The 55,125-nt window shown below is 65.9% G+C and carries 57 protein-coding genes, 1 other RNA gene and 2 pseudogenes (1 of these 60 only partly in view); 27 read left to right on the forward strand and 33 right to left on the reverse strand.

Annotated features, from left to right (window positions below; genetic code table 11):
- Positions 1-223: hypothetical protein (locus A9X01_RS30880; protein ID WP_216638922.1), on the forward strand; the 223-nt coding region annotated here is incomplete at its 5' end.
- 11 nt (positions 224-234) lie between these two features.
- On the opposite strand, the gene lipY is transcribed toward A9X01_RS30880, so the two are convergent.
- Positions 235-1,401, reverse strand: coding sequence for a triacylglycerol lipase LipY (gene lipY / locus A9X01_RS15880; RefSeq protein ID WP_081282415.1), 1,167 nt, complete (start codon positions 1,399-1,401; stop codon positions 235-237).
- Positions 1,402-1,509: 108 nt separating this feature from the next.
- Positions 1,510-2,091, reverse strand: coding sequence for a TetR/AcrR family transcriptional regulator (locus A9X01_RS15885; protein ID WP_065121662.1), 582 nt, complete (start codon positions 2,089-2,091; stop codon positions 1,510-1,512).
- A 101-nt stretch (positions 2,092-2,192) separates the two neighbouring features.
- Here A9X01_RS15885 and A9X01_RS15890 point away from each other — a divergent pair, with 101 nt between their 5' ends.
- Genes A9X01_RS15890 through A9X01_RS15905 form a run of 4 tightly spaced genes read left to right on the forward strand, consistent with a single transcriptional unit; the run spans position 2,193 to position 6,059 of the window.
- Positions 2,193-2,666 (forward strand): DUF1772 domain-containing protein, encoded by a 474-nt coding sequence (locus A9X01_RS15890; protein WP_065121663.1) that lies wholly within the window; start codon positions 2,193-2,195, stop codon positions 2,664-2,666.
- Between the two features lie 9 nt (positions 2,667-2,675).
- Positions 2,676-2,993, forward strand: coding sequence for an NIPSNAP family protein (locus A9X01_RS15895; RefSeq protein ID WP_065121664.1), 318 nt, complete (start codon positions 2,676-2,678; stop codon positions 2,991-2,993).
- Between the two features lie 19 nt (positions 2,994-3,012).
- Positions 3,013-3,387 (forward strand): DUF4267 domain-containing protein, encoded by a 375-nt coding sequence (locus A9X01_RS15900; protein ID WP_065121728.1) that lies wholly within the window; start codon positions 3,013-3,015, stop codon positions 3,385-3,387.
- 50 nt (positions 3,388-3,437) lie between these two features.
- Positions 3,438-6,059 (forward strand): hypothetical protein, encoded by a 2,622-nt coding sequence (locus A9X01_RS15905; RefSeq protein ID WP_065121665.1) that lies wholly within the window; start codon positions 3,438-3,440, stop codon positions 6,057-6,059.
- Here the strand turns inward: A9X01_RS15905 and A9X01_RS15910 are convergent.
- Positions 6,034-6,312, reverse strand: coding sequence for a hypothetical protein (locus tag A9X01_RS15910; protein ID WP_065121666.1), 279 nt, complete (start codon positions 6,310-6,312; stop codon positions 6,034-6,036). The genes A9X01_RS15905 and A9X01_RS15910 overlap by 26 nt on opposite strands.
- 32 nt (positions 6,313-6,344) lie before the next feature.
- Here A9X01_RS15910 and A9X01_RS32250 point away from each other — a divergent pair.
- Positions 6,345-6,467 (forward strand): annotated as a pseudogene (locus tag A9X01_RS32250) (LLM class flavin-dependent oxidoreductase); the annotation flags it as partial.
- A gap of 27 nt (positions 6,468-6,494) precedes the next feature.
- Here A9X01_RS32250 and A9X01_RS15915 read toward each other — a convergent pair.
- Positions 6,495-6,737 (reverse strand): hypothetical protein, encoded by a 243-nt coding sequence (locus tag A9X01_RS15915; RefSeq protein WP_065121667.1) that lies wholly within the window; start codon positions 6,735-6,737, stop codon positions 6,495-6,497.
- Between the two features lie 240 nt (positions 6,738-6,977).
- Between A9X01_RS15915 and A9X01_RS15920 the strand changes: the two genes are divergently transcribed.
- The 3 genes from A9X01_RS15920 to A9X01_RS15930 are packed head-to-tail and all read left to right on the forward strand — an operon-like array spanning position 6,978 to position 10,946.
- The gene (locus tag A9X01_RS15920; RefSeq protein WP_065121729.1) at positions 6,978-7,868 is read left to right on the forward strand and encodes an FAD binding domain-containing protein; all 891 of its coding nucleotides are present in this window, start codon (positions 6,978-6,980) and stop codon (positions 7,866-7,868) included.
- Positions 7,868-8,362, forward strand: coding sequence for a (2Fe-2S)-binding protein (locus A9X01_RS15925; protein WP_065121668.1), 495 nt, complete (start codon positions 7,868-7,870; stop codon positions 8,360-8,362). The genes A9X01_RS15920 and A9X01_RS15925 overlap by 1 nt, the downstream gene beginning before the upstream one ends.
- A complete protein-coding gene (locus tag A9X01_RS15930) occupies positions 8,355-10,946 on the forward strand; it encodes a xanthine dehydrogenase family protein molybdopterin-binding subunit (RefSeq protein ID WP_065121669.1) in 2,592 nt (863 codons plus the stop codon). Before A9X01_RS15925 ends, A9X01_RS15930 begins: the two co-directional genes overlap by 8 nt.
- Here A9X01_RS15930 and A9X01_RS15935 read toward each other — a convergent pair.
- Positions 10,943-12,010, reverse strand: coding sequence for a vWA domain-containing protein (locus A9X01_RS15935; protein WP_065121670.1), 1,068 nt, complete (start codon positions 12,008-12,010; stop codon positions 10,943-10,945). The genes A9X01_RS15930 and A9X01_RS15935 overlap by 4 nt on opposite strands.
- Positions 12,003-12,899, reverse strand: coding sequence for an AAA family ATPase (locus tag A9X01_RS15940; RefSeq protein ID WP_065121671.1), 897 nt, complete (start codon positions 12,897-12,899; stop codon positions 12,003-12,005). The genes A9X01_RS15935 and A9X01_RS15940 overlap by 8 nt, the downstream gene beginning before the upstream one ends.
- Before the next feature lie 133 nt (positions 12,900-13,032).
- Between A9X01_RS15940 and A9X01_RS15945 the strand changes: the two genes are divergently transcribed.
- The 3 genes from A9X01_RS15945 (at position 13,033) to A9X01_RS15955 (ending at position 15,642) form a co-directional block, all read left to right on the forward strand.
- Entirely contained in the window at positions 13,033-13,728 is a 696-nt protein-coding gene (locus tag A9X01_RS15945) for an Ntn hydrolase family protein (RefSeq protein ID WP_065121730.1), read from the forward strand.
- Between the two features lie 163 nt (positions 13,729-13,891).
- Positions 13,892-14,698, forward strand: a complete 807-nt coding sequence (locus A9X01_RS15950; protein ID WP_065121672.1) for an SDR family oxidoreductase — start codon at positions 13,892-13,894, stop codon at positions 14,696-14,698.
- 53 nt (positions 14,699-14,751) lie between these two features.
- Positions 14,752-15,642, forward strand: coding sequence for an MmyB family transcriptional regulator (locus tag A9X01_RS15955; RefSeq protein ID WP_065121673.1), 891 nt, complete (start codon positions 14,752-14,754; stop codon positions 15,640-15,642).
- Between the two features lie 2 nt (positions 15,643-15,644).
- Here A9X01_RS15955 and A9X01_RS15960 read toward each other — a convergent pair whose 3' ends face one another.
- The 5 genes from A9X01_RS15960 to A9X01_RS15980 form a co-directional block, all read right to left on the reverse strand.
- Positions 15,645-15,986, reverse strand: coding sequence for a hypothetical protein (locus A9X01_RS15960; RefSeq protein ID WP_065121674.1), 342 nt, complete (start codon positions 15,984-15,986; stop codon positions 15,645-15,647).
- A 20-nt stretch (positions 15,987-16,006) separates the two neighbouring features.
- Positions 16,007-19,156, reverse strand: coding sequence for a cytochrome P450 (locus tag A9X01_RS15965; RefSeq protein ID WP_065121675.1), 3,150 nt, complete (start codon positions 19,154-19,156; stop codon positions 16,007-16,009).
- 49 nt (positions 19,157-19,205) lie between these two features.
- Positions 19,206-19,427, reverse strand: coding sequence for a hypothetical protein (locus A9X01_RS15970; protein ID WP_065121676.1), 222 nt, complete (start codon positions 19,425-19,427; stop codon positions 19,206-19,208).
- A 9-nt stretch (positions 19,428-19,436) separates the two neighbouring features.
- Positions 19,437-20,201 (reverse strand): PE family protein, encoded by a 765-nt coding sequence (locus tag A9X01_RS15975; protein WP_253849151.1) that lies wholly within the window; start codon positions 20,199-20,201, stop codon positions 19,437-19,439.
- A gap of 116 nt (positions 20,202-20,317) precedes the next feature.
- Complete coding sequence (locus A9X01_RS15980; RefSeq protein WP_065121678.1) at positions 20,318-21,121, reverse strand: crotonase/enoyl-CoA hydratase family protein; 804 nt, start codon at positions 21,119-21,121, stop codon at positions 20,318-20,320.
- A gap of 100 nt (positions 21,122-21,221) precedes the next feature.
- Here A9X01_RS15980 and A9X01_RS29220 point away from each other — a divergent pair, with 100 nt between their 5' ends.
- Positions 21,222-21,533: a hypothetical protein gene (locus A9X01_RS29220; RefSeq protein WP_081282416.1), complete on the forward strand. Its 312-nt coding sequence runs from the start codon at positions 21,222-21,224 to the stop codon at positions 21,531-21,533.
- Positions 21,534-21,543: 10 nt separating this feature from the next.
- On the opposite strand, the pseudogene A9X01_RS32055 reads toward A9X01_RS29220, so the two are convergent.
- Positions 21,544-21,709 (reverse strand): annotated as a pseudogene (locus A9X01_RS32055) (hypothetical protein); the annotation flags it as partial.
- A gap of 160 nt (positions 21,710-21,869) precedes the next feature.
- Between A9X01_RS32055 and A9X01_RS15985 the strand changes: the two are divergent.
- Entirely contained in the window at positions 21,870-22,955 is a 1,086-nt protein-coding gene (locus A9X01_RS15985; protein WP_081282417.1) for an SDR family oxidoreductase, read from the forward strand.
- A 24-nt stretch (positions 22,956-22,979) separates the two neighbouring features.
- On the opposite strand, the gene A9X01_RS15990 is transcribed toward A9X01_RS15985, so the two are convergent.
- The 11 genes from A9X01_RS15990 to prfB form a co-directional block, all read right to left on the reverse strand.
- A complete protein-coding gene (locus tag A9X01_RS15990) occupies positions 22,980-23,354 on the reverse strand; it encodes an FKBP-type peptidyl-prolyl cis-trans isomerase (protein WP_065121732.1) in 375 nt (124 codons plus the stop codon).
- A gap of 59 nt (positions 23,355-23,413) precedes the next feature.
- A complete protein-coding gene (locus tag A9X01_RS15995) occupies positions 23,414-24,205 on the reverse strand; it encodes a methyltransferase (RefSeq protein WP_065121679.1) in 792 nt (263 codons plus the stop codon).
- 57 nt (positions 24,206-24,262) lie between these two features.
- Positions 24,263-24,630: a transfer-messenger RNA gene (gene ssrA, locus A9X01_RS16000) on the reverse strand.
- 194 nt (positions 24,631-24,824) lie between these two features.
- Positions 24,825-25,787, reverse strand: a complete 963-nt coding sequence (locus tag A9X01_RS16005) for a hypothetical protein (RefSeq protein WP_065121680.1) — start codon at positions 25,785-25,787, stop codon at positions 24,825-24,827.
- Positions 25,788-25,936: 149 nt separating this feature from the next.
- A complete protein-coding gene (locus A9X01_RS16010; RefSeq protein ID WP_065121681.1) occupies positions 25,937-26,782 on the reverse strand; it encodes a maleylpyruvate isomerase family mycothiol-dependent enzyme in 846 nt (281 codons plus the stop codon).
- A 23-nt stretch (positions 26,783-26,805) separates the two neighbouring features.
- Positions 26,806-27,291 carry an SsrA-binding protein SmpB gene (smpB, locus tag A9X01_RS16015; protein ID WP_065121682.1) on the reverse strand — a complete coding sequence of 162 codons (486 nt, stop codon included), beginning with the start codon at positions 27,289-27,291 and terminating at the stop codon, positions 26,806-26,808.
- Positions 27,292-27,293: 2 nt separating this feature from the next.
- Positions 27,294-28,196, reverse strand: a complete 903-nt coding sequence (gene ftsX / locus A9X01_RS16020; RefSeq protein ID WP_065121683.1) for a permease-like cell division protein FtsX — start codon at positions 28,194-28,196, stop codon at positions 27,294-27,296.
- On the reverse strand, positions 28,197-28,886 hold the full coding sequence (gene ftsE, locus A9X01_RS16025) for a cell division ATP-binding protein FtsE (protein WP_065036517.1): 690 nt from the start codon (positions 28,884-28,886) through the stop codon (positions 28,197-28,199). It abuts the gene before it with no gap.
- 44 nt (positions 28,887-28,930) lie between these two features.
- The gene (locus A9X01_RS16030) at positions 28,931-29,380 is read right to left on the reverse strand and encodes an Rv3103c family proline-rich protein (RefSeq protein WP_065121684.1); all 450 of its coding nucleotides are present in this window, start codon (positions 29,378-29,380) and stop codon (positions 28,931-28,933) included.
- Entirely contained in the window at positions 29,377-30,378 is a 1,002-nt protein-coding gene (locus tag A9X01_RS16035) for a mechanosensitive ion channel family protein (RefSeq protein WP_065121685.1), read from the reverse strand. The genes A9X01_RS16030 and A9X01_RS16035 overlap by 4 nt, the downstream gene beginning before the upstream one ends.
- On the reverse strand, positions 30,368-31,483 hold the full coding sequence (gene prfB, locus A9X01_RS16040) for a peptide chain release factor 2 (RefSeq protein ID WP_065121686.1): 1,116 nt from the start codon (positions 31,481-31,483) through the stop codon (positions 30,368-30,370). The genes A9X01_RS16035 and prfB overlap by 11 nt, the downstream gene beginning before the upstream one ends.
- A 109-nt stretch (positions 31,484-31,592) precedes the next feature.
- Here prfB and A9X01_RS16045 point away from each other — a divergent pair, with 109 nt between their 5' ends.
- Positions 31,593-32,951 (forward strand): FAD-dependent oxidoreductase, encoded by a 1,359-nt coding sequence (locus tag A9X01_RS16045; protein WP_065121687.1) that lies wholly within the window; start codon positions 31,593-31,595, stop codon positions 32,949-32,951.
- Here the strand turns inward: A9X01_RS16045 and A9X01_RS16050 are convergent, their stop codons facing one another.
- Together A9X01_RS16050 and A9X01_RS16055 are read right to left on the reverse strand one after the other, a co-directional pair.
- Entirely contained in the window at positions 32,952-34,538 is a 1,587-nt protein-coding gene (locus A9X01_RS16050; protein ID WP_065121688.1) for an FAD-binding oxidoreductase, read from the reverse strand.
- A 9-nt stretch (positions 34,539-34,547) separates the two neighbouring features.
- A complete protein-coding gene (locus A9X01_RS16055) occupies positions 34,548-34,751 on the reverse strand; it encodes a hypothetical protein (protein WP_036353626.1) in 204 nt (67 codons plus the stop codon).
- Between the two features lie 90 nt (positions 34,752-34,841).
- Here A9X01_RS16055 and A9X01_RS16060 point away from each other — a divergent pair, with 90 nt between their 5' ends.
- The 4 genes from A9X01_RS16060 (at position 34,842) to A9X01_RS16075 (ending at position 38,613) form a co-directional block, all read left to right on the forward strand.
- Positions 34,842-35,936: an acyl-CoA dehydrogenase family protein gene (locus A9X01_RS16060; protein ID WP_065121689.1), complete on the forward strand. Its 1,095-nt coding sequence runs from the start codon at positions 34,842-34,844 to the stop codon at positions 35,934-35,936.
- 1 nt (position 35,937) lies between these two features.
- Complete coding sequence (locus A9X01_RS16065; protein WP_065121690.1) at positions 35,938-37,125, forward strand: acyl-CoA dehydrogenase family protein; 1,188 nt, start codon at positions 35,938-35,940, stop codon at positions 37,123-37,125.
- 83 nt (positions 37,126-37,208) lie between these two features.
- Entirely contained in the window at positions 37,209-38,180 is a 972-nt protein-coding gene (locus A9X01_RS16070) for an Acg family FMN-binding oxidoreductase (protein ID WP_065121733.1), read from the forward strand.
- Between the two features lie 4 nt (positions 38,181-38,184).
- A complete protein-coding gene (locus A9X01_RS16075; protein ID WP_065121691.1) occupies positions 38,185-38,613 on the forward strand; it encodes a pyridoxamine 5'-phosphate oxidase family protein in 429 nt (142 codons plus the stop codon).
- 4 nt (positions 38,614-38,617) lie between these two features.
- On the opposite strand, the gene A9X01_RS16080 is transcribed toward A9X01_RS16075, so the two are convergent.
- Positions 38,618-39,037 (reverse strand): group III truncated hemoglobin, encoded by a 420-nt coding sequence (locus A9X01_RS16080; RefSeq protein ID WP_065121692.1) that lies wholly within the window; start codon positions 39,035-39,037, stop codon positions 38,618-38,620.
- A gap of 2 nt (positions 39,038-39,039) precedes the next feature.
- Complete coding sequence (locus tag A9X01_RS16085) at positions 39,040-40,419, reverse strand: WS/DGAT/MGAT family O-acyltransferase (protein WP_065121693.1); 1,380 nt, start codon at positions 40,417-40,419, stop codon at positions 39,040-39,042.
- 144 nt (positions 40,420-40,563) lie between these two features.
- Here A9X01_RS16085 and A9X01_RS16090 point away from each other — a divergent pair, with 144 nt between their 5' ends.
- On the forward strand, positions 40,564-41,562 hold the full coding sequence (locus tag A9X01_RS16090) for an Acg family FMN-binding oxidoreductase (protein ID WP_065121694.1): 999 nt from the start codon (positions 40,564-40,566) through the stop codon (positions 41,560-41,562).
- On the opposite strand, the gene A9X01_RS16095 is transcribed toward A9X01_RS16090, so the two are convergent.
- The 3 genes from A9X01_RS16095 to A9X01_RS16105 are packed head-to-tail and all read right to left on the reverse strand — an operon-like array spanning position 41,542 to position 44,709.
- Entirely contained in the window at positions 41,542-43,248 is a 1,707-nt protein-coding gene (locus tag A9X01_RS16095; RefSeq protein ID WP_065121734.1) for a GAF domain-containing sensor histidine kinase, read from the reverse strand. The two genes, A9X01_RS16090 and A9X01_RS16095, sit on opposite strands and share 21 nt — an antisense overlap.
- The gene (gene dosR, locus A9X01_RS16100) at positions 43,245-43,898 is read right to left on the reverse strand and encodes a hypoxia response regulator transcription factor DosR/DevR (protein ID WP_065036513.1); all 654 of its coding nucleotides are present in this window, start codon (positions 43,896-43,898) and stop codon (positions 43,245-43,247) included. The genes A9X01_RS16095 and dosR overlap by 4 nt, the downstream gene beginning before the upstream one ends.
- A 22-nt stretch (positions 43,899-43,920) precedes the next feature.
- A complete protein-coding gene (locus tag A9X01_RS16105) occupies positions 43,921-44,709 on the reverse strand; it encodes a universal stress protein (protein WP_065121695.1) in 789 nt (262 codons plus the stop codon).
- 191 nt (positions 44,710-44,900) lie between these two features.
- Between A9X01_RS16105 and A9X01_RS16110 the strand changes: the two genes are divergently transcribed.
- From A9X01_RS16110 to A9X01_RS16120, 3 genes are read left to right on the forward strand one after another with little or no spacing between them, the layout of a single operon-like run.
- Positions 44,901-47,231: a nitric-oxide reductase large subunit gene (locus tag A9X01_RS16110; protein ID WP_065121696.1), complete on the forward strand. Its 2,331-nt coding sequence runs from the start codon at positions 44,901-44,903 to the stop codon at positions 47,229-47,231.
- A gap of 3 nt (positions 47,232-47,234) precedes the next feature.
- Entirely contained in the window at positions 47,235-47,861 is a 627-nt protein-coding gene (locus tag A9X01_RS16115; RefSeq protein WP_065121697.1) for a hypothetical protein, read from the forward strand.
- A complete protein-coding gene (locus A9X01_RS16120; protein WP_065121698.1) occupies positions 47,858-48,646 on the forward strand; it encodes a slipin family protein in 789 nt (262 codons plus the stop codon). The genes A9X01_RS16115 and A9X01_RS16120 overlap by 4 nt, the downstream gene beginning before the upstream one ends.
- Positions 48,647-48,651: 5 nt before the next feature.
- Here the strand turns inward: A9X01_RS16120 and A9X01_RS16125 are convergent, their stop codons facing one another.
- Complete coding sequence (locus A9X01_RS16125) at positions 48,652-49,005, reverse strand: hypothetical protein (protein WP_065121699.1); 354 nt, start codon at positions 49,003-49,005, stop codon at positions 48,652-48,654.
- A 23-nt stretch (positions 49,006-49,028) separates the two neighbouring features.
- On the opposite strand from A9X01_RS16125, the gene hisN reads away from it, so the two are divergent.
- From hisN to A9X01_RS16140, 3 genes are all read left to right on the forward strand, one after another.
- Entirely contained in the window at positions 49,029-49,826 is a 798-nt protein-coding gene (hisN, locus tag A9X01_RS16130; RefSeq protein WP_065121700.1) for a histidinol-phosphatase, read from the forward strand.
- Positions 49,827-49,904: 78 nt separating this feature from the next.
- Entirely contained in the window at positions 49,905-51,305 is a 1,401-nt protein-coding gene (locus A9X01_RS16135) for an acyl-CoA dehydrogenase family protein (RefSeq protein WP_065121701.1), read from the forward strand.
- A gap of 26 nt (positions 51,306-51,331) precedes the next feature.
- Positions 51,332-52,534: an acyl-CoA dehydrogenase family protein gene (locus A9X01_RS16140; RefSeq protein ID WP_065121702.1), complete on the forward strand. Its 1,203-nt coding sequence runs from the start codon at positions 51,332-51,334 to the stop codon at positions 52,532-52,534.
- Between the two features lie 117 nt (positions 52,535-52,651).
- On the opposite strand, the gene A9X01_RS16145 is transcribed toward A9X01_RS16140, so the two are convergent.
- Both A9X01_RS16145 and A9X01_RS16150 read right to left on the reverse strand, forming a co-directional pair.
- Positions 52,652-53,179, reverse strand: a complete 528-nt coding sequence (locus A9X01_RS16145; RefSeq protein WP_155772119.1) for a GNAT family N-acetyltransferase — start codon at positions 53,177-53,179, stop codon at positions 52,652-52,654.
- Entirely contained in the window at positions 53,179-54,039 is an 861-nt protein-coding gene (locus A9X01_RS16150) for an oxidoreductase (RefSeq protein WP_065121703.1), read from the reverse strand. The genes A9X01_RS16145 and A9X01_RS16150 overlap by 1 nt, the downstream gene beginning before the upstream one ends.
- 157 nt (positions 54,040-54,196) lie before the next feature.
- On the opposite strand from A9X01_RS16150, the gene A9X01_RS16155 reads away from it, so the two are divergent.
- Positions 54,197-55,125, forward strand: the 5' portion of a protein-coding gene (locus A9X01_RS16155) for an NADPH:quinone oxidoreductase family protein (protein ID WP_065121704.1). It continues 40 nt past the right edge of the window; the window shows 929 of its 969 coding nt (coding positions 1-929); its start codon is at positions 54,197-54,199; its stop codon lies beyond the right edge, outside the window.

Raw genomic sequence — 55,125 nt, forward strand, 5'->3', positions numbered from 1 at the left:
GCCGCCCAGGCCGCAATTCTGCAGCAGGCAGCCCTGGCCACCCACGCCCCATTCAACTTCGTCCTGTTCCCCGGCGGCCGACGACAACCCACTGCTGTTCTTGGTTCAGCTGGGCGCGCTGATGCTGACGCCGGGCATTTTCGCCGGCCTGTTGGGCTTGGCCTCTACCCTGCTGGCCACCTACTGGGCGGTGCAGCTGTTCAGCGCCGTCTTCAGCGGTTAGCAACGCGTCGATCAGGCAGCGATGCCGAGTTCGTGGTTGATCTGTGGCCAGTACGGTAGCCCGAACGGAGTCAGCAGCACCCAGTCGTGAATCCCGCCGGGGAACAGGACGAAGTTGAATGGGGCGTGGGTGGCCAGGGCTGCCTGCTGCAGAATTGCGGCCTGGGCGGCGAGGGGATCGAACGAGCCGGAGTAGACATACGTCGGCGGCAGTCCGGTCAGCGATCCATACAGCGGACTGACCTGATAGTTGGTTATTGGAAGACCACCCGCCCAAACGCTGCCAATCCCCCGGGTCCCGACGTCTAGCCACGGGGAGATCAACACCATGGACGACGGGACGGTTGCGGCCGGATCAAACTGCAGCATGTGCTGCACCGCCGCCAACGCGAGGTTGCCGCCCGCCGAGTCCCCGGTCACGCTGACGTTGGCCGCTCCGTATTCCATGATTCGCGACGAGATCAGCCCGGCGATTTTCGGAACCACCGTCGGTGCGGTGCCACCTTCTTGCAGCAGGGGGTAGATCGGCACCTCGAAGGTCGCGCCGGTCATGTAGGACGTCACGGAGTAGTTGAGCCAGTGGAAGATTGACGGCGGGAAAATGAATGCGCCGCCGTGGATGGCGACCACGTGTTCGCCGGTGGGATTGGCGGGAATGATCCGAACGACGCTCATCCCGTCGTACGTCGTGTGCTGAACCGTCTGTCCCAGAAGCAGATTCAACAACGGCGGCGGCGAATTGCCGGCGAGCCACGACAGCGGCGGGATGTCGCTGGCAACCAGGGCCAGGAACGGAGACTGTGGCGAGGACAGCAGGTATTCGAACCCGGCGCCCACTGCCCTGGGTAGCTGCTGAACACTGAGCACCAGGTTTTCCAGCGTCGCCAACGGCGCGGCGCTGACCGCCTCGGCGGAGGCATACGCACTGGTGGCGCTGGTCAATGCCTGCGCAAACCGCTCGTTGAAGGCCATCGTTTGCGCGCTGAGAGCCTGATAACCGCGGCCGTGAGCGGAGAACAATGCGGCGATCGCCGCCGACACCTCGTCCTCGGCCGCGGCCAATACCTCGGTGGTGGCATTGGCAACACCCTGGTTCGCGGTGGCTATTGCCGAACCGATCGAGGCTACGTCCGTAGCCGCAGCGGACATCACCTCTGGTAACGCAAGCACATACGACAACGAACCGCTCCCGAACTCAGGGCAATTCGCATTGCCCGGTTAAACCGATCGTCGGTACCGGAGCATATGCCGACGAAAAGGTGTCGCGTGGGAGCTTGACCGAATTGCTCAACGCCTTTTCGGGATGAATCGATCGATGAGTATTTCGAGTCTCTCTCGGTCGTGATCGGGACGTAGTCGGCCCGACCGGCCGAGGGTGACTAGTCCGTGCAGCGCGGCCCAGAAGACCTCGGTGAGCGTGTCGGCATCCCTCTCGTCGGCGACCAGGGCGACCGCGTCGCGCAATTCGTCGAAGGCCGCCGTCAGCTGGTTTGGTGTGTCCTCGGCACCGAAGCGCAAGCCGGTCGCGCGGATGAACATCGCGTCGTAGACCGCCGGGTTCTCTGCGGCGAAGTCGAGATAGGCATGCGCAATGCCGATCAGGACGTCAGGCCCGGCGCCGGAGTCGGGGCGGGCGACCCGCATCGCCTCGGCGAGCTCACCAAATCCATCGACGGCGATGGCCTCAGCGATCTTCTCCATGCCCGCGAAGTGCTTGTACAGCACGGGCTGGCTGTACTCGATCTCCGTTGACAGTCGACGCGTGGTCACCGCGTCCCAGCCCTCGGCCTCGGCGAGCTTACGTGCGGTGGTGACGATCAGCTGTCTGCGGGCGGCCCGCTCCCGCTCCACACGATCACTGATGGCCATGGCTGAAGTTTAGCACCGATAGCAGGAATAGCACCGCTATTGACGAGGTTGACTCGAGGGGTTAGCGTTGCTAGCAGCTGTCGATGGAGAGGAACGAAGAGATGAACCCAGAAATCACACAAGCCGCCGCGCTGGTCGCGGCGCTCGGCACCGCCGTGGTCTACGGCACCGATGTGTTCTGCGCGATCGTGTTGCGACCCGCCCTGGCGGCGGTCGACGACCGCGCCCTCGTCGGGGTCATGGGCGCCGTGCACCGATACGGAGACCGGCGGATGCCGGTGCCCGGGGTGCTCGGGGTCCTTGGGGCCGCGACGACCGTCGTGCTGGCCATCGTCTCCGCACAGTGGGCACCGGCGATCGCCGCCGGCGCCGCGCTGGTCCTCATGCTGGCGTGGCTCGTGCTCTACACGCGGGTGAGCGCACCGATCAATCGAGATCTCACGGCCGCCGCCGATACCGGGCAGACGCTGACTAATGGGCGCGCGCTGCAGGCGAACTGGGATCGCATCATCGGCGCTCGCGCGACGCTGCAAGGCCTGGCGCTGGCAGCTCTCTGCGTGGCTCTGGCGATCTGAGGCATTTTCATGCTTCAACTCAGGATCTACACGCTGCGATCACCAGAAGCCCTGCGGCAGTACGCAACCGTTCATTGGGCCCGGCACCTGGCAACCTTTGAGATTTTCGGCGTGACCACCCACGGCGTGTGGACGGAACGAAGCGGCGGCGCGAACCGCCTCGTCGCGCTGATCCGCTACCCGTCCGGCGCCGACCCCGACGAGGTAACGCGGGAGTGCATGAGCAGCCCCGAATTCGCCTCCGACATGGCTGGTTTCGATCCGGAAGAAATTATCGATGTTCAGTCCCTGCCGCTCGACCCGACAACCTTCTCACCGATGCGCTGACGACCTAGGAGTGCTCACCATGACCATCACCGCCTACACGCTCGCCGGCCTGATAGCGGCGGCCATCGTCTTCATCGGCGCCCGATTCGTTGTCGCGCCGCGCGTTGCCGCCGCCGGTTACGGCGTCCTCCCGGACCTCAGCCGACCCGGCGTCCGCGCGTACCTGAGCGTCAAGGGCGTCCGCGACATCGCGTCGGGACTTTTCCTCGTCGTCCTGATGGTTGCGGGCGCGACCCACCTGCTCGGCTGGATCATATTGGCCGCCACCATTATTCCGCTTGCCGACACAGCCATCGTGCTCAGCAACGAGGGCTCGAAAGCGGTCGCCTGGGGAATTCACGGGTCGACCGCCGCCGTCATGCTCGTGACTTCGGCGCTGCTCCTTATCGCTTGAAGCGATAGCGATTAGCATCGGCACAGATCAAGCAATGGGCTGGGGGTCCGATGGCAGATCGAGCGGTACTCGAACTCCGCATTCACGGCATAAACAACACCACTCCAGAAAGCATGCTCGACCTGCCGGGCGAAGACGTCGAGAAGTTCGCCGGCGACGCGCTGGGCAGCTTCTGGCGCCCGAAATCACCTGGGGCGAACGCACCGACGCAACTCGAGGCCTACAGCTGGGGCGGTATGGCCCGCAGCTCGGTCGGTGGCGCCATGGGAATCGGCCGGATCGTGGGAGCGATCGCGAGAATCGGTTGGGCCCTGCTCATCCCGTTCGGCCTGGTGAACGTTGCGTACTGGTCGAGGAAATTCGACGACGGCCCCGAACCCGACCAACGGCCGGGGCGCGACGGTTGGCGGCACGGCCGCGGCGCGGCGTCACTGCGCATCGCCGGACTGATGCTGACACTGCTGCTCGCCGTGTCGGCAACGACCATCGCGCTCGATCTGATCGGAGTGCAGTGCTACGCAAGCGATTCCACTAGACTGTGCACGAACTTGCCGTCGCAACTCGACTTTCTGGGCAACCTGACGCAGAGCCGTCGCCTGGCGGTTTTGAGCGTGGTGCCCGTCCTGTTGATCCTCGGGCTGGCGATGCTGTCCGCGGTCACGCGGGTGCGCTACGAACAGCCCGACCCCTCAACTCCGGAGAATTCGCGCAAGAAACCCGAGGCGTCGGATGTGACGACGCCGAAGTGGCCCATCCTTTCCACCCAAGGTTTCTGGGCACACCGGGAAAGTACCAAGGTCACGTCGCGGATGCATGTCGCCGCGACGGCCACATTGATCGCCACTGGCACGGCGTTTCACGTCGCCTTCGGCCGCGGTGAGTCGTGCGGGAGCCGAGACAGGTTTTTCAGTGCTGCGTGCCGACAAGAAGTCCTGCACGGTGACGGCACCGTCATCACCGAACTTGCGGTCGTCGCGATAGGCATCGCGGTCCTGGCGTTCACGTTTACCAGCGTCGGCCTGCGATCCGACTGCGCAGTGGATGTTCCGAGGCGATCATCGCGGCGCCGGGTGCTGGACTGGGGCCCTGTCGCGGCGGGCGCAGGATTATTTGCCGTGCAAGCGGCATTGCTGTGGCGTGACCAGCCCGACCCCAAGCCGCGGCAGCTGCTCGGTGTCGCGTTCACACCGACCTTGTTACTCGCTGCCCTGTTGGGTTTGGCGCTGGGTGCGCTGCTGTGGCGTCCAAGTGTCAAGACGGCCTGGGATGGACTTCCCACGGCGCTGGGACTCGGCTTCGCGACCCTGGTTGTTATCTCGGGATATGCCAACAATATTCGGTGGTGGTTCCCGGTATGGCTGGGGGCGGCCGCTGTCGTGCTGGGTGTCCTGCTGGTGGTACGGCGCAGGGTGGCCGAGAAGTGCAAGCATGAAGCGTGGAACGGCGGCGGGCCGGGCGTGCTGCTGCTGACGGCGGCGGCCTTCGCCATGCTGCTGTCGAGCGCAGTGGTGACGGCCGCCGGTGACTGGCTCAACGGCAACAACTCCGCGAGCAAATTGGCCGACGGTGTATCAGGTTCCGTGCCTGACCTTCAAGTGCCCCTGCCCTACGTGTGGGCCGGTGCATCGGTGATACCGGTGATCATTGGGATGTTCGCCGTCGGCACATACGCGTTCGCCAGATCGTGGCGCGGGCGCAAAGCGCTCGATGGCGGGCAACCGATGACGGCCAATGCGGCCGGGTTTGCAGCGTTCGCGCAACGCGCGGAGAAGTTCGTCGCAGCCCTGGCCGCCTTGAGCGCGGTCGCGATGGCAGTGACTCTGGTCGCGTCGGTTCGAGCGTTCACTCCGAGGGGCTTCGGATCGTGGTGGTTGGCCGCGGTTCTTGACCGGTTGCTGTCGATCGGCATGTGGGCACTCGCGGGGACGGGCGTCTTGGTGATCGGCCTTGCCGTCGGTGGCACCGCGGTGGGCGGCCGACCACTGGGCCTGGTCTGGGACCTGATCTGTTTTCTGCCCCGCACGGGGCATCCCCTCGCTCCACCCTGCTACGCGGAACGAGTGGTCCCCGAGCTTGCGGCCCGCTGTGCGGACTGGTTCGCGCAGGAGCCGGGCAGAAGGGCCATCCTTTCCGCGCACAGCCTGGGTTCCGTGCTCGCGGTCGCGGTAATCCTGTCGCCGCGGCTCGACGATCACCGCGACCGGGTGGCCTTGCTGTCGTACGGCAGCCAGCTGCGCACCTACTTTGGCCGGATATTCCCAGAACTGTTGGGGCCGAGGGTGCTTGGCTGTCCCCCTTGCCTTGCTGCCGACTTGCGAACGCCCGATCCGTGGGCCAGGGAACGGTCTGCGGAACACGGACCTGCGCCGGTGCCAGACCATCGTTCGGTCTACGGACACTTGGGGCCTGGGCCGCGGTGGCGCAGTCTCTGGCGCCGGACCGATTACCTTGGCTTCCCCGTCTGGGGCTACGCCGAAAAGGAGAATCCGATCGATCGAGTCGCCGCGCGGGTGGTCAAGGTCGGCTACCTCTACGAGATCCAAACCCACAGCGGCTATCCTCGTACCGAGCAATACCGAAGCGCCCTAACAGAACTCAGCGGGGTCGCCAATCAGCCTTCAGATCCGGCCGAGCCGGGCGCGGACCCTAACCCGGCTCCGGCACCTCAGTAAGCCACCGTTTCCGGCGTTCCACCTCGCTCTGCTCCCACCATGGGGGCGTGCCGCGTTCGCCCAACGCAACCTTCGCTGCGTGCACGCCCGCCCGGGCCATCGGCTCTTGCGGCGTTCCCTTGACGCGGCGCACTTCTCGACGCCAGGCCATCAGAATCGTGACCAGCTCGGTCCGCCGGTCCTCGGGAATCAACGGATCGCTGGCACGCCACCTACGACCGTCGACGATGACGTAGCGGCCGTCGGGTGTCATCTCTGGCACACCTCGACCCTACGGCAGCCCCCGATACCTACCTAGAACCGTGGACCATGCTTGGGCATCTGGCCGGCCGAAACCGGCTCGGCCGCATGCGGTTAGGCGCTTCGGTGACCAACAGTGGGCGACGCGATCCACCAGTCACCGCGCAGCCCCCACCACGTCGAACCTCCTGAAGGCTATTGCCGATACTTCTTGTTGTCGTATCCCGAGCTATATGCCACCGCCACGTGCTGACCGGTGACATCCTCAATTACGACGGCGCCGAGAGGTTGAACCTCGTAATAAGTGCGGACCAGGCCCTGGGCGTCCGGCGCCGTGGTGCACGGGCCGTTGGGACATTGCTTCTTTACCGGCCACACAACGAACGTGATCAGCAAGGCAGTCGCAACGACGATCAAAATAACCTTGAGGTGTTTCACGGAGCGCTCTCCTGTGGCACTGATCCACCAATTAACGCCGGTTGACAAACACAATGTCTTGGCATGGTGATCCACCTCGCGGTTCAATTGCTCGACCCGGCCTGCTGATCGAATCTATCGGTTGCCGCGGGGAGTGTCACTCGTTTCGCCGAGGTGACGTCGCGCAATTTGCCACGAGAGAGACTTGCCGTCCAAACCGCGGTAAAATCCAGATCCCGTCGGAGGGAGACCGCCGTGAAGATGTCGCCATTCGACTACCACCGACCGGACACGGTCGACGAGGCGGTCGCGCTCCTCGAAACCTACGGCGGGGACGGTAAAGTGCTCGCCGGCGGGCAGAGCCTCCTTCCGGTCCTGGCACTGCGGTTGACCCGTCTGGACCATCTCATCGACATCGGCAGAGTGCAGGGCTTGCAGTCGATCGAAATCGGCGACGGCGGCGCTGTCTCGGTCGGCGCGGCAGTAACCCATGCGCGCGTCGAGCGATCCGATGCCCTGGCCTCCGCGGCGCCGGCCGTCGTCGGGGCCATGCCGTACATCGGCCATCGGGCGATCCGGAGTCGGGGCACGGTGTGCGGGAGTCTGGCACATGCCGATCCATCGGCCGAACTCCCGGCGGTTGCCCTGGCGGTCGGCGCGGAGATGATCGTGCGAGGCCCGGCCGGGCAGCGGTCGGTCGATGCGACTGACTTTTTCGAGGGGTATCTGTCGTCCGCGCTGGCCGAGGACGAGTTGCTAACCGGAGTGCGATTCCCCGCCTGGCCACCACGCGCAGGATGGTCGGTGCTGGAGATCAGCAGGCGACACGGCGACTTTGCTTTGGTCGGGTTGGTAACAACGCTCGAGGTCGACGACGCCGGCTTGCTACGGCGACCGGCGTTGTCTTTCTTCGGGATAGCGAGCACGCCGGTGCGAGTCGCCGAGGCCGAGCAGCTGCTCGAAGGCAACCTGCCTGACTCGGCGCTGTTTGCGGAAGCGGCACGAGTGGTGTCCGGCGCGTTGCGGCCGCGCGCCGACGATCACGCGTCGTCGGAGTACCGGGCGCATGTTGCCGGGGTGCTCACCCGGCGCGGGCTCGCCGAGGCCACGGAGCGCGCCGCGGCACGAACTACCGAGGGGGCAGGTGTGTGATGCGCGAGATCACCCTGCGGGTCAACGGTCGCGATGAGCGTGCGGTGGTCGAGGGTCGCACGACTCTGGCCGAATTGCTTCGCGACAACCTCGGGCTCACCGGCACCCATCTCGCGTGTGAGCACGGTGTCTGCGGGGCGTGCACGGTCGCGGTCGACGGTCAGCCCGTCCGTTCCTGTCTGATGCTGGCGATGCAGGCCGAGGGGGCGGCCGTCGAGACCGTCGAATCACTCAGCGACGAGGACGGTTTGGGGCTCATTCAGCAGGCGATGTGGGAGCGCCACGCATTCCAGTGCGCCTTCTGCGCACCGGGATTCCTGATGACGGTGCGGTGTCTGCTGGCCGACAACCCGTCGCCGACGCCGGCGCAGATCAAGCAGGAGCTCTCCGGAAACCTCTGCCGTTGCACGGGATACGCCTCGATCCTCGACGGTGTGGCCGAAGCCGCGACCAAGTTGGCTTCCAGCGCAGGAGGTGGGAACGACCATGCGTGAACAGATCATGGGGCGATTCGTCGGCGCCCGGGTCCGCAGGGTTGAGGATCACCGCCTGCTGCGCGGGCGCGGAAGGTATGTCGACGATGTCGTAGTCCCGGACATGGCGCACGCGGCGTTCGTCCGGAGCCCGTGGCCCCACGCCCTGATCCGCGGCATCGACACCACCCGCGCCGCCGCCCTACCCGGGGTGTACGCGATCCTGACCGGTCGCGACATCGCTGCGATCACCAACCCGCTGTTGGGGATGTTCGCCTTCCCGGGCCTCTACGACCCGTGGCACTGGGCCCTGGCAGTCGACCGTGTTCGTCTGGTCGGGGATCCGGTCGCCATCGTGATAGCGACGTCACGCGCGCTGGCTGAGGACGCGGCCGAGCTGGTCGACGTGGAATACGAAGAGCTGCAACCGATCGCGACGGTGGCGCACGCCCACGATCCCGGTCGTCCGGCAATCTGGCCGAAGGCCAACGGCAACGTCGTCTACGCGGCGTCGGAGTCGTTCGGCGACATCGAAGCTGCGTTCGCCGGCGCGGATCGAGTGATCAGCGAGACCTTCCGCCAGCACCGGCACGCCAACCAGCCGATGGAGACCAGAGGCACGGTGGCCGAGATCGACGCCGACGGCAACCTCACCTTGCATGCGGCCCACCAGGCTGCGCACGCGTTCAAATGGGCCATGGCCATGTGCCTCGCGCGCCAACCGGTGTGGACGTCGGTCCGCGATCTGTTCCGCCAGCGCGAGCAGACCAAGGCCATCTTCGCCGGGGCCCGCGATTTCCTCCGCGCCAACCCGACGGTGATCCAGGACACCCGGCAGCTGATGCCGATCATGCTGCGTCAGATCGCCAACGATCCGATGCGGATGGTCCACCTGAGCCGGATGTTCCTCGGATTGATGGCAACGCCCAAGGAACGCCTCCCGCGCGTCGTGACGGGCGACATCGGCGGTGCATTCGGGGCGAAAACCACGGTGCTGCGCGAGGATATCGCCCTGGGCGCTGCCGCGCTGCGTCTCGGCCGATCAATCAAATGGATCGAGGACCGCAACGAACACCTGGTCCTCGGTGCCCAGGCTCGTGACGAGCAGGTCGCCGTCGAGGCCGCGGTGCGCAACGACGGCACGGTGCGGGGCCTGCGGGCCAAGCTGACGATGGACGGGGGCGCCTATCCGGGCTTCCCCTTCGGTGCACCGATGTTCTGCCGCATCATCCAGGCGATGTTCCCCGGCCCGTACCGGTTCGACGCCATGCAGTTCGATATCGAACTCGTCGCGTCCAACAAACCGACGTACGTCGCCTACCGAGGCCCGTGGGCGGTCGAAACCTGGGTCCGCGAAAGGCTATTCGATGTGATCGCCCGCGAGCTTGGGCTCAGCCGCGCTCAGATCCGGCTGCGCAACATCGTCGGGCCCGACGCACTCCCGACCAAAATGCTCACCGGCCCAGTCCTCGATGTGCGCATGTCGGCCAAGGCCACCCTCGAAAAAGCCTTGGAAATAGCTGATTTCGAACACTGGGCAGAGGAGCAGGCGGTGGCTCGCGCCCAGGGTCGGCGCCTGGGTCTCGGTATCGCAACCTATATAGAAGCGGCTCCGGGGCCGCCCGGGTACATGGACGTGATCCTGCCTGGCTTCTCCGCATTCACCGGCGGGGAGCCCATCCACGCAGTCCTCGAAGCCGACGGCAGCGTCACGGTCCACACTCGGCAGATACCCCATGGCCAAGGCCACGAGACGACGCTCGCACAGGTGGCCGCCGACGAACTCGGCGTTCCGGTCCAGGCCGTCCGAGTGCGTTACGGCGACACGAACTTCACGCCGTTCGGGATCATGGGCACGGGCGGAAGCCGGTCGGCGGCGATGGCGGGCGGCGCGGTCGGCGTGGCCGCGCATACGTTGCGCGAGCACATTGTCGACATCGCCGCGGACCTGCTGGAGGCTTCGCCGGCGGACATCGTCATCGAAGACGGTGAGATTCACGTCGCGGGCGTCCCGGCGATGTCGCGGACCTTCCAAGAGGTCGCGCAGGAGGCGATACGGCGGGGCTCAATGGGCAACACCGACCGACTGGGCCGTAATGAGGCGATCCGGGTGCATCGGGACTGGAACGGCGGCGAAGGTGGGTGGGCGCAGTCCACGCACGTGTGCTGGGTCGATGTGGACCTCGAAACCGGCCAGGTGAAGATTCCCCGCTATGCGGTCGTGGAGGACTGCGGCGAGATGATCAACCCCGCCATCGTCGAAGGGCAGATCCGCGGTGGCGTCGCGCAGGGCGTGGGCGCCGTGTTCTACGAGAAGACCACGTACGGCGAGGACGGGCAGCCGCGGTCGGGAACTTTCATGGATTACCTGATCCCAACCACGATGGAGATTCCCGAGATCGAGATTCACCACATCGAGACGCCGTCGGACATCGCCTACAACTATCGAGGCGTCGGCGAAGGGGGGATGATCGGCGCTCCGGCGGCGATCACGAACGCGGTGGAGGATGCTTTGGCCGACCTCGGTGTCCGGATCACCGAACAGCACCTGCCGCCGACCAGGATCCTCGAGCTCGCGGGCGTCATCCCCGAACGTACGGACTAGCCGATGACCGCGATCAGCTCGTCCAATGCGTTCAGGTTGTGACCATCGATGAATTCGTCGATGTGCGGTAGTGCTGCGGCCATACCGCGGGCCAGGGGTGCATAACCCGGCGACGCCTTGAGCGGGTTGACCCACACCACCTTGTGAGCCACGCGCGACAGCCGCGCCATCTGTTCACCGATCACGGTGGGGTCGCCCCGCTCCCACCCGTCGGAGAGGATGACCACCACGGCGCCACGAGACATGCCCGGCATCCCCCACGCATTGTTGTAGTCACGCAGGGTTTCGCCGAGTCGAGTGCCCCCAGACCAGTCGGGCACCGCCGCGCCCGCGCGCCGCAGCGCCTGCTCGGGGTCGCGCAGCAACAACTCCCGCGTCAGCCGCGTCAGGCGCGTTCCCAACGCGAACGCCTCCACGCGACGGCGTCCGGCGACCGCGGCGTGCATGAATCGCAACAGTGCCCGGGAGTAGGCGTCCATCGAACCGCTGACGTCACATAGCAATACCAACCTGCGGGGACGCCGGGTCGGCGCATTCCAGGCTCGGCGGATTGGTTCCCCACCGGTGCGCAACGCACGGCGCACGGTGGCCCGGACGTCAGGCTGCGAGTGCCGCCGGTGCTTGGCGGGCCGGCGCCGCCTGCTGCGTCGCATCGCCGCCGTCGCGCGAAATTGGGCCATCAATCGCTGGGCATCGGCAAAGTCGTCCGCGGTGTACTCGCCAAAGTCCTTGCTGCGCAGAACTTCTACTGGGCTGTAGCGAACCTCAGTGGTGGGCGACGTGCTCGGCTGCTCGGCCGCGGTCTCCGAGTCGAGGTCGTCGCGACTTGCAGCCAGCGGTTGGTGGAGCCAGAACGAACGGAATACCCGGTCGAAGGTGTCGATGTCCTCGGGCCGCTTGACCAATACGGCACGCCCCGCCCAGTACAGGGTGTCGTGGTCGGTCGGATCGATCTCGCTCAGGGCCGAGACGAACAACGCGACCGAGCCGCTGGGAACAGCCAATCCCTCGGCCCGGAGCCGGCGCGCGAACACCACCGCAAGCCGGTCAGCGTTGTCATACATCGTCGTCGGTGATCCGCACCAAGGCGTCGAGCCCTGCCGCCCTTGCCTTTTCGATGTCCTCGCGATACTTCAACACCCAGCCGAGGGTGTGCTCGACCTCGGTGCGCGGCAATTCCGGCTCACCCAGTTCGGCCAAAGCGCGGGCCCAGTCGATCGTTTCGGCCACTCCCGGGGGCTTGTAGAGGTCAAGACCCCGCAACTCCTCCACGGCGGCCGCGACCCGCCGCGCCAGCCGCTCGCTCGCCTCGGGCACGCGCAGCCGCACAATGGCCACTTCCCGCTCGATGCCGGGGTGGTCGACCCAGTGATAGAGGCAGCGTCGTTTGAGCGCGTCGTGCAGGTCTCGAGTGCGATTGGAGGTCAATATCACCGTGGGCGGCAGCTCGGCCGCGAACGTACCGAGCTCCGGCACCGTCACCGCGAAATCGGACAGGATCTCCAGCAGGAACGCCTCGAACTCGTCATCGGCACGGTCGATCTCGTCGATGAGCAGCACCGGCGGTGGGCCGTCGCCGTTGTCGAGGGCTTGCAGGAGCGGTCGACGAACGAGGAATCGCTCGGAGAAGAGTTCATCCTCAGCGGCAGCGACAGCCCGCGCACCGCCGGTTTCCGCGGCTTTCAGGTGCAGCAGCTGGCGCGCGTAATCCCATTCATAGACCGCCTGCGACACGTCGATGCCCTCGTAGCACTGCAGGCGCAACAACTTTGCACCGGATAAACGCGCCAGGGTCTTGGCGACCTCAGTCTTTCCCGCCCCAGCCTCACCTTCGAGCAGCAGCGGGCGCCGCAGGCGCACGGCGAGATGGATGGCGGTGGCTAGCCCGTCGTCTGCGAGGTAGCCGAAGCGAGCGAGGTCAGCTTTGAGTTGGTGGACCGCGTCGGTCGTCACGGATGCACCTCCTGACGCGCCCCGGACGAGTCATCGTGCGGGTCGCACTGCTGACTCTACGAAGCGGCGGGGGCCATTGCACGCTTGCCATGCTCAACTACGATCGACAGATGCCATGCGCGCGGATCCCGCGATGACCGTCGTCCTGGCACTCCGTTGCGCTGACGGCATTGTGATGGCGTCCGATTCACAGATCACCGATGGTGGTCGCGGTCTGACCTATCCTGCGCAGAAGCTGCACCCGCTGGGAAAGTACGCCGCGTGGGGCGGTAGCGGTTCCCGTGCTGTGCTCTACGACCTCGAACAGATCTTCAAAGCCGAGGCCGAGTCCGTGGTGGAGGCGACCAATATCGGACACGCGTTGCAGGCACGGGTGCTTCCGGTGTTCAAATATCACTACGAGAACTACATCGAGCATGTGCCGGCGCAGCACTCCGCTGGGACACCTGCGACTTACGTTCTTGCCGCGGGCTACGCCGGAGACATCCCCTTCATCATCGACGTTGACCCGAACGGGTTGATCGGGCACCACGAGGAAACCGGATTCCAAGCCATCGGCAGTGGTGCGGCCATGGCCCAGCAGGCGCACGCGTTGCTCGCGCACTTTCGGATGACCGAGCGCGACGTGGACCACGGAGTGGTTGCCGCGCTGCGCGTGCTGGATGCCCTGGATGCATCGTCGCCGAGTGTCGGTGGCCCGATGGACATCTGCCGCATCACGCCGGACGCCGCCAAGCACTTGACCCCCGATGAGGTGGAAAAGGTCCGGGGCCAGATCGATCGCTGGGTTGAACTCGAGCGAAAGGCGCTCGATCAGCTCTTCGATTGAGCGTCGGGCAGTCGGTCGCGAGGCAACGGGGCTCTGGCAGTACCTGTATCACCAGAATCTCCCAGACATCCCAAATGGCAGGCAGCCTGGTTGAGTCGGGAACCTCCCGATGTAACCCGATCACCCCTGTCGGCGCATTGCACCGCAGAAAGAACGGAGACCAATGACGAACAGCCAAACCACCACTCACACTGAGCTTTTCGATCTGAGCGGGAAATGCGCACTTGTCACTGGCGGCACCAGAGGCATTGGGATGATGATCGCGCGTGGCCTCCTCCAGGCGGGCGCCCGCGTCGTCATCAGCTCACGCAAGGCAGACACGTGCGCGGAAGCACAGCAGCTACTGTCGGAATTCGGTGACGTTCAAGCGATCCCGGCCGACCTGTCCGAGCACGACGAGTGTCAACGCCTCGCTGACCTAGTGACGATCGACAACGATCGCCTGGACATCCTCGTCAACAACGCGGGAGCGATGTGGCGTGAGCCGCTCGCGACGTTCCCAGACGAGGCCTGGGACGAAGTGATCGACCTCAACCTCAAGTCACCGTTCTGGCTGGTACAGGCGCTGCTCCCCGCACTTCGGAAGGCTGGCACTGCCGATGACCCCGCACGGATCATCAACATCGGCAGTATCGCCGCCATCCATGTCGCCGGCTCGCCCAACTACTCGTACGCCAGCAGCAAGGCGGCCCTTCATCAACTCACCAGAGTGCTTGCCAGAGAACTGGGTCCACAGCACATCACGGTGAACGCGGTAGCACCGGGAGTGTTCCCCTCGCAGATGATGGCATCCACGCTGGAGGCCTCCGGCGACACAATCGCGGCGGCGACTCCTCTCCGTCGACTCGGTCGCGACGACGACATGGCGGGCGTCGCTGTGTTTCTTGCCGCCCGGGCCGGGTCCTACCTCACGGGCGCGATCATCCCGGTAGACGGCGGCATCGCGACGACCGCAACCGGTACGCCCTAGGCGGGTACCCGCAGTGCCTCCCTCGGACTGCGGGACACGCTTACGGTGGGAAGATGGCCACGATGGATTTACGCGCCGACATCCGAGAGTTTCTCAGCTCGCGTCGCGCCCGCATCGCACCCGAGCAGGCGGGACTGTCCGCTTACGGCGGCAATCGCCGGGTCAAGGGCTTGCGTCGCGAGGAGGTAGCGCTACTGGCAGGGGTATCGGTCGACTATTACGTGCGCATGGAGCGCGGCAGCCTCGCAGGGGCTTCTGATGGCGTGCTCAACGCGTTGGCCGCTGCGTTGCAACTCGACGAGGCCGAGCGCGACCATCTGTTCCATCTCGCGCGGCAATCCGGGGCGCGCAGCCGTCCGCGCCGCCGCACGCCAGCAGTGACGGTGCGCTCGACACTGCAGCAGGTGCTCGACGCCTTCTCCGATGCCCCAGCTTGGATCCGTAACGGACGCTATGACGTGCTCGCCATGAATCAGCTCGCCCGTGCGTTGTATTCACCAGTGCTGGCCGACCCGCGACGACCCGCGAACACGGCGCGGTTCGTCTATCTGTTCCCCGAGGCCAAAGAGTTCTTCGTCGACTACGACCAACTTGCCGTTGACGCGGCCGCGAAGCTACGCATGGAAGCCGGCCGCAACCCGCATGACGAGGGGCTGATAGCCCTGGTGGGCGAATTGTCAACGTGCAGTGAGCTATTCCGGCAGCGGTGGGCATCTCAGGACGTGCGGCTGCAGCGCTCCGGACGCAAGCGGCTGCACCATCCGATCGTGGGCCGGCTCGACTTGGACGTCGAATCTTTTGAACTGCCCGCGGATCCGGGCCTGCACCTCAACGTTTACACCGCGGCCGCGGGCACGCCGACCGCTGACGGTTTAGCGCTGCTGGCGTCGTGGGCGGCCACCCAAGAGAGGCTGGCGACCGAGCTTGAAGCACCCAACGGATAGTGTCAGGGCCAGCCTCGGCCACCCAGCCACAGCGGCGGTTCCTGGTCGTTGTACATGCTGTTGGGCCGCCATCGCTGTCGATGCATCAGCCGACCGGCGTGGTGTTCGGCCACGTCCTTCAGGTACTCGACGTCGTCACTGGTCCACGGGTGCTGGCCGGTGCCGTCCAACCACCATCGCGGTTGCCCGTCCTGCTCGTAGCGAGTGATCCGGTAGCGCCAGGCGACGTGCCTACCCTTGGCGTCGAGCTGCCAGTCCAGCAGCCGCGGGCGGATGGCCTCGGGAGTCGGCTCGATGTATTCCCGAGGGTAGGTGATCCGGATCTCGACGAACTCACCGCCCATGTATCAACTCTAAGCGGCTTTCATCCGGCCCACACGTCCTCGACGTAGTGATCGGATTCGATCAGCCCGTTCAGCCAGTCGCGGGCCTGACCGTCATCGGCGCCCGTGCGCGCCCGGTAGATGTCGAGGAACGAACCACGCACGGCCGGCGCCATCCGCGCCCCGTCACCGCACACATAGACGTGGGCGTCCTTGGTCGGGTCACCCAGCAGGTTCCACACGTCATCGGCGTCGGCGGCGATGCGGTCCTGGACGTAGCGAACACCGTCCTGTAGCGCGCGGGAAAACGCCGGGCGCATCTGCACGATGCCGATCGCTTCGGCCTGCTCGAACCGGTCGCGGAAGATGTAGTCGACCTCCGGGTCGCGCACCCCGAAGAAGCAGAGCGCGGGTTCGATTGGGGCTCCGGTGCGCTGCGCGGCGAGCCGATCACCGAGGAAACCCAGGAACGGTGCGACGCCGGTGCCGGCACTGACCAGGATGACATTCTTGGCCGGGTCGGCACCTGCCCGGAATGCCTGGCGGGCCGGGTCGATGCGCGCCCGAATTGTTTGTCCGGGTTGTACTGTCGCGAGGTAGTTGGATGCGACGCCTTTGAACAGGCCCCGCCCGGACCGGGCCGGCGCATCGAGCACACTGACGACCAGCCCTACCGTGCGTGGGGACAGCATGGACGACGACGCGATCGAATAGTGCCTCGGCACCATGGGGTCGAGCAGTTCGAGAAGCTCCGCGCCGGTGAGCACGCATCCCGGATATTCGTCGAGACATTCCAGCACGCTGAGTGGGCAGCCGTCCGGGGCCTCGGCCAATTCGGAAAGCCGCTGGCGTTCCGCGGGATTGCTGTTGGCCGCCGCAAGCCGGCGTAATTGACTGCCGGTCACCGGTTTCTGCAATTCGACGAAGTGGGTGAGCAGTTCGCGGACACTGACCTCCCGATCCAGCGCGATGAGCCGTCTTGAGCTGCGCCGCGGGTTGATCGCAAGCCGCAGTCCAGGATCGAGGTCAAGCTGGGCCAGAACGGTGTCGACGACCTCGGGCGGGTTGTCGGCCATCACCGTGAGGTGGTCACCCGTCTGGTACTCGACGCCGTCCGGAAGTTGCACGCGGACATTGGTTTTCGCTTGGCCTAACCCGGGGCTGACCAGTTCGGTCCGTTCGACGACGGTCATCGGGATCACTGCCGACCGCGCGTCCATCGCCGCCGTGACCGGTCCGACGATCCGCCGCAGCTCGTAGAGCGGTTCCGCGGCGTCGGCGACCGGCGCGGCGTCGGGGTCACCGAATCGTTCGGCCAGGGCCGACCACAGTGCGGCGGCGAAGTCTTCAATGGCGCCGACCATGTCCCCCGAGGTATCGGCCGCAGCCAGCGGGACCAATCGGTGGGCGTGTAGCTCCCCGAGCCGCTCGTCGATGCGCCGTGGAACCGCCTGGTAGGTGTCCGCCCAGTTGTGGTCACCCACACCAAGGATCGCGACGTTGGGAGACGGATCCAGCGTCGTTTCCGCGTCGAGCAGCCAGGTGAGAAAAGCCCGCGCGTCATCGGTCGGCTGTCCGTTGTAGGAGGATGCGATGATCAGGATGGCCTCGGCTTCGGGGAAGCCGCCGACGGCGTCGTCGAGCGGTGTGACCGTCACGCTGCATCCTAAAGCCGTTGCATCGCCGTCGAATTGGCGGGCGATGGCGCGGCAGGTACCGAGGTTGGAGCCATGGAGGATCGCCAGCCTGGTTCCGGCCGTGATCACCGTTGAGTGCTGCGCTACGTCTTCGGCAGTGGCCTTGGGCGCGGTGATGTCGGTCTTGCGGTCCGCTGCGGTGCGCCGTAGGACATCGAGCCGGAATCCGACCGGTCGGCGGCTGTTGGGGGTCTCCCACTGCGGCACATAGTGGTAGGCGTCGATGAGGCGGTAGCGATGGATGATCCGGGCCAGCGCCATGGCCGCCTCGTGCAATGCGAACTGACGGCCGATGCATGATCGCGCTCCGGTTCCGAAGGGTTTGAACAGCGCGGCCGGACGGGCCGCCGAGCGCTCAGGAGCAAACCGGTCTGGATCGAAAAGCTCGACATTGTCGCCCCACTGCGGTTGGCGGTGCAGTGCGCCGGTGAGCACCGTGACCGCCTCACCACGCTTGATCGGATACTTACCGCCGATCACGGTGTCTTCCAGCGCCATCCGATCGAAATGCAGCACCGGCGGGGACAGCCGCAGGGTTTCCTCGATGATCTGCCGCAGGTAGGTCAGCTTGCCGAGGTCGTCGTAAGTGGGCAGGTACTCGTCTTCGGTTCCGAAAACGGTGTCCACCTCGGCCTGGACCCGGTGCAGCACGGCCGGATCGCTGACGATGTTGTACAGCGCGTTCGGCATCAACTCCGACGTGGTGAGCTGACCGGCGATCAGGAAGGTCAGGATCTGATTGCGGATGTTGTCGGTCTCGAGCACGGGATTGCCGTCCGGACCCTGTCGCAGCATCAGCGCCAGCAGGTCCTGCGAGTCATGATCACCGGATCGGTGCTCGTCGATGAGCCCATCGATGAAGGTGTTCAACGTAGCCATTTCTTCGTTGAAAACCGGTGTCGGTGTGTCAAATACCAACTGCCCCAGCGCCCTTGTGAAGCTCTGCGGGATCGGCGCCAGGCCCGGGCAGTCGAAAGAGTCGAACCGCGAACCGAATCCCGCGAGTGCGACGGTGTCCATCGCCAGCTTCTGCAAGTCGTTTGACACATCCACCGGTCCGACTCCGGCGCTGGCGTCCCACCGTGCGATCAGTGTGCCGTTGATGTCCAGCATCGCGCCGTGATATGCGCGCAAGCCGGCGTAACTGAAACCCGGCAGCAGGACATCGTGGGCGCGTTGCCAATTGGGTTCGCCGTGGTAAGCCGTGAACAGGCCGTCACCGGCCAGCGGCCTGACCCGGGCAAGGGTTGCCGTGAGGTTCTTGGCGAACCGGTTTTCGTCGCACAGCTCGGTGACGAGGTCCAGTGAGCACGCGTACAGCTTCCTGATGCCGCCGTTGAAGTCCGCGTAGAACAGCGGACCATGCAGTTCACCGAGCAGGTCCACGGCCAGCGCGCGGGGGCGGCCGACCAATTTGTCCGGGCCGGGCAGGGGCCCTTCCGCCGACGGGATACCGGGCAGATCCGGTGGCGCGGACACCTGAAACTCGCTCATGTGGGGCAGCATAGGTTTCAGTGCGAAGGCTTGTCTGCACCTTCGGATGTCATGCGATGCGCGAGGCGTGGCGCCCCTCGCGCCGGATCCGTGTTTCCGAGATGACGAACAAGACGACGGTGATGACTATCAGGCCGGCCACGACGAAAGCAGGCGTCCAGTCCCATAACGACGGCGTGTATGTCGCCGCATAGGCACGGACATTGCTCGCCCGGACCTCCAGCGTGGCGCCCGGTGGTAGCTGCTCCTCCGTCTTCCTTGGCGCAGTCAATCTTGAAACCTACAAGAAAAACAGTGGCGAAAGCAGCAGCGCGAGAGCCACCGACGGTGCATCGGTCTGCACCTCGGTGATGATGCCGCCGACCTCGAATGGCATCGGAACGGTAACCGGCGCCTGGCCAGCAAATTGGCCGCCGAACGTCACCGTCGCAGTCATGGGTTGGATCGGGGCTAGCACGCCGCCGAAGGGGACGTTTAGTGCCAGCGACACACCCGGGATATTCGACGGTAGGGCCACCGAGACCAGGTTCTGGCCGTAGAGGAACGCGCTCCCGACGTTGGGGCCAACACCTCCGAGCGCGGAGATGGCCGCGTGCGGATTCCCCGCCAGCACCGCGTCGAAAAACGTTGTCCCGCTTTGCCCGAGCGCGCCCGCTGACGTGATCACCGGGCCGATGGCATCGAGGGGAAGCTCGATGAACTCCGCTTCGGCGCCCAGCAGCGTGCCGAGCAAGCCGTCGCCGTAGAACTGCGTGATTTCGCTGGAGGCGGCGGCATGCGTGTTAGCGAACTCGGTGCTCAGATACGAGTTCGCGCCAGCGTTCAACAAGTCAACGAACTGGCTGTGATACGCGGCCACCCGGGCGCTGACAGATTGGTATTCCTGGGCTTGCGCATTCAGCAATGACGCGATCGCCGCCGATACCTCATCGGCGGCCGGTGCCGCGATGCCGACCGTTGCGGTGGCGACTGCGGCGTTGGCCGCGCTGATGGTCGAGCCGAGGTGACCCAATTGCGCGGCCGTTTGAGCGATGATGCCGGGCACGACTTTGACAAACGACATAGCTGCCGTCGTCCTCTCTGCTTGTGTTGGCTTGCGTTCTCCAACACTTCATAGAGGGCGGCATCGGCTACCGATCCCAACCGCCGCGGGCGCTCCCGCTAAGCCGGATCGGTGAAAACCGGTTGCTCCCCGGACATTCCAGCGACCACGGCAGCGATCTGGTTGGGCGAGCCGATCAACCCGGTCTGCAAAACCGATTCGAGCTTCAGCGCGGACGCGGCGTCGTTACTCATCCACGTCTCGTCGTACAGGCGCTTGGCGGCACGAATTGCATCCGGTGACTTTGAGGCGATCTCCTCCGCGAGCTCGCGAGCCGCCGACAGCGGATCCGCGGCCGTCCGGGTCACCAAGCCGAGCTCGGAACCCTCGCTGCCGGAAACAATTCGGCCAGTAAACGTCAGCTCTTTCGCGACGTCGATCGGCAGCACCCTCGGCAGCGTCTGCGTGATGCCCATGTCGGGGACCAGTCCCCACTTGATCTCCAGGATGCTCAGCTTCGCGTCCGGCGCAGCAATCCGGATGTCTGCGCCGAGCGCAATCTGCATGCCGCCGCCGAAGCAGTTGCCGTGGATCGCGGCGATGACCGGCGCCGGTACCAAGGACCAGTCGTAGCTCACGCGCTGGGCGAGGTTGGCCGGGTGGTCCCCGTCTCGGGACAGCAGGACGCCCGTGCCGCGGTCGCCGCTCATGAAACTTGCCACGTCCAAACCAGAGCAGAAGCTCTTGCCCTCGCCGTGCAGGACGACCGCACGGACCGACGCGTCAGCCGCCAGTTGCGCTGCGGCGCTCACCAGGCCTTCGAACATTGCCTGATCGAGGGCATTGTGCTTGTCGGTGCGCACCATCGTCACCGTCGCCACGCCGTTGTCGGCTATCCGCACCCGGACTCTGTCTTCGCTCACGGGTAGCAATCTATCGCGCCGGCGGAGGCGCGCCGACGCAAGAATGCCGCAAGCCGTCAGGCGCACGCTGGGATTACCAATCACCAGAAAGATCAGAACCATGAACGGACGAATCGCAGCATTGGCATCCGCCGCGTTGGCTAGTTGTGGTTTGGGGCTGGCGGCTCCCGCTCAGGCCGGCCCCCTACCGCCGCACACCTGGTGCCCCGGCAATTCCATGGTGTACTCCCGCTACGACCTGTCATCCGGGCCAGGGGTCGCCTACCAATGGGACATGAACGTCTGCCACACCTGGTACTGGGTGCAGAACTCGGCCGGCAACGTTCCATACAAGGGTGAGCTGCCGAGCGATGTGTGGGACGGCGACAACCCGCCGCCGGTCAAGCAGGATTCGTGCGACTTCTGTTGGTAAGCAACGACTTTCAGGCTGCGATGCCGAGGTGCTGGTTGATCTGTGGCCAGTGGAGCAGACCATTCGGGGTGAAAAGGGCCCAGGCTTGCCGCAGGACTGAGGCCTGGGCATCCAAGTAGATCCCAGGAACCCGAGTAGACATACGTCGGCGGAAGTCCGCTGAGTGACCCGTACATACGACACCGTGCCGCTCCCAGACCTCAGGGATCAGTAGCCGCGGCTTAAGCCCGCGGCCAGCGGTGCCGGTGGGGTTTGCGCAGATGGAGCCTGCAATACGCTATGAGACGGACAGGCGGCAGTGGTCGCCGACCCGAACCCGCAGAGAGGAACACCCACATGAGCGCGTCACCGACGGCGATCAACCCGGACGCGCCAGTGCTCGTCACCGGCGCCAGCGGCTACATCGGCAGCTGGATCGTCCGACTCCTCCTCGAGGCGGGACGCACCGTGCACGGCACCGTGCGCAACCCCCAGAAGCCGTCCGGTTTGGAGCATCTGCACAAGCTCTCGGACGACCACCCCGGCCGGCTCCGACTGTTCAAGGCGGATCTGCTCGATGCCGGCAGCTTCGACGAAGCCATGGCAGGCTGCGAACTCGTCATGCACACCGCATCGCCGTTTCTGCTCTCTGGCTATAAGGATGCGGAAGAGGCGCTGGTGCGCCCAGCGCTGGAGGGCACCCGCAACGTGCTGGACTCGGTCAACCGCACGCAATCCGTCAAGCGCGTGGTGCTGACCAGCAGCGTGGTGGCGATCTACGGCGACGCCTCTGAGTCACGCGATGTTCCCGGCGGCGTCTTCACCCCCGAACACTGGAACACCACCAGCAGCGTCGACCACCAGCCGTATCCGTATTCCAAGACGGTTGCCGAGCGGGAAGCGTGGCGCTACGTCCAGGAGCAGGACCGCTGGGACATGGTCACCATCCACCCCGGCATGGTGCTGGGTCCCGCGCTGACCAGTGCCAGCGACTCGGCCAGCTTGAGCACGATGAAGCAGTTCACCGACGGCACCCTGCTCACCGGAGCTCCCGCACTGACCATGGGGGTGGTGGACGTGCGCGATGTGGCCGATGCTCACCTGCGTGCCGGCTTCACCCCCGAGGCGCACGGCCGCTACATCGTCAACGCGGATTCGGTGACGCTGCTGCAGATCGGCAAGATCCTGCGTCGCCAGTACGGGCCGCTCTACCCGTTCCCGAGGACCACGGCCCCCAAGGTGGTGGTAAAGGCCGCCGCACCCCTGGTCGGGCTGACGCGGAAGTTCATCGACCGCAACGTGGGGTTTCCGCTGAAATTCGACAACAGCCGCAGCCGAGACGAGCTGGGACTGACCTATCGGCCCGTCGAGCAGACCGTCAACGAGCACTTCCAACAGATGCTCGATGACGGTCTGGTCCGGCGCAGGCCGGGCGGTCGCTGACCGAACCTCCAGCCCTGGTCGTCGCTACCTGACCTGGAGCAGGTCCACCACGAAGATCAGGGACTCGCCGGGCCTGATGACACCACCGGCGCCACGGTCGCCGTAGGCGAGGTGGGCGGGGATGTGCAGCTGACGGCGACCGCCGACCTTCATGCCCTGCACGCCCTGATCCCAGCCCTGGATGACCTGGCCGACCCCGAGCCGAAAAGTCAACGGCTCACCGCGGTTATAAGAGGCGTCGAACTCCTCGCCGGTGGAGTGCGCCACGCCGACGTAGTGCACGACCACCGTGTTACCGGCGGTAGCCTCCGGGCCGTCGCCCTCGACGACGTCGGTGATGACCAGGTCGGTGGGCGGCTCCCCGCCGGGGAAATCGATCTCGGGCTTCTGTGCAGTCATGCTCACCACATTGGCAGACGGTCGCCGGCGGCCTTGCCGACGGGTGGCTTTTGGTTTGATCAGATCAAGCCAGGTATCAGAGCCTTACGCTCGGCGGGGTAATCGGGAAACTTCTCGCGATACCACTTGTGCGTGGCGAACGCCCTCGGGACCAGGTTGCCTGCCGTGATCAGGAAGATGACAACACCGGCGAGCGACCAGGTCAACAGGGCGAACCCGGCCCAGGCGATCAGCTCGCCCAGGTATGCCGGGCTGCTGACGAACCTGAAGCCACCGCCGTACGGAATCTTGTATTCGGTTGTGCCCGTGCATTTCTTGTCGCGCAAATTGCGCACGATCGACTCCGACCGAACCAACAGGATGAATCCACCTAGGTAGACAATCAGCCCGGCGAGAAACCGGGGATCGGTCAGCCAATCGGTGCCGTACTGATGCTTGTAGTCGTGGCTGAAGAACGAGCCATTGAGGTAGCCATGCATCGAGGTGACCGCCATTCCCATGGCGAGCACCGAGAGGTTGAAGGTACTGCTTTTGCCCGGCACCTGTCTGATCGACAGCGGGAAGAACCAACCCCGATTGCTGTAGTGCAGCAGCCAGATGGCCGCAAGGACCAACGGCGTGGCGTGGAATCGAAGCGGCCCGGTCAGGTAGAAGATCGCGAACACCACGGTCGCGGGGATTTCCATCAGCCACCAGCCCAGCTTCGGATTGAGATTCACCCCGCGCGCTGTGGAGGCGAACCGGCCATACGAAGCCAGCTGGAACATGCCGCCGATGATCACAAATGCTGCGAAAGCCAGGGCGATCGTCAAGACCGTGTCATAGACAGTGTTGCCGGTGTACCAATTCATCGAGCTTCTCCCGAGACAGCGGAACGCGCGTCCCGAGTACCCTAACCAGGGCGATTTTGGTGGAGCTGCCGGGAATCGAACCCGGGTCCTACGGCATTCCCTCAAGGCTTCTCCGTGCGCAGTTCGCTATGTCTCTGCTCGGATCTCCTGGTCACGCGAACAAGCCAGGATGACGATCCCAGTCGCTGTTGGTGTCCCGATGAGTCCCGCGACCGAACTCATCGGTGGATCCCTCTAAATGACGCCAGGGTCCGGGTCGAGGGCTTTCCCGGTCTGACGGACTTGCTGTCGCTTAGGCAGCGAGAGCGAAGTCGCGCTGAGTGTTCTCGGCGCTTAATTGGTTGCAACGACGCTTACGGTGGTCTCTTGCCTGCACCGGCACGCTTCCCTTGATTCGATGCGCGAAGTCGAAACCGTTCAGCCCCTCGCATCCCCGCCGAACCTCTCGGCAGGAAAATCCATGGTACGCCCCTCCCAACGAGGGGCAACGCATTTATGTTCCGGAGCGAATGCCCCCGGCCTAGGCGACCGGGGGCATTCAACGCCGTCGAGCGTGGGGCCTACGGCGGGCTTCGTTGCGATTTTCCTGCGTAAGGCCCACGCTCGGCGCGACGGCACGTTAGCTGATGCCGACGGCCTCCTTGGCGATGGCGGCGACGCGGGTCTGCGCGGCGGAGATGATGCGCTGCCGCTCCTTGTGCGCCTCCTCGTAGGCGATGATGACGCGCACGTCGCGCGGCGACTCCAGATCCTTGATGGCGGCCACGGCGTCGTTGACGTTGAGGTCGTCGTAGTTCTTGATCGGCAACTCGCTGGCGTCCAGCACACCCACCGACTCGCGACCCGAGTGCAACGCATCCGCAGTGCGGTCCGCTCCCTCGTTGCGGGTGACCCGTTCAGCGGCCCGCAGCGCGGCGTTCTGCGACGCCGAGACGGCCTTCGCCGCGATCTCGCTAGCGTTGCCACCACGCTCGACCAGCTCCTTGAACGCCGGACCCGCATTGCGCAGGGTCTCGACCGCACGGTCGATGCCGCGCGCCGACCAGGTGACCGGCAAGTTGACGAACTTCACCGCGGTGCCGGCGGCCATCTGTACCGGGGTGCGACGCAGCGCGGCCGGACCGCCCAGCGCGTCCTCGGCCAGCACGGTGGTCAGCCAGTCGACCGTCGCCGAGTGCGCGGTGATCAGGCGGGTCGCCAACGCCTCGACGTCCTTGTTCTTCGCGGCAACGGCCAGCGCCTTGGTGTAGCGGGCGCGGTCCAGCAGCTGGTCCTCGAGCGCCAGGTCACCCAGCAGCGCCTCGTCGAACGGCTCGGCCTGTTCGGTCAGCGCCTTGACCGCGGCAGCGGCGCGGCCCAGGAACGGGCCGATCACGTCCGGGTAGCCGCCCAGCTCCCGAATCGCCGACTGAATGGCGTCGGCACGCTCACGGCCGTTCTCGGCATTCTGCGTGAGCTCGCGGCGCACCGCCTCCGTGCGAGCCTGGGCCACACGGGTTTCGGCGATCTGAATTTCGGTGTTGGTCAGATCGAGCAGAGTGCGAAGCTGCGCGAGCAATCTGGTCGTATCCGGTGAAGTCATTATTGTTTGGCCTCCTAAGGCTTCCGTCGTGTAGTGGCGCAGAGCGCGCCTGTACTACTTCGGCTACCCATCCCTCCGGGGACATCAACATCTGCCGCGATCTTGTGACATAGATCGCTTTGCAGGACGCGAGCAAACGAATTAGGCCGTCAAATCACAAAATTCAGATGTGTAACTATCCGCTCGGCCACGTCTTGATCACCCTCGAACGCGATTTCTTGGCTGCGCCGCGGGCACAACGGACGTCCGCCAGCAAGCCGGGTGAACTGCAGTGCATCGACGCGAATCGCCGTCGTTGGCTCCTGTCCGCCGAAATCGTCCACCACCCGCGCGCGGCCGTTGACGGCCACACGCATCTGCCGGGCCAACGGCCCGGTCAGGTCGATGAGGACCCGCGAACCGTCCGGGGCTCCGGCGCGCTTGCCCACCACGAACCCCATCGATGTCGCGATTTCCGCGAGAGACAGTCGCGCCGCCGGACCGATCAGATCCTCGTCGGCCGACGGTCGCTCCAGGCCGACGCGGATGTCCTGTTCGTGCATCCAGCAATCGAACACCCGGATACGCATGAACCGCCCGTAGCTGTCGGGGCCCGCGGGGGTGACGCCCACCGCGTTCCACTCGTCGAGGGACATGTCTTCGAGCACTTTGCGGCGCGTCCCGGTCACCTCGCGGAACCGCTCGAGCACCGCGGCACCGGTCTCTTTGCGCAGATGCCGCACCCAGCACTCGTTCATCACGCCGATGTCGTTGCGCACATGCTCAAGCGCGGAGACGTCAATATCGGGCGCGGGCGGGCTGATGCCTTGCAGGAACGACTCGGTGCCGATGATGTGTGACACGACGGCCTGCACGTCCCACCCGGCCAGCGCGCTGGGCGCCCGCCAGTCGGCCTCGGACAACCCGCCGAGCAACTCATCGAGTTGATCCCACACCGTGAACAGGCCCGTCAGGACTTCGGACTTATCGAGCAGCGTTACCGGACGGTCAGCCATGTTCGGATAGTAGGCCCTTGGTGTCAGCCCATACCCTTGGCTCGGCGTCCGAGTTCTCGAATCACCTCACGCTGGGCGTCGCGCTTGGCCATGTCCTGGCGTTTGTCGTGCGCTTGCTTGCCGCGGGCCAAAGCCAGCTCGACCTTGACCTTGCCGTCGTAGAAGTACATCGACAACGGCACCAGCGCATAGTTGCCCTCGCGGATTTTGCCGATCAGCGTGTCGATCTGGCGCCGGTGCAACAGCAGCTTCCGGTTGCGTCGTGGTTCATGGTTCGTCCAGCTGCCGTGCCGGTACTCCGGGATGTGCACATTGCGCAACCAGATCTCGCCGTCGTCGACCGTGGCGAACGCGTCGACCAACGACGCGTGCCCCTCGCGCAGGCTCTTGACCTCGGTGCCCTGCAATGCGACACCGGCCTCGAAGACCTCGAGGATCGAGTAGTTGTGCCGCGCCTTGCGATTGCTGGCGATGATCTTCCGCCCGTCGCCGCGCGACTTGGTCGCCACCGCTACCGCCGGATGTAGATGCGCAGCGTCGCGTACGCGGTCAACCCCGACATCGCCACGCCGAGCAACAGCAGGATCGGCGAGATATAGAGGATGTCGGCGTAGTCGACCCTGGCGATCAGGTTGGCTTGATAGAACTCGTTCAGCGCATCGTCCAAGAACAATGCCCGCACCAGTATCAGGCCGGCGATCGCAATGCCCACACCAATCGTTGCCGCGAGCGTCGCCTCCACCAGGAACGGCAGCTGGGTGTACCAGCGACTCGCGCCTACCAGCCGCATGATGCCGATCTCGGTGCGACGGGTGTAGGCCGCGACCTGAACCATGTTGGCTATCAACAGAATTGCCCCGACCGCTTGGACCAGAGCGACCGCGAAGGCCGCATTACTCAGCCCGTTCAACACGGCGAACAGCCGGTCGATCAGCTCCTTCTGGTTCAGCACCGACTGCACACCGGGCTGGGGCGGCGGCCCCATCATCTCGGCGTCAAAGTCCTTGTGCTGTTCGGGGTTGTTCAGCTTGACGATGAACGACGCCGGGAAGGAGTCCTTGCCCGCCACGTCCTTGTACTGCGGGAATTTGCGGATCGCGTCGTCATAAGCCTGCTGACGGTTCAGGAACCGCACCGACTTGACGTCCTGTCGCTTCTCGATCTTCTCCCGCAGCGCCTTGCACGGATTGTCGCTGCAGGTCGGGTCGTTGGCAGAGACATCGTCGGTGAGGAACACCTGGGTCTCCACCCGGTCCAGGTAAATGGCCCGCGAGTTCTCGGCCAGGCGCACTACCAGCAATCCGCCACCGAACAGGCCGATCGAGATGGCCGTCGTCAGGATCATCGCGATCGTCATGGTGACGTTGCGACGAAATCCGGTAAGGACCTCGTTGAGTAGGAATCCGAAGCGCACTTAGCGATCCATCCCGTAGACGCCACGCTGTTCGTCGCGAACCAGCCTGCCCAGTGACAACTCGACCACACGCTGGCGCATCGCGTCCACAATGTGATGGTCGTGCGTCGCCATCAGCACGGTGGTCCCGGTGCGGTTGATCCGCTCCAACAGATCCATGATGTCCTTACTGGTGTCTGGGTCGAGGTTGCCGGTGGGCTCGTCGGCCAGCAGCACCAGCGGCCGGTTGACGTACGCGCGGGCGATCGCCACCCGCTGTTGCTCACCACCGGAGAGTTCGTGCGGCAATCGGTTCGCTTTGCCCGACAAGCCAACCGTTTCGAGCACTTCGGGCACCACCCGGTTGATCGCGTCGGTGCGCCGGCCGATGACCTCCAGCGCGAAGGCCACGTTGTCGTACACCGTCTTCTGCTGCAGCAGCCGGAAGTCCTGGAAGACGCACCCGATCACCTGACGCAGCTTCGGCACGTTGCGGCCGCGCAACTTGTTGACATGGAACTTCGACACCCGGATGTCGCCGGATGTCGGTGATTCCGCCGCCAGCAGCAGCCGCATGAATGTCGACTTGCCCGAACCCGACGGACCGATGAGGAAAACGAACTCACCCTTGTCGATCTTGACGTTGATGTCATCCAAGGCCGGACGGGCCGACGATTTGTACTGCTTGGTGACATGTTCCAGGGTGATCATCACGGCACGCCAGTGTAGCGGGGTGTTTCGTCGAGCCGCGAAACTCAGCGACCGGGAGCCGGCAAACCGGGCAGCAACGGCGCCGGCGGTGGCGGATTCGGACTAGGCGTTGACGTCGGCGTGCAGAACGGCGGGATGCACGGCAACTGGATCAACGGCGTGGTCGTTGTGGTGGTCGTCGGCGGCGGGGGCGTCGTCGTCGGGGTCGGCGTCTGGGTGGGGGTTACGGACGTCGACGGCTGCTGTACCCGGGTGCGCGGCACCCAGGTGTAGTTGGGGTCGGGCACGAACCCCGGCGGCACCACCTGAGACGGCGGCGTAGTGCTGCGCGGCTCCTCGCGCGGGCTGTAGGTCTCGTAGGTCCACCACAGCGCGAGGAACGCGACGATCAGCACCAAGGTCGACGTGCGGACACGGCCGCCGAACAGGTGGCTCGGTGCGCGCCGCTCCCCCCTGTCTCGGCGCTTGTGCAGCAGGTTCGGCTTCAATTTCATCGCTGCGCCACCGAACCCTTGTCCGCGCCCGTCACCTCACTGCGCTCCGGGTCAGGGACGCCTCCGTCGTCGACAACCCCGACCGTCGCGTCGGCTGCGGTGACGATGCCGGCGCGGGCCAGCGCGCGGATGACCAACACCCGCAACTGTCGCCCCGCCTCGAACTGCTTGCCCGGTAGCGTGCGCGCCACCAAGCGCAGCGTAACGGTGTTGACCTCAATGCTCTCCACACCCATCACGGTGGGCGCATCGAGCAGCAACTCGCCCAGCACCGCGTTGTCAAGGGCACGCTCACACTCCTGGTGCAGGACTTCGTTGACCCGGTTCAGGTCGGCGCTGGTCGAGACCGGGATGTCGACCACCGCGCGCGCCCAGTCCTTGGACAGGTTGATGGTCTTGACGATCGAGCCGTTGGGAATGGTGAACAACTCACCGTCCGACGAACGGAGCCGGGTGACCCGCAGCGTGACGTTCTCGACGGTGCCGCGCGCCTCCGCCGCGACCCCGGTAACCGTCAGCGACACCAAATCTCCGAAGCCGTACTGCCGCTCAACGATGATGAAGAACCCCGACAGCAGGTCCTTGACCAGCTGCTGAGCCCCGAAACCCAGGGCGGCGCCGACGACCGTCGCCGGCGCGACGAGCCCGCCCACCGAGAACTGCAGCACGTTGCTGATCTGCATGATCACGATGATCGAGATCAGCACGATGGACACCCACGAGATCACCGACGCCACCGCCTGGCGGTGCTTGGTCGCCTCCGAGCGCACCAGCGCGTCGCTCTCGGTGAAGCCCTCGTCGAGTGAGCGGGTCACCCGTTGCGCCACCCAGTTGACGAACCTGGCGGCCAGCACCGCGGCGATGACCAGCATCGCGATCCGCAGACCCCGGGTGATGATCCACTCACCGATCTGGCCACGCCAGAAGTCGTGCCACCGCTGCGCCGCGGAGGCGATACCTAAGGCAGGGCCCGATAAAAGCACAGTGTTAGTCGTCATCTTTCCTGTTGCGCCACCGGATCCCTGCTTCCAGGAACCCGTCGATGTCTCCATCCAGTACGGCCGCAGGATTGCCCACCTCGTACTCGGTGCGCAGATCCTTGACCATCTGGTAGGGGTGCAGCACGTATGACCGCATCTGGTTTCCCCAAGAGCTGCCGCCGTCGCCCTTCAAGGCGTCGAGCTCGGCGCGCTCCTCAGAACGCTTACGCTCCAACAACTTTGCCTGAAGTACCCGCAACGCCGAAACCTTATTCTGCAATTGCGACTTCTCGTTCTGGCAAGTGACGACGATACCGGTCGGGATGTGGGTGAGTCGAACCGCCGAGTCGGTGGTGTTGACCGATTGGCCGCCCGGCCCACTCGATCGGTAGACGTCGACGCGGATGTCGCCTTCCGGGATGTCGATGTGGTCGGTGGTCTCCACCACCGGCAGCACCTCGACCTCCGCAAAAGAGGTCTGACGTCGGCTTTGGTTGTCGAACGGGCTGATCCGCACCAGCCGGTGGGTGCCCTGTTCCACCGACAGCGTGCCGTAGGCGAACGGCGCGTGCACGGCGAAGGTGGCGCTCTTGATGCCCGCCTCTTCCGCATACGAGGTGTCGAACACCTCGACCGGGTATTTGTGCTGTTCAGCCCAGCGGATGTACATCCGCATCAGCATCTCGGCCCAGTCGGCGGCGTCCACACCGCCGGCACCCGAGCGAATTGTGAGCAACGCCTCACGTGCGTCGTACTCGCCGGACAGCAAAGTGCGCACTTCGGTGGCCTCGATGTCGGCCCGCAACGCCTTGAGTTCGGCGTCGGCTTCGGCCAGCGCGTCGTCGGCGGCGGCACCCTCTTCCTCGTCGGCCAGCTCGTAGAGCACCGGCAGGTCGTCGAGGCGGCGGCGCAGTTCCTCGATGCGGCGCAACTCCCCTTGCGCATGGGACAGTTCGCTGGTGACCCGCTGGGCACGGTTCTGGTCGTCCCAGAGCTTGGGGTCCGACGCTTCCTGTTCGAGCTTTTCGATTCGACTCTTCAGACCGTCGACGTCCAGTACCCGTTCGACCGTGGTCAGGGTCGCGTCAAGGGCTGCGATATCTGCTTGACGGTCAAGTTCCACAGGCGCCCACGTTACCGTCAGCACCGTCTAGCATCAGAAACCATCAGTCGCACCCCCGGCTGCGACGCCCAGCCCAACGCGTCGCAACCGGCATGAACAGAAGGTCGGTATGCGTCCCTACCACGTCGCCATCGTCGGCTCCGGTCCGTCGGGGTTCTTCGCCGCCGCTTCCCTGCTCAAGGCCGCCGATGCGGCCGACGAGCTGGACGTGGCCGTCGACATGCTCGAGATGCTGCCCACCCCGTGGGGGCTGGTGCGCTCCGGCGTGGCGCCCGACCACCCCAAGATCAAGTCGATCAGCAAACAATTCGAGAAGACCGCCGCGGACCCGCGGTTCCGCTTTTTCGGCAACGTCGTCGTGGGTGAACACATCGAGGCCGCCGAACTGGCCGAGCGATACGACGCGGTGGTCTACGCCGTGGGCGCGCAGTCGGACAAACCGCTCAACATTCCCGGCGAGGATCTGCCCGGCAGTATCTCCGCGGTCGACTTCGTGGGTTGGTATAACGCGCACCCCCATTTCGAGGACAAGACACCGAATCTGTCCGGCGCCCGCGCGGTCGTGGTCGGCAACGGCAACGTCGCGATCGACGTCGCCCGCATCCTGGTCACCGATCCCGACGTCCTGGCGCAAACCGACATCGCCGACCACGCGCTGGAGTCGCTGCGGCCGTGCGGGGTCGACGAGGTGGTGATCATCGGCCGCCGCGGTCCACTGCAGACGGCGTTCACCACACTGGAATTGCGTGAACTCGGCGAGCTCGAGGGTGTCGACGTGATCGTCGACCCGGCTCAGCTGGAGAACATCACCGAAGAGGAAGCCGAGGCGGCGGGCAAGACCACCAAGCAGAACATCAAGGTGCTGCGGGGGTACGCCGAACGCGCGCCGCGCCCCAACCACCGCCGGATCGTGTTCCGTTTCCTGACCTCACCGATCGAGATCAAGGGCGAGCAGCAGGTGGAAAGCATCGTGCTGGGCCGCAACGAGCTGGTCACCGACGAGAGCGGATGGGTGTCGGCCAAGGACACCGGCGAACGCGAGGAACTGCCGGCGCAACTCGTCGTCCGCTCGGTCGGCTACCGCGGCGTGCCCACTGCGGGCCTGCCGTTCGACGAGAAGCGGGGCACCATCCCGAACACGGACGGCCGCGTGGACGGCAGCCGCAATGAATATGTCGTCGGCTGGATCAAGCGCGGCCCCACCGGGGTGATCGGCACCAACAAGAAGGACTCGCAGGACACCGTCGACACGTTGCTGGCGGACCTGGCCGGCGCCGCCCTGTCGGACTTCCCCGCCGACCACGGCGACCGGCTCGCCGCCTGGCTGGTCGAACGGCAACCCAAAGTGGTCACCTCGGCGCAGTGGGAGGTTATCGACCGGTTCGAGCGGGCGGCCGGCGAGCCGCACGGCCGGCCCCGCGTCAAGCTGCCGAACCTGGCCAAGCTGCTACACGTCGGACACGGCTGATCACGGGTCGAACAACACCCCGGGATTGAGGATCCCGGCCGGGTCCAGCGTGTGCTTGACCGCCCGCAGCGCCGCGGCGAACGGGCCGGGTCGTTGCCGGTCATACCACGGCCGGTGGTCGCGACCGACCGCGTGGTGGTGGGTGATGGTCCCACCGGTGGCGCTGATCGCTTCGGAGACAGCGGCTTTCATCTCGTCCCACTGTGCGTCCAGGGATCCCCACCGGCCCGCGGCATAGATCCCGTAGTAGGGGGCCGGCCCGTCGGGATAGACGTGGGTGAACCGGCAGGTCACCACGCCGGCGCCGCAGACCCGCTCGATCACGGCGCGGGCGGCACCCGTCACCGCGGCATGCAAGGTCTCGAATCCGTCCCAGGTGCAAGCGGTTTCGAAGGTCTCGGCGATGACGCCGTGACGCGCGAGGGCGTCGCGTTGGTAGGGCATGCGGAGGAACGCCGAACGCCAGCTCTCCGAAGCGTCGGCCGAACCCGGTTCGGCGCCGTGGGAGTCACGGCTGCGGCGTGCGATGACGGTGCCGCCGTGTTCGGCGGCGATCTCGATGGCGCGGTTGAGCCACGGATCTATCGGGTGGTCCGCGGATTCGAAGGCGAGCACCAATAATCCGCCGCCGACGGCGGTACCCGCATTGAGGAACGCTTCGGCGGGATCGAGCAGTCGGCAGTTCGCCGGGAACAGCCCGGCCTGCGCGATGATGCGGGTAGCGGTGACCGCGGCGGTCCAGTCTTCAAACGCCACCGACGCGGTCACTTGCCAGCGGGGCCGGTTCTGCAGCCGCATCCACGCCTCGGTGATGACGCCGAGGGTGCCTTCGGAGCCGACGAAGAGCCGGTCCGGAGACGGCCCGGCACCCGAACCCGGCAGCCGACGGGATTCGCTGACCCCGGCCGGAGTGACCACCCGCACCGATTCGGTCAGATCGTCGATGTGGGTGTACAGGGTGGCGAAGTGCCCGCCGGCGCGGGTGGCGAGCCAACCGCCGAGGCTGGAAAAGGCGAACGACTGCGGAAAGTGGCGCAGCGTCAGGTTGTGCCGGCGCAGCTGGTCCTCGATCCATGGCCCCAGCGCCCCCGCCTGGATCCGGGCCGCCCGACTGACCTGGTCGACCTCGACCACCGCGCTCATGGCGCTGACGTCCAGCGTGATCGCCGGCGCCTCGAAGCGGGGTTCCACCCCGCCCACCACGGAGCTGCCGCCGCCGTACGGAATGACCGAAATCCGTTCGCGGGTGCACCAATCCAGCACATCGATGACATCCTGCTCACGGCGCGGGCGCACGATCAGGTCCGGAACATGGTCGAGCTTGCCCTGCAGATTGCGGGCGACGTCGCGAAATGCTTTGCCGCGCGCGTGACCTGCCCTATCGATGACCTGACTGGAGCACAGCGCCGCCAGTGCCGCCGGCGGCGTGACTCGCGGGCCGGGCAGCCCGAGCGCGGCAGGATCCGGCGGACGGTGGTCGGTGAGGTCGTGGCCGGGCAGCATCGCCGCCACGCGGGTCACCAGCTCGTCCGTCTCCTGCTGCGTGAGGGCCTGTTCGAGCGTCCCCCACCCCCACCACGAACGCATGCCGGTGGGTCAGCGCTTGAGAACGACGAAGGCCCCGAAGGCGACCAGCAGCGCCAGCGCCAGCATGATGCCCCAGCCGGCACCGGCGAATATCCAGGTGACGGCGATCAGGGCCAGAAACGGGGACGCCGCGAAAAGCGCGATTCCAGGGTTCTGCCTGATCACCGCCAGCGCGCTCTTGGCCCGGATCGGGTCGATTTCCTTGCCTGCCATTCGTTCAGAATGCCAGGTGAGCGGCACAATGCAAGCCGGTCAAGCCGATCGGCGAGGATGAATGTGACAAGCCGAGAGGGGTGGCACCAAATGACCATCACTACCGAGGAGCGCGCCGAGCTCCAGACGGCGGTTCGCGACCTGTTGCACGACCGCTGCACCGAGGCCGACGTACGGCGGGTGATCGGCACCGACGAGGGATTCGACCGCGAACTCTGGGGACTGCTGGCCGGGCAAGGCGTCACCGGCGTATTGGTCGACAGCGCATCCGGAGGCGTCGGCCTGGGCCCACTCGAGGTCGAGGCGATCGCCGAGGAGATCGGTGCGGCGCTGCTTCCCTCGCCGTGGTTGTCCAGTTCGGTGCTGACCGTCGCACTGATTCAGGCGGCCGGCGCCGAGGATGACAAGCGGCGGCTGCTCCCCGGCCTTGCTGACGGCACGAAGCTCGGGACGGTCGCCATCACCGGTCCGCGGGGCACGTGGACCGCGAATGACGTTGCGGTGGAGGCCGATACGTCCGGCGCATTGTCGGGTAGCGCCCACTACGTGACCTGGGGGCACGTCGCCGACGTCGTGCTGGTGGTAGCCGACACGGGTGACGGCATCGGCGTATTCGAAGTGACTCCGGATGCTGCAGGACTAACCCATTGCGCTGAAACGGTTTTCGATCCCACCGTGCGACTGTCGACGTTCACCTTCGACAACACTCCCGCGCGACGGCTGGGCACCGCGGGCTGGGAGGCCGTCCAGGAAGCGCTGGATATGGCCGTGCTTGCGCTCGCCGGTGAACAGGTCGGCGGCTCCCGCCGGATCTTCGACATCACCGTCGAATACCTCAAGACGCGCATTCAATTCGGCCGGGTGATCGGCAGCTTCCAGGCACTCAAACACATGGCCGCCGACCTGCTGCTGGAAAACGAGTCGGCGACGTCGGCGGCCCACCATGCGGCCGCGATGATGGCGGCGCGGAGCGAAAAGGCCGGGGGTGCGCTGGCGTTGGCCGGATTCGTGTGCGCCGAGACCTATGAGTCCACCGCCATGCAGGCCATCCAGATGCACGGCGGCATCGGCTTCACCTGGGAGCACCCCGCGCACCTGTTCGTGCGCCGGGCGCGTACCGGTATGCATTTGTTCGGTCCCCCAGCGGTGTACCGGGAACGCTACCTCGTTTCGAAAGGCGCCTGACATGTCATTGCCCACTGTCGACGAACTGCGTTCGGAAGTCCGGGACTGGTTGCAGCAGAACTGGACGGGACTGCCCAAACATGACGACCCCTGGAGCAGTTCGCCGGAGCGCATCGCCTGGCTGGAGCGGGTCCTGGACGCGGGATACGCGGTGCCGACCTACCCCACCGAATGGTTCGGCCGCGGCTATCCCAACGATCTCGCCGCGCACATCCGGCGGGAGTTCACCGCCGTCAAGGCGCCCGGGGCGGGGCAGGACAAATACAACATTCCGGCCAACACGATTCTGAAGCTCGGCTCAGTCCCGCTGAAGCAACAACTGCTGCAAGATTTCCTGACCGAGCGGGCCCGCACCTGTCTGCTCTACAGCGAACCCGGTGCGGGTTCCGATCTCGCGGGTGTACGCACCACGGCGGTGCGAGACGGCGACCACTGGGTGGTCAACGGGCAGAAGGTGTGGACGTCCGGCGCGCAGACCGCGGACTATGCGCTGCTGATCGCCCGCACCGACTGGGACGCACCAAAACACAAGGGGCTCACCTTCTTCCTGCTGCCGATGAAGCAGCCGGGCATCGATGTGAGGCCGCTGGTGCAGATCACCGGCGAGTCCCATTTCAACGAGGTGTTCATCACCGATGCGCTAGTGCCCCACGACCATCTGCTCGGCGCCGAGGGCGACGGCTGGCGCGCACTGCAGACCGCACTGGCCTATGAACGATCCATCATGGGCGACACCGGGCGCTCGTCGCGCAATCGGTCACGGGCGGACGACCTGATCGCACTGGCGCGTGAGCACGGCCGGCTCGATGATGCCGCGGTGCGGCGTTCGCTGGCTGAAGTGTTGGCGCTGCGAGAACTCAACGCGCTCAACAACGCCCGCGCCAAGGCCAGCACCGAGCAGGGGACGTCCAGTTCGATCATGTCGCTGGGCAAGCTGGCGATGTCGCGGATCCTGCACGCCGAGGCGCGGCTGAAGACCGAGCTGATCGGCGCGGCGGCGCTGCTGGCCGGCCGGGACAACCCGGAGTCCGACGATGTCAATTTCCTTGCACTGAACGCGTTTTTCACCTCGATCGGTGGCGGCACCGACCAGATCCAGCGCAACATCATCGGGGAACGAGTCCTCGGGCTACCCAAGGAACCAGAAGCCGACCGCGACATTCCCTTCCGCCAAGCCCGCCGGAATTGACCTTGCACCTCGCGGCCGGTGAGGACCGAAGTCCCTACCGGTCCGCAACGGACCTCCGTAACGTCGTAGTTGTGGACAAAGACGTGCTGCAGAACGCGGTGCTGCTGGCTTGCCGGGCGCCGTCGGTGCACAACAGCCAGCCGTGGCGCTGGGTGGCCGAGGGCAACGCCGTGCACCTGTTCGTCGATCGCAACCGAACCGTACCCGCCACAGACGATTCCGGCCGCGAAGCGCTGATCAGTTGCGGTGCGGCACTGGATCACCTCCGCGTCGCCATGACCGCCGCGGGCCGGCGCGCGGGCACCGCCCGCTTCCCCAACCCCAACAACCGCGATCACCTGGCCACGCTCGAATTCAGGCCGATCGACCAGGTCACGGCGGCCCAGCGCGATCGCGCGGGCGCCATCCTGCAGCGCCGCACCGATCGGCTGCCGTTCGACCGACCCGTCTACTGGAACCAGTTTGAAACGCTGCTGCGCAGCACACTCGACGACGACGCCGTCACTCTGGACGTCCTCGAGGACGAGAAACGACCGCGCCTGGTGGAGGCGTCCCAGCTCAGCGCGGCGCTGCGCCGCGACGATGCGTCCTATCATGCCGAACTCGATTGGTGGACTTCGCCGTTCGTGCTGTCGGACGGCATGCCGCCGTCCGCGCTCGCGTCGGACAGCGAGCGGCTGCGGGTGGATGTGGCCCGGAACTTTCCGGTCCGCGGTCACCAGGACCGGCGCCCCGAAATCGCGACGGACTGGTCGAAGATCCTGGTGCTGTCGACGCCGGAGGACACCCGCGCCGACATCCTCAGATGTGGCGAAACACTTTCCAAGGTGCTGCTGGAATGCACCATGGCCGGAATGGCAACCTGCACGCTGACCCACCTGATCGAAGCGGACCGCAGCCGTGACATCGTGCGTGACCTGATCGGTGGGCGCGGCGAGCCCCAAGTTCTGATCCGCGTGGGGATCACGCCGGTGATGGAAGCGATCGAGCCGCCGACACCACGCCGACCCTTGAACACCGTCCTGGAATTCCGCGAACCATCACGAGAAAGGTGACCCCATGACCGACGAGCCGATCACCGTCCTATCTGAAAGCGAGAGTTGGGATCTGCTGGGCACCGCCGCGCTCGGCCGGCTGGTGACCACTTTCGCCGGTGAACCGGAGATCTTCCCGGTCAACTACGTGGCGCAGAACCGGACCATTCTGTTCCGGACCGCCGAAGGCACGAAGTTGTTCTCGGCGGTGGGCAATCACACCGTGCTCTTCGAGGCCGATGACCACAATGTCGCCGAAGGCTGGAGCGTGATCGTGCGCGGCCGCGCGCGGTTGCTGAAAACCGACGCCGAGATCGAGGAAGCCGACCGCGCCGGTCTCTACCCGTGGACGTCGACGCACAAATCCAACTACGTGCGCGTCACCCCGACCGAAACCACCGGCCGCCGCTTCGTATTCGGTCCCGAGCCGGACCGCAACGAAACCGTCGCCTAATCGTTCAACGGGTGACCAGCGCGTCCAGTTCGTGAGCGTCGGTGCCGGTGAGCCGGCGATGCATCGCCCAGGCAATGCGCCCGGCCTGTACCTTGGCGCGTTCGGCGGCCGGACCGGTGTACATCTCGTCAACGGTCTGCCGCCACAGCATCAGCCAGCGGACGAAGTGGCTGGCGGACAACGGCGTTCGCCGATGGATGTCCCGATGCGCCGCCAGCGCGCTGCCCCGATAGCGGCCGGCGCGGAACAGTACGGTCTCCCAGAAGTCGCACATGGTGGGCAGATGATTTTCGAGCCCGGTGGCCCGCAGCTGCTCGAACGGTGCGTACAGGACATCGTCGTGCAGCGCCCGGCCGTAGAAGCGGTCCAGCAGCGCTGCGACATCGGCGCGGTCGGCCAGATCGGCGCGGGTTGCCTCACGCATCGTCACACCACCAGCGACAGCGGTCCCCGCGTCGGAGGGTTCTTGCGCCGCTTGCTGATTCGTACCAGACGGGCCACCGCGTTTTCGATTCCCCGGCCCAATAGGTCGACGTCGGCGGCCACCTCGTAGTCGGCGAGAATGCCGAAGTACAGGTGGTCGGCATAGCTGAGCATCGCCACACCGGTCCGCAGGTCCAAAGCCAGCGGCGGCACCGGGTACACCCCCACCACTTCCTTGTTCATGAACCGCAGCGGTCGGCGTGGCCCGGGCACATTGGTCGCGACCGTCACCACGCTGCGCTGCGGCAACCGCATCAGCAAGCCGACCGTCCAGGCCGTCAACACGAACGGGATCCGGTTGCTCAAGGACAGCAGCACATTTCCGGCCTGTCGTTGGCCACTGGACTTCACCCGGCGCAACCGGGTGTGCACGGTGCGCAACCGCTGCACCGGATTCTCCTCATCCACCGGAAGGCTCGGCAGCATCAGCGACACACGGTTGTCGGTCTTGTCGGATGCGTCCGCAGAACGCACCGAAACGGGCACCAGGGTCCGCAGCGAATCCGCCAGCGGCTGCTGACCGTGTTCGATCATGATATTGCGGTAGCTCTCGGTGATCGCTGCCAGCGCAACGTCGTTGACGGTGACCTGAAAGGTCTTGGCGACCAGGTCGATATCGGCCATCGGGACCCGCGCGCCGCTGAACCGGCGCAGGTCACTGAGCGGGCCGGTCAGCGCAGACGGGGCCGGGCTGAGCAGGCCCGCGGCGAGTTCGCCGGCACCCTGCGCGGCCCGGACGATGCCGGCCGTCACGGCGGCTGACGCGTTGATCAGGCCGCCGAGCAGCGACGTGCGCTGCGACACAGACTTTTTGGGCTCGTGAGCTGCTCGTACGTGATCGGCGAAACTTGCCACGCCGTCGTCGCACAAGCCGATCAGCATGTGGGTGGCCGCGATTCCATCGGCCATGCAGTGATGCACTTTGGTCAGCATCGCCCAGCGGTCGTCGGCGAGCCCCTCGATGACCCACACCTCCCACAACGGTCGATCACGGTCCAGACGCCTTGCCATCACATCGGCGATCAGCCCGAACAATTCCCGATCGCCGCCCGGTTGCGGCAGTGCGGCGCGGTGCACGTGCCGTTGGAGATCGAAATCGGGGTCGTCCACCCAGTCGGGTGCCCCGAAGTCCAACGGATGCACCCGCAGACGCTGCCCCAGCCGCGGACAGCTGCCGATCCGTTGGGCGAAGGTTGACATCAACGTTTTCTGCTCGGGAACCGGCCCTTCGATGACCGCGATCCCGCCGATGGCAAGGCTGACCCGCGGATTGGCGTCTTCGGCTTTGAGGAATCCGGCGTCCAGCGTGGTCAGGTGCTCCATGAGTATCACTATTCGCCGGCGGGATCGGCCAGAGCAGGGCCAAAGGTCCCACGCTGCCAGGGCTTCCTGCCCTGCCGCAGCGGCGGGCGGTGAACGATCCTGGAAGGCATGACCACCGTCATCGATAGAAAGGGTCCGGCACCGATGAGCGCCCAATTCCCGGATGCCGGCACGCTGCGGACGGTCCTGACCCTGGCCACCCGCGCGCCCTCGATCCACAACACCCAACCGTGGCGCTGGCGGGTCGGCACCGAGCGCTTGGACCTGTTCTGCGAACCGGACATGCAGTTGCACAGCACCGACCCGGACGGCCGCGACTTGATCATCAGCTGCGGGGTGGCGCTGCACCACTGCGTCGTCGCTTTGGCCTCAATGGGCTGGCGCGCCAAGATAAGTCGCTTTCCCGACGAGACCGACCCGCGCCACCTGGCCAGCATCGAAACCGTTCCGCAGACCCCCGACCCGGCCGACATCGTGTTGGCCGCGGCCATCCCGCGGCGGCGCACCGACCGGCGCGCCTACAGCTCGTGGCCGGTGCCGGGCGGCGACATCGCGCAGATGGCGGCCCGAGCGGCCCGCGTCGGGGTCATGCTGCGCCAGGTCGAAGCCCTGGACCGGATGCGAGACATCGTGGCGCGCGCCGTCCTCGACCATGCCTCCGACGATGCCTACATGCGCGAACTCACCACATGGAGTGGGCGGTACGGCGCGGTGGCGGGCGTTCCGGCGCGCAGCGCGCCGCCGTCGGAGCTCACTGCCCCGATCCCCGGTCGGTTGTTCGCCGGACCCGGCCTGGCCCAGCCGTCCGGCATCTCCCCGGCCGAGGACCGCGGCGCCATCCTGGCCCTGGGCACCGACCGGGACGACCGGCTGTCCCGGCTGCGGGCGGGCGAGGCGACCAGCGTCGTCCTGCTGACCGCCACCGCGATGGGGCTGGCGTGCTCTCCGATCACCGAGCCCCTCGAAATCCCCCAGACGCGTGACGCGGTGCGGGCGGATGTGTTCGGCGGCAGCGGCTTCCCGCAGATGCTGTTGCGGGTGGGCTGGGCTCCGATCAACGCCGATCCGCTGCCGGCGACGCCCCGGCGGGCGCTGGATCAGGTCGTCGAATGGCCCGCAACGCTATTGGAGGAGCGGCGCTGACCAGCGCAGCATTGTTCCACCGCCGGGCGCCTTCTCGATCGCGAACTCACCGCCCACCTCCTCGGCCCGGCGCCGCAGGTTCGTCAGGCCGCTGCCGGTGAACTCATCGGGCATCCCGCACCCGTTGTCGCTGACCTCGATGCACAGGTCGTCCTCCACCCGAATGCGCACCGTCAATGTGGTGGCGCGGGCGTGCCGGGCGGCGTTGCTGACCGCCTCGCGCACCACCGCCTCGGCGTGCTCGGCCAACGAACTGTCGACCACCGACAAGGGACCGATGTACTGCACCGTGGTGCGCAACCCGGAACCGGCGAACTGGCCCACGGCCGCGTCGATGCGCTGCCGCAACCGGGTGATGCCCTGCGCGGCGCCGTGCAGATCGAAGATGGTGGTCCGGATTTCCTGGATGACCGCCTGCAGGTCGTCCACCGCCTCCGAAAGCCGTTGCTGCACTTCCGGTTCGCGGGCGCGGGCCACCGCGCCCTGCAGCGACAGGCCCACCGCGAACAACCGCTGGATCACGTGGTCGTGCAGGTCGCGCGCGATGCGGTCGCGATCGGTCATGACGTCGAGTTCACGCATCTGGCGTTGCGAGGTCGCCAATTGCAGAGCCAGCGCCGCCTGGTCAGCGAACCCGGCCATCATCTCGAGCTGTTCGTCGGTGAAGGACCCGGGACTTCCGGCGCGCAGCACGACGACGACGCCGGCCACGGTCTCAGCGGTCCGCAGCGGCAGCACCAGCACACCGTCGGACGGTCCCTCGATGCCGGGCAGGTCCAACTGATCGATCTGGCGCGGCATGCTGTTGGCGAATACCTCGCCCAACGGGGTCCCGATCACCGGGATGATCTGGCCGGCAACCGGTTTCGTCGCGGCACCGACGGTTTCGATGACCAGCAGCTCGGACACCTCGGTCGCGGGTGTGCTCTGGTCGAGCGGAACGGCCACCAGGGCGGCGTCGGCGGCGGTCAATTTGACCGCCTGTTCCCCGACGAGACGGAACACCGTGGTGGGCTCGGTGCCGGACAACAGTTCGGTCGCGATGTCGCGGGTCGCTTCGATCCAGGATTGCCGCGCCTTGGCCTGTTGGTAGAGCCGGGCATTGGCGATGGCGATGCCCGCGGCGGCCGCCAGCGCCTGCACCAGCACTTCGTCGTCGTCGCTGAACGGTTGCCCGTTGAGCTTGTCGGTGAGGTACAGGGTGCCGAACGCTTCGTCACGGACCCGAACCGGCACCCCGAGGAACGTGCGCATCGGCGGATGGTGCGGCGGGAAGCCCACCGAGGCCGGGTGCAGCGAAATATCATCCAGGCGAAGCGCTTTGGGCTCATCGATCACCACGCCGATGACGCCCAGCCCCTCGGGTAGATGCCCGATTCGGCCGACGGTTTCCTGATCGATGCCCTCGTGGATGAATTGCAGCACACGGTTGTCCCGGTCGTGCACCTCCAGCGCGCCGTAGCGCGCGTCGACGAGGATCGTGGCCGAATGCACGATGGTGCGCAGTGTTTCGTCGAGTTCGAGTCCCGACGTCACCACGAGCATCGCTTCGAGCAGACCGTCCAGGCGGTCGCGTCCCTCGACGATCTGCTCCACCCGGTCCTGCACCTCGACCAGCAGTTCGCGCAGCCGCAGTTGGGAGAGCGTGTGCCGCAGCGGTCCCAGGCCCGGGTCTTCGGTTGTCATCGCCACTCACTCGATGGCCGTGTTCGCTTCAACTCCGTTGCGAATACGGCTGCTTGGGTCCTCCGCTCCATTCCCAGCTTCGCCAGCAGCCGGGACACATAGTTCTTCACGGTCTTCTCGGCCAGAAACATCCGGTCCGCAATCTGTTTGTTGGTCAGGCCCTCGCTGAGCAGACCGAGCAGCGTGCGCTCCTGTTCGGTGAGGCCCGACAACGGGTCGGGTTTCTCGGTGGCGTCGCGCAGCCGCGACATCAGGGCGGCCGCGGCACGATTGTCCAGCAGTGACCGTCCGGCGCCGACGTCCTTGACGGCCCGCGCGAGTTCCATGCCCTTGATGTCCTTGACGACGTACCCGCTGGCGCCGGCCAGGATCGCATCCAGCATCGCCTCGTCCGAGGTGTACGACGTCAGGATCAGACAGCGCAATTCGGGCATGCGAGACAGCAGATCTCGGCACAGCTCGATGCCGTTGCCGTCGGGCAACCGGACATCGAGAACGGCCACATCCGGGTTCGCCGCCGGAATCCGAGACATCGCTTCGGCCACCGAGCCGGCCTCACCGACCACGTCGAGCTCGGGATCGGCGCCGAGCAGGTCGATCAGGCCGCGCCGCACCACCTCGTGGTCATCGACCAAGAAGACTTTTACCAAAGCACCACTCCTGACCAGCACCCTACAAGTTGGCGCACCGCACCGTAAGTACCGAGGACCCCGCGCGGTAGACGCTGCAGACCTGCGCCGCGTAGGCGTCGGTGACGAACAGCTGGCCCGGTGCGCCTTGATCGGCCATGTACCGGTAACCGCGCCCGCGCACGATGGCCGGCTCGACCCGCACATCCGGGTACAGCCGGGTCCAGCGAGCCAGACGACGGTCCAAATGTGCTTGCGCACCGCAATTTTGAGCACCGGCGTGCGCCTGAACCGAGATCGCGCGCAACGGAACTTTGCGCAGCCGGGCCTCGTCGAATGCGTGTCGCAGCACGGCTCCATTGTCCACTTCCGCGACGACGCTGCTGACCCGCGGTTCGGCCACGCCGTCAGGTGAGCGGTGGATGACCGCGACGGGGCACAGCGACGATCCGGCCAGTGCGCCGGCCACGGAGCCCTGTCCGCAGCGGGCGTGATTGAGGCCGATCGAGCCGACGCAGATCATCAGCGCGGTTCTGGATTCCTGCAACAACTTGGCCAGTGGCTTGCCCCACAGAATTTCGGTTTCGACCTCGACATGCGGGCCCGCCGCCTCGACCGCCCGGTAGGCGTCGTAGAGGGCCGAGCGGGCCGCGGCCTGGCGCGCCGCGATGCCGCCGGCCTCGTCGACATGCGCGGCATCGACCACGTAGACCAGTCGCAACGGGACCTCGCGCTCGGCGGCCTCGTCGATGGCCCACAGCGCTGCATCCAGTGCCGCTTTAGACCCGTCGATACCGACGACGATTGCTGGACGTGACTCGCGGTGGCTCATCTCGGCCTCCTTATTTCGATCCCTGCTGCAAACCCCACGCTATTGGTCGGGCGAACGACCGCACAGAGGCGATGGTCCCGGGATCAGGGCCATAAGTCCCTATTGACAAATGCCGTTGTGAAAATAACGTTGCGAGCGCATCCGCTGATAGCGCGCACCTTGGCGAGGATGCCTAGAGAGGAGTTCCTCCGATGGCCCTTCAAGAAATATCTGAATCGCCGAATCCCGGCCAACCGTCATCACAACCCCTGATCGGCAAAGGATGGATTCAGGGCGTCGCCTTGGTGATGATTTTCGGGTTCCTGGTGATGGGGATCCTCGCCTACCGGACCTACACGGCGGCAATGCCGATGCCCGACAGAGTTGTCACCGAGACGGGCCAGGTGCTGTTCACGCATGAGGACATCACGAAGGGCCAGGAGTTGTATCAGGCGCGCGGCCTGATGGAGTACGGATCGGTGCTGGGCCACGGGGCGTACCTGGGGCCCGACTACACGGCCGACTACCTGCGGATGGCCACCGACGACGTCGCCGGCCAATTCCGCGCCGAAGGCGTCACCGAACCGCGTCAACGGGTGGTCACCGAATTCCGCACCAACCGCTACAACGCCGACACCAAGACGCTGGTCTTCACTAATCGTCAGGCCGCGGCATTCGAACGCATCGGAGACCATTACGCGGGGATTTTCGGTGAGGACTCGACGAAATACGGCTTGCTGCCGCAATTGATCACCGATAAGACGCAGATCCGCCAAATCACCGCGTTTTTCGCTTGGACCGCGTGGGCGGCCGCGGCCGAACGACCCGGGCACAAATACAGCTACACCAACAACTGGCCGGCCGAGCAGCGCGTCGACAACGGCCCGACGGCGTCGGTGATCGTCTGGTCGGCGCTGTCGCTGATTGCCCTGCTGGGCGGCATCGGCGTCATGTTCGCCGTCTACGGACGCTGGAGCCAGAAGGTGGGCTGGCACGGCGCCGAGACCTCCACCCTGTCGTTCCGCCAGCCCGGCACGGTGAGCCTGACTCCCGCACAACGCGCCTGCATCTGGTTCTTCGCCGTTGTCGCGGTGCTGTTCCTGCTGCAAACGTTGCTGGGTGCGGCGGCCGAGCACTACCGGGCCGATCTGTCGACGTTCTTCGGTATCGACCTGGCCCGGGTCCTGCCCTACAACCTGGCCCGCACGTGGCACCTGCAGTTGGCTCTGTTCTGGACCGCGGCGGCCTTCCTGGCGGGCGGAATATTCCTGGTGCCGTTCATCGCTCGCCGCGAGCCGAAACGGCAGGCGCTGCTGGCCTACGTGCTGCTCGGGGCGGTTGCGGTGGTGGTGTTGGGCTCGCTGATCAGCGAGGCGCTTTCCATCTACGGCGTGATCCCCGAGGGCGGATTGTTCTCCCAGCAGTGGGAGTATCTCGACCTGCCGCGACTGTGGCAGATCCTGCTGATCGTCGGGATGTTCGTGTGGATCGCGATCATCTGGCGCGGCATGCGTGCCCGACTCAAGGGCGAGTCGAAGATGAACATGCCGTGGCTGTTCTTCTTCTCCGGGCTGGCGATTCCGGTGTTCTACACGGTGGGCCTGCTCGCCGGCAGCGACACCCACTACACGGTTGCCGACTTCTGGCGGTTCTGGGTGGTGCACCTGTGGGTCGAGGACTTCCTCGAGTTGTTCACCACGGTGATGGTGGCCTACATGTTCGTGCTGCTGGGCGTGGTCCGCGAGCGGATCGCCCTGGGCGTGATCTTCCTGGACGTCATCCTGTACTCCGCGGGCGGCGTCATCGGCACCATGCACCATCTGTACTTCTCCGGGACTCCAGTGGAGCACATGGCGCTGGGTGCGTTCTTCTCGGCTGCCGAGGTAATTCCGTTGACCTTCCTGACCGTCGAAGCGTGGGCGTTCCTGCAGCTGGGCGCGCGCCAACAGACCGGCGACGCGAACCCGTTCCCGCACCGCTGGGCGGTCATGTTCCTTGTCGCCGTTGGGTTCTGGAACTTCCTGGGCGCCGGCATCTTCGGTTTCCTGATCAATCTTCCGGTGGTGTCCTACTATCAGATCGGCACCGCGCTGACGGCCAATCACGGTCACGCGGCCATGATGGGCGTCTACGGAATGCTGGCCGTGGGGTTGGCGATGTTTGCGTTCCGCTACGCGATACCGGCCGCCAAGTGGCCGGAGCGGCTGGCCCGAATCTCTTTCTGGTGCATGAACATCGGCCTGGCGTGGATGGTCTTCGTCACGCTGCTGCCACTCGGCGTGCTGCAGTTGTTCCATTCGGTCAATGACGGCTACTTCGAGGCACGCTCGCTGGGTTACATCACCAAACCCGGCAACGCGGTGCTGGAATGGCTGCGGATGCCCGGTGACATCATCCTGATCGTCGGCGGTGTGCTGCCGTTTGTCTGGATCGCCTGGACCGCGCTGCGCCACTTCCGTTCCGGCACCACGGTCGAGGAACTGCCCGAGCACCCGCTCTACACCGAGAACACCGCGGCGGAGCCGGCGCCGGCGAAGGACTGACCGGTGGCCCCGCCCGACACTTCGGTATGGCTGATCGCCGGGTACTCGCTGATCCTGGTGGCCATCGGGTGGTGTTTCGACGTGATGGCCCGGCATGCCTCGGCGCGCGCGGCGGCATGGCGCACCGGGCAATTCCGCTACCGGCCCGACCACGACGCCTGGGTGTGTCCGCAGGATCACTGGTTGTGGCCGACTTCCTTCGACCCCAAGCACCGGGTGATGCGCTACCGGGCGCTGCCGGTGGTATGCAACAGTTGTCCGGTCAAGTCCACCTGCACCACTTCGGATCACGGCCGGGAGATCAGCCGTGACATCGATCCGTGGCCGCATTCCGAGGCCGGGCGTTTCCACCGCGGAATCGCCTGCAGCGTAGCGGCTTTCGGAATCGTTCTGCCGATGGCGACACTTGTTACCAACCATTCGCCGGCGGATGCGTTGGTGTTGACCGGCACCGCGGCGGTCGTCGTGCTGTTCGGGCTGCCGCTGGCCCGCCACCTGTGGAACACCCCGGCCAACGCGCCGGAGCACCTACCGCACCGCACCGCCATCGAGGACCAGGTGGCCGCGGCGATCGACCGCTATTCCACCCGCTGGGGCGGATGGGAAGGCAAGGAGGAGCAGACGAAATGACCGGTGTGTGGATTGGGGCGGTCGCCGTCGCGGTGCTGGCGCTGCTCGCGGTGCTCTCGTTGACGGTGTTGCGCGAGTACGAACGGGGGGTGGTGTTCCGGATGGGCCACGTCCGCCCGCTCTACCAACCCGGACTGCGATTGCTCGTTCCCCTGATGGACCGGATGATCCGGGTCGACCAGCGGCTGGTGACGCTGACCATCCCACCGCAGGAAGTGATCACCCGCGACAACGTGCCGGCCCGAGTCAATGCGGTGGTGATGTTTCAGGTCACCGACCCGCTGAAAGCGATTCTGGCGGTGGAGAATTACGCGGTGGCGACCTCGCAGATCGCCCAGACGACGCTGCGGTCGCTGCTGGGCCGCGCCGACCTGGACACCCTGCTGGCCCACCGGGAGGACCTCAACAGCGATCTGCGCACGATCATTGATAAGATGACCGAGCCCTGGGGTGTGCAGGTGCGTGTGGTGGAGATCAAGGACGTCGAGATTCCCGAGTCGATGCAACGCGCGATGGCACGCGAAGCCGAGGCCGAGCGCGAGCGCCGCGCGAAGGTGATCAATGCACGTGGTGAGCTGCAGGCGTCTGAGGAGTTGCGCCAGGCCGCCGAGACACTGTCGAAGAGCCCGGCGTCGCTGCAGTTGCGTTATCTGCAAACGCTTCTGGAGTTGGGTGCGGATCAGAACTCGACGGTGGTCTTCCCACTGCCCGTCGACATCATCACGCCGTTCCTGCGCAATCCGGACGCGCTAACGGACTTGCGGGCGGCCAAGAACTCCCATTGACGCCGCTAGTCTTCGAACTGCTGCGGTGCGTCCGGCGGCTCGGACGGAGCGAATCGCCAGTTGTCCGGGTTCTTCGGTGAGTACACGACGGGCAGCTGCTGGCCGGTGGCAGGCCTGGGCGCATCGTCGCCGACGACCAGGCGTCCGTACACGGCGTGCTCGTTCACGGTGGGCCCATTGATCACCCCGGAAATGGTGACGAACTGCTGCCCGGAGGCGTCGGGCGGGCCCGAGGTGACACCGGTCACCAGGAGTGTGCCGCTGGCCAGGGCGCCCCGCGGGCCGGGCTTGATGAACCGTGGCGCCAAAAAGACGACGAGCACCGCGACGAGCAGCAGCAGCACCATGAATTCCCACACATGTCCATGGTAGGACTGCTGGCATGAGTCACCCGGATTCGACGGATTTGCGGTTTGCGCTGGCCCTGGCCGACCGGGCGGACGCGGTGACTCGCGCCCGGTTCGGTGCGATCGACCTGCGCGTCGAGACCAAGCCCGATTTGACACCGGTGACCGACGCCGACCGCGCCGTGGAAACGGAATTGCGCGACGCGATATCCGCCGAGCGGCCCGGGGACAGCGTGCTAGGCGAGGAGTTCGGCGGTACCGCAACATTCGCCGGCCGGCAGTGGATCATCGATCCCATCGACGGCACCAAGAACTTCGTCCGCGGGGTGCCGGTGTGGGCCAGCCTGATCGCACTGCTGCAGGACGGCGTCCCGATCGTCGGTGTGGTGAGCGCCCCAGCGCTGCAGCGACGGTGGTGGGCGGCCAGCGGTCAGGGCGCCCACGCATCGGTAGACGGCGGACCTGCCCGGTCGTTGTCCGTTTCCGCTGTGGCACAACTGGATTGGGCGAGCTTGTCATTTTCCAGCTTGTCCGGCTGGGCGCAGTTGGGTCTGCGCGAGCGCTTCATCGATCTGACCGATGCGGTCTGGCGGGTGCGCGCGTACGGCGACTTCCTGTCCTACTGCCTGCTGGCCGAGGGCGCCGTCGACATCGCCGCCGAACCCGAGGTATCGGTGTGGGACCTCGCCGCCCTCGACATCCTGGTCCGCGAAGCGGGCGGGAGATTCACCGCCCTCGACGGCGCCCCCGGACCGCACGGCGGCAGTGCCGTGGCGACCAACGATCTGCTGCATGAACAGGTATTGAGCGCCTTGGAGTTCGGTGTGAATTAGGCAACACAGCCCTATCTATCTTACTCCGGAGTAAGATACGGTTGTACACGCAACGCCCCAACGACCGAGGCTGCCGATATGACCGACACCGCTCCTAAACCCACCCGCAAGGGCCGCAAAGGCCGTGGCGAACAGACCGCGATCGGGATGCAGCCACACAAGCGAACCGGCGTCGACGTCGCCATCGCCCTGATCACCCCGATCGTCGGCCAGGAATTCCTGGACAAGTACAACCTGCGTGGTCCGCTCAACCGCACGCTGCAGTACGGCACCAAGACGGTGTTCTCCACCATGGGCGCCGCAAGTCGGCAGTTCAAGAAGGTGCAGAGCCTGCGCGGCGCGCCGACCCGGCTCAAGTCCAGCGGTAAGGATTACTTCGACCTGACGCCGGACGACGACCAGCAGATGATCGTCGAGACCGTCGAGGAATTCGCCGCCGAGATCCTGCGGCCGGCCGCCCACGACGCCGACGAAGCCGCCACTTATCCCTCGGGTCCCTCCGGCTTACTCGCCAAAGCGGCCGAGCTCGGCATCACCGCGATCAACATCCCCGAGGAGTTCGACGGCATCGCCGAGCACCGCTCGGCGGTGACGAACGTGCTGGTGGCCGAGGCGCTCGCGTACGGCGACATGGGACAGGCGCTGCCGATCCTGGCGCCCGGTGGCGTGGCCTCAGCGCTGGTCCATTGGGGAAGCGCCGACCAGCAGGACACCTACCTCAAAGAGTTCGCCGGCGAGAATGTGCCGCAGGCCTGCGTAGCCATCGCCGAGCCGCAGCCGCTTTTCGATCCGACGCGGCTGCGCACCACCGCGGTGCGGACCCCGTCGGGCTACCGGCTGGACGGCGTGAAGTCACTGGTGCCGGCCGCGGCCGACGCCGAGCTCTTCATCATCGCCGCACAGCTCAACGGCAAACCCGCGCTGTTCATCGTGGAATCGTCCAGCCAGGGCCTCACCGTTACGCCGGACCCCAGCATGGGTATCCGCGCTGCGGCCCTGGGGCAGGTCGAACTGAACGGTGTGACGGTGCCGCTGCATGCCCGGCTGGGCGAAGACGGGGCCACCGACGACGACTACTCCGAAGCGATCGCGCTGTCGCGCCTGGGGTGGGCCGCGCTGGCGGTCGGCACCTCGCACGCGGTGCTCGACTACGTCGTCCCTTACGTGAAGGAACGCCAAGCGTTCGGCGAGCCGATCGCCCGGCGTCAGGCCGTCGCATTCATGTGCGCCAACATCGCCATCGAGTTGGACGGGCTGCGGCTGATCACCTGGCGCGGCGCCTCCCGCGCCGAGCAGGGCCTGCCGTTCGCCCGCGAGGCGGCGCTGGCCAAGCGGCTCGGTTCGGACAAGGGCATGCAGATCGGCCTTGACGGGGTGCAGCTGCTGGGCGGCCACGGTTTCACCAAGGAACACCCGGTCGAACGCTGGTACCGCGATTTGCGGGCGATCGGCGTCGCCGAGGGCGTAGTGGTCATCTAGGTTTTCGAGCGAACGAAAGAACAGTCATGGCAATCAATTTGGAGCTCCCCCGCAAACTGCAAGCGGTCGTCACCAAGACGCACCAGGGCGTTGCGGAGCTGGTGCGGCCCATTGCCCGCAAGTACGACCTGCGCGAACACGCCTACCCGGTCGAACTCGACACCCTGATCAGCCTGTTCGAGGGCGCGTCGGAGTCCTACAGCTTCGCCGGCGCGGGCGAACTGCGTGGTGCCGAGAACAAGGAAGACAACCACAACGGCGCTAACATGGCCGCGCTGGTGCAGACCTTGGAAGCCAGCTGGGGTGACGTCGCGATGATGCTGTCCATCCCCTACCAGGGCTTGGGCAACGCGGCGATTTCCGCCGTGGCCACCGAGGAGCAACTGGAGCGCCTCGGCAAGGTGTGGGCCGCCATGGCCATCACCGAGCCGGGGTTCGGCTCCGACTCGGCGGCGGTCACGACGACCGCCAAGCTCGACGGCGACGAATATGTGATCAACGGCGAGAAGATCTTCGTCACCGCGGGTTCGCGTGCCACCCACATCGTGGTCTGGGCAACCCTGGACAAGTCGCAGGGCCGCGCGGCGATCAAGTCGTTCATCGTGCCGCGGGAGCACCCGGGTGTCACGGTGGAACGTCTCGAGCACAAGCTCGGCATCAAGGGATCCGACACCGCGGTGATCCGCTTCGACAATGCCCGCATTCCCAAGGACAATCTGCTGGGCAATCCGGAAATCGAAGTCGGCAAAGGCTTTTCCGGTGTGATGGAGACGTTCGACAACACCCGGCCGATCGTGGCCGCGATGGCCGTCGGCATCGGGCGGGCCGCGCTGGAGGAAATCCGCAAGATCCTCGCCGAGGCCGGAGTGGAGATCGACTACGACCGGCCCGCGCAGGTGCAGAGCGCGGCGGCCGCCGAGTTCCTGCGGATGGAAGCCGACTGGGAAGCGGCCTATCTGCTGTCGTTGCGCGCCGCCTGGCAGGCCGACAATAACATCCCCAACTCCAAAGAAGCGTCGATGAGCAAGGCGAAGGCCGGCCGGATGGCCAGTGACGTCACGCTCAAAGCGGTCGAATTGGCCGGCACCACCGGCTATTCCGAGCAAACACTGTTGGAGAAGTGGGGACGGGACTCCAAGATCCTGGACATCTTCGAGGGCACCCAACAGATTCAGCAGCTGGTGGTCGCCCGCCGCCTGCTGGGCCTGTCGTCCGCCGAACTCAAGTAGCCCCCGCGAGCAGACGCGAAAGCGCCCCAAAATGGCCAATTTGGGGCGCTTTCGCGTCTTTTCGCGGTCTGCGTAAGGTGATTGAGCGCGACAACGCGCTCGAATTGTTCGCTCGGCTTAGCTGACCTCTGGTGGCGGATCCACCTCTTCGTCGGGCGAAAGCAGATCCAGCTGCCACCACTGCACATCGTGCCACGCACCCGCTTTCCAGCCGACCCGCCGATAGAGACCTGCCGGCTGGAAACCGAACGCTGCGTGTAACGCATTGCTGGCTTCGTTGGGTTGGGTGATGCCGGCGAACGCGCGCCGGTAGCCCCGACCCGCGAGGTGACTCAGCAGTTCGGTGTACAGCAGCCGCCCGCCGCCCGCGCGCAACCGATCCGGGTTCAGATACACACTGGTCTCGATGGACCATCGATAAGCTGCGCGCGGATTGAATTGCTGCGCATAGGCATAACCCGCCACCGAACCGTCCACCTCGAGCACCAGCCACTGGTATTTCGCCCGGGCGGCGGCGATACGGTTCGCCATCAGCTCGGCAGACGGGACTTCGGTTTCGAACGTGATCGCGGTGTCCAGCACATACGGGCGGTAGATCTGGGCACACGCGGCCGCATCGGCGGCGACTGCCGGGCGGACCAGCATCAGCCGGCGACAGCGTCCAGCTGGGCGCGCGTGTCTTCGTCGAGCTCGATATCCGCGACGGCCAGATTCTCCTCCAGGTGCCGCACCGAAGACGTGCCCGGGATCAGCAATACGTTGGGCGCCACGCTGAGCGTCCACGCCAGCGCGATCTGCGCCGGAGTGCGACCGAGCCGCTCAGCGGTGCTGCGCACCAGCTCATTACCGAGCACCGGATTGTTCGGACCGGTGAACGCCGCTCCCAGCGGGAAGAAGGGCACAAAAGCTATTCCGCGCGAGACACATTCGTCCAGCACGGGTGCCGATGCCCGATGCACCAGGTTGAAAGCGTTCTGCACGCAGACAATCTCGGTGCCTTCCAGCGCGTGCCGCAGATGCGCGACGGTGATTTCGCTGAGTCCGATTCCCCCGATCAGCCCGTCGTCACGAGCGGCGATCAGGGCCGCCAGCTGGTCATCGAAAAGCTGGTCCGGCGCCTCGCTTTCGAACAGCCGCAGGTTGACCGCGGCCAGCTGATCCACTCCGAGCGTGCGCAGGTTGGCTTCCAGGTCGCGGCGCAGATCGGCCGGGTCGGACAGCGGCAACCAGGCACCCTGCTCGTCGCGACGCCCACCCACCTTGCTCACCAGGGCCAAGTTCTCCGGGTACGGATGCAGCGCCTCGCGAATGAGCTCATTGGCGACGTTGGGCCCGTAGAACTGCGCGGTATCGATGTGGTTGACACCGAGTTCCACCGCGCGCCGCAACACCGCAATCGCCTCGTCGTGGTCACGCGGCGGGCCCATCACGTTCGGCCCTGGCAGTTGCATTGCCCCGAAACCGATCCGGGCAACCGGATACCGACCGAGCGGGAATGGGTTCATGAGCTGAGATTAGCGTCGAACCAGGCAAACCTTCCACGCGCTGCTGGCGTCGGCGAGACGGCGACGACATCACCACGTCGATCGAAGGTGTGGCCCTGCTGGGTGAGCAGTTGCGGCCCCGCCATCGTGCCTTTTGAACCGGAAGTAGGGTGTCGACATGCGCGCAGCACGAGTGACTCAGCTGGATGGTCCGGACTCGATCGAAGTGGCCGAGATCGACGAACCCACCGGTGACGGTGTGGTTGTCGACGTGCATGCCGCCGGGGTGGCCTTCCCGGACGCGTTGCTCACCCGCGGTCTCTACCAGTACCGACCGGATCCGCCGTTCGTACTCGGCGCCGAGATCGCGGGCGTGGTGCGGTCGGCGCCGGACGGGGCGCACGTGCGGCCCGGTGACCGGGTCCTCGGCCTGACCATGCTCACCGGCGGCATGGCCGAGGTCGCCGTGCTCGCACCCGACCGGTTGTTCAAGCTGCCAGACAACGTCAGCTTCGAGGCCGGCGCCGGTGTGCTCTTCAACGACCTGACGGTGTACTTCGCGCTGGCCGTCCGCGGCCGATTGCAACAGGGCGAGACGGTGCTGGTGCACGGCGCGGCCGGCGGCATCGGCACGTCGGCGCTGCGATTGGCGCCGGCCTTGGGGGCGTCCCGCGTCATCGCCGTGGTCAGCTCCGAGGAGAAGGGCCAGATCGCCACCGCGGCAGGCGCCACCGATGTGGTGCTGGCCGATGGGTTCAAGGACGCGGTCAAGGAGTTGACCAGTGGTCGCGGCGTCGACATCGTGGTGGACCCGGTGGGCGGCGACCGCTTCACCGATTCGCTGCGCTCCCTCGCCCCGGCCGGACGGCTGCTGGTGATCGGCTTCACCGGTGGCGAAATACCGACCGTGAAGGTGAACCGGTTGCTGCTCAACAACATTGACGTTGTCGGTGTGGGTTGGGGCGCCTGGGCCGGCAGGCATCCCGGTGCGCTCGAGGAGCAATGGGCGGCACTCGAAGAATTGTTCACGTCCGGCAAGCTGTCCCCTCCCGAGCCGGACGTCTTCCCGCTGGACGAGGCGGCGGCCGCGGTGGCGTCGCTGGAGAA

The sequence above is a fragment of the Mycobacterium asiaticum genome (genome assembly GCF_001668675.1).
Classification (GTDB): domain Bacteria; phylum Actinomycetota; class Actinomycetes; order Mycobacteriales; family Mycobacteriaceae; genus Mycobacterium; species Mycobacterium asiaticum_D.

Excerpts from the sequence above, each read along its gene's own strand:
- A9X01_RS15960 (WP_065121674.1), bottom strand. The coding sequence starts at position 15,986 with ATGGGCGGTGAGTTCGTCGAGATCCGGATCACCTACCCTCGGGAATAC.
- A9X01_RS15935 (WP_065121670.1), bottom strand. The coding sequence starts at position 12,010 with ATGTATGACAACGCTGACCGGCTTGCGGTGGTGTTCGCGCGCCGGCTC.
- A9X01_RS16010 (WP_065121681.1), bottom strand. The coding sequence starts at position 26,782 with ATGGCTGACCGTCCGGTAACGCTGCTCGATAAGTCCGAAGTCCTGACG.
- A9X01_RS16045 (WP_065121687.1), top strand. The coding sequence starts at position 31,593 with ATGCGTCCCTACCACGTCGCCATCGTCGGCTCCGGTCCGTCGGGGTTC.
- A9X01_RS16050 (WP_065121688.1), bottom strand. The coding sequence starts at position 34,538 with ATGCGTTCGTGGTGGGGGTGGGGGACGCTCGAACAGGCCCTCACGCAG.
- A9X01_RS15900 (WP_065121728.1), top strand. The coding sequence starts at position 3,013 with ATGACCATCACCGCCTACACGCTCGCCGGCCTGATAGCGGCGGCCATC.
- A9X01_RS15890 (WP_065121663.1), top strand. The coding sequence starts at position 2,193 with ATGAACCCAGAAATCACACAAGCCGCCGCGCTGGTCGCGGCGCTCGGC.
- A9X01_RS15995 (WP_065121679.1), bottom strand. The coding sequence starts at position 24,205 with ATGAATTGGTACACCGGCAACACTGTCTATGACACGGTCTTGACGATC.
- A9X01_RS16150 (WP_065121703.1), bottom strand. The coding sequence starts at position 54,039 with ATGAACCCATTCCCGCTCGGTCGGTATCCGGTTGCCCGGATCGGTTTC.
- A9X01_RS16075 (WP_065121691.1), top strand. The coding sequence starts at position 38,185 with ATGACCGACGAGCCGATCACCGTCCTATCTGAAAGCGAGAGTTGGGAT.
- A9X01_RS16035 (WP_065121685.1), bottom strand. The coding sequence starts at position 30,378 with ATGACGACTAACACTGTGCTTTTATCGGGCCCTGCCTTAGGTATCGCC.
- A9X01_RS29220 (WP_081282416.1), top strand. The coding sequence starts at position 21,222 with ATGAACGGACGAATCGCAGCATTGGCATCCGCCGCGTTGGCTAGTTGT.
- A9X01_RS16085 (WP_065121693.1), bottom strand. The coding sequence starts at position 40,419 with ATGGAGCACCTGACCACGCTGGACGCCGGATTCCTCAAAGCCGAAGAC.
- A9X01_RS16110 (WP_065121696.1), top strand. The coding sequence starts at position 44,901 with ATGGCCCTTCAAGAAATATCTGAATCGCCGAATCCCGGCCAACCGTCA.
- A9X01_RS15910 (WP_065121666.1), bottom strand. The coding sequence starts at position 6,312 with ATGACACCCGACGGCCGCTACGTCATCGTCGACGGTCGTAGGTGGCGT.
- A9X01_RS16095 (WP_065121734.1), bottom strand. The coding sequence starts at position 43,248 with ATGACAACCGAAGACCCGGGCCTGGGACCGCTGCGGCACACGCTCTCC.
- A9X01_RS15945 (WP_065121730.1), top strand. The coding sequence starts at position 13,033 with ATGACCGTCGTCCTGGCACTCCGTTGCGCTGACGGCATTGTGATGGCG.
- A9X01_RS15925 (WP_065121668.1), top strand. The coding sequence starts at position 7,868 with ATGCGCGAGATCACCCTGCGGGTCAACGGTCGCGATGAGCGTGCGGTG.
- A9X01_RS16135 (WP_065121701.1), top strand. The coding sequence starts at position 49,905 with ATGACCGACACCGCTCCTAAACCCACCCGCAAGGGCCGCAAAGGCCGT.
- A9X01_RS16090 (WP_065121694.1), top strand. The coding sequence starts at position 40,564 with ATGAGCGCCCAATTCCCGGATGCCGGCACGCTGCGGACGGTCCTGACC.
- A9X01_RS16105 (WP_065121695.1), bottom strand. The coding sequence starts at position 44,709 with ATGAGCCACCGCGAGTCACGTCCAGCAATCGTCGTCGGTATCGACGGG.
- A9X01_RS15905 (WP_065121665.1), top strand. The coding sequence starts at position 3,438 with ATGGCAGATCGAGCGGTACTCGAACTCCGCATTCACGGCATAAACAAC.
- A9X01_RS16065 (WP_065121690.1), top strand. The coding sequence starts at position 35,938 with ATGTCATTGCCCACTGTCGACGAACTGCGTTCGGAAGTCCGGGACTGG.
- A9X01_RS15895 (WP_065121664.1), top strand. The coding sequence starts at position 2,676 with ATGCTTCAACTCAGGATCTACACGCTGCGATCACCAGAAGCCCTGCGG.
- A9X01_RS16140 (WP_065121702.1), top strand. The coding sequence starts at position 51,332 with ATGGCAATCAATTTGGAGCTCCCCCGCAAACTGCAAGCGGTCGTCACC.
- A9X01_RS16080 (WP_065121692.1), bottom strand. The coding sequence starts at position 39,037 with ATGCGTGAGGCAACCCGCGCCGATCTGGCCGACCGCGCCGATGTCGCA.
- A9X01_RS16145 (WP_155772119.1), bottom strand. The coding sequence starts at position 53,179 with ATGCTGGTCCGCCCGGCAGTCGCCGCCGATGCGGCCGCGTGTGCCCAG.
- A9X01_RS15965 (WP_065121675.1), bottom strand. The coding sequence starts at position 19,156 with ATGAGCGAGTTTCAGGTGTCCGCGCCACCGGATCTGCCCGGTATCCCG.
- A9X01_RS15920 (WP_065121729.1), top strand. The coding sequence starts at position 6,978 with ATGTCGCCATTCGACTACCACCGACCGGACACGGTCGACGAGGCGGTC.
- A9X01_RS15950 (WP_065121672.1), top strand. The coding sequence starts at position 13,892 with ATGACGAACAGCCAAACCACCACTCACACTGAGCTTTTCGATCTGAGC.
- A9X01_RS16055 (WP_036353626.1), bottom strand. The coding sequence starts at position 34,751 with ATGGCAGGCAAGGAAATCGACCCGATCCGGGCCAAGAGCGCGCTGGCG.
- A9X01_RS16120 (WP_065121698.1), top strand. The coding sequence starts at position 47,858 with ATGACCGGTGTGTGGATTGGGGCGGTCGCCGTCGCGGTGCTGGCGCTG.
- A9X01_RS16060 (WP_065121689.1), top strand. The coding sequence starts at position 34,842 with ATGACCATCACTACCGAGGAGCGCGCCGAGCTCCAGACGGCGGTTCGC.
- ftsE (WP_065036517.1), bottom strand. The coding sequence starts at position 28,886 with ATGATCACCCTGGAACATGTCACCAAGCAGTACAAATCGTCGGCCCGT.
- A9X01_RS15985 (WP_081282417.1), top strand. The coding sequence starts at position 21,870 with ATGAGCGCGTCACCGACGGCGATCAACCCGGACGCGCCAGTGCTCGTC.
- A9X01_RS15990 (WP_065121732.1), bottom strand. The coding sequence starts at position 23,354 with ATGACTGCACAGAAGCCCGAGATCGATTTCCCCGGCGGGGAGCCGCCC.
- A9X01_RS15930 (WP_065121669.1), top strand. The coding sequence starts at position 8,355 with ATGCGTGAACAGATCATGGGGCGATTCGTCGGCGCCCGGGTCCGCAGG.
- A9X01_RS16005 (WP_065121680.1), bottom strand. The coding sequence starts at position 25,787 with ATGACTTCACCGGATACGACCAGATTGCTCGCGCAGCTTCGCACTCTG.
- A9X01_RS15885 (WP_065121662.1), bottom strand. The coding sequence starts at position 2,091 with ATGGCCATCAGTGATCGTGTGGAGCGGGAGCGGGCCGCCCGCAGACAG.
- hisN (WP_065121700.1), top strand. The coding sequence starts at position 49,029 with ATGAGTCACCCGGATTCGACGGATTTGCGGTTTGCGCTGGCCCTGGCC.
- A9X01_RS15955 (WP_065121673.1), top strand. The coding sequence starts at position 14,752 with ATGGCCACGATGGATTTACGCGCCGACATCCGAGAGTTTCTCAGCTCG.
- A9X01_RS16030 (WP_065121684.1), bottom strand. The coding sequence starts at position 29,380 with ATGAAATTGAAGCCGAACCTGCTGCACAAGCGCCGAGACAGGGGGGAG.